Origin of the sequence: Streptomyces sp. NPDC058632, assembly GCF_042717095.1 — a bacterium.
Lineage (GTDB): Bacteria > Actinomycetota > Actinomycetes > Streptomycetales > Streptomycetaceae > Streptomyces.
Window position 1 is genome coordinate 1 of record NZ_JBHXQZ010000055.1, and the last position, 48,823, is coordinate 48,823.

The window sequence follows — 48,823 nt, forward strand, 5'->3', positions numbered from 1 at the left end:
CGCGGACGAGACCCGGCGCCCGGACGTCCAGGGCTACACCCCCTCCGACCTCGAACTCTCCGGGCTGGACCAGCAGCAGATCAACGAACTCGTCGGCGCTCTGCGCACCCGGCCCGTATGGCAGTCCGCTACGTCACCCCGCCCGCTGGAGGACTGCTGCCCGCAGACGCCGGTCCAGCAGGGCATGTGGTTCCAGAGCCAGTACGCGCGGGGCGAGGGCTTCTACCACGTGCAGAACGTGCTGCGCATCGGGCAGGACCTGGATGTCGAGGTCTTCCGGGCGAGCTGGGCGCAGGTCATGCGGCGCCACCCGATCCTGCGCACCGGGTTCTGGACCACGAAGGACAACCGGGCGCTCCAGTTGGTCTGGGCCGACCTGCCCGTTCCCCTCGAGGTGGTCGACTGGCGGGCCGTGAGCCCCGACGAGCAGCGGGAGCGGCTGGACGCGCATCTCCTCGAGGACCGCGCCCGTGGTTTCGAGCCCGAGGACGCCCCGCAGTGGCGGATGCTCCTCGCGCGCACCGCCGAGGACCGGTACGAGCTGGTCTGGAGCGCGCACCACACCATCCTGGACGGCTGGAGCATCAGCCTGGTCCTGAGCGACGCCGTCCAGTGGTACGGCGCCCTGGCCGAGGGCCGGCATCTGGAGAAGGCGCCGCCCCGCCCGTACCGCGACTACGTCGGCTGGCTCCAGGAGCAGGACCTCCAGCAGGCCGAGGACTACTGGCGCGACGCCCTCCAAGGCGTCGAACAGGCCACCACCCTGAACCTGGGGACGGGGACGGGGACGGGGGCGGGGACGCGTCCGGACGCGGGCAACGACGAAACCCGGGGCGGGCCCGCCCCGTACCTCTGGGCCGAGGACTTCCTCAGCGAGGCGGAGACGACGCGGCTCCAGGACTTCGCCCTGACGCACCGGCTCACCCTCAACACCGTGCTGCAGGGCTGCTGGGCGCTCCTCCTCGGCCGTTACGCCCGTACCGACGACGTCGTCTTCGGCACCGTGGCGTCGGGACGGCCGGCCGACGTCGAGGGTGTCGAGCGCATGGTCGGCCTCTTCATCAACACGCTCCCGCTGCGGGTGAGCATGCCCGCGCAGCGTTCCGTACTCGCCTGGCTGAAGGACCTGCAGGAGCAGAGCCTGCGGATGCGCCAGTACGAGTACAGTCCGCTCGGCGAGGTCCAGCGGTGGAGCGGGCTGCCCGCGGGCGCGCCGCTCTTCGAGAGCCTCTTCGTCTTCGAGAACTACCCCGAGGGCGACCCCGAGGGCGAGACGGCGCTCCGCCTGGAGGCGCTCGGTTCGAAGGAACAGACGCACTACCCGCTCAACACCGCCATCACCGTCGGCGAGCGCATCGGCATCAACATCCTGTACGACACACGGCGGTTCGACGGCCGTACGGTCGAGGCGATGCTCGCGCACCTGCGGCAGATCTGCCGCGAGCTGGTGACGCGGCCGCAGCAGAGCCTCGCCCAGGTGGGCCTGCTCACCGACGCCGAGCGGACCCGGGCGCTGGAACAGTGGAGCAGCCAGTCCACGTCGCCCGTCGAGGACGTCCTGCTGCACGACCTGATCCAGGAGCAGGTCCGCGAAACGCCGGACTCGGTGGCGGTCGTCCACGAGGACGGACACCTCACCTACGCCGAACTCGACGCCCGTGCCAACCAGCTCGCGCACTGGCTGCAGGGCCGGGGCGTGGGACCCGACGTCCTGGTCGGGCTGTGTCTGGACCGCTCGCTGGAGGGCATCGTCGGTCTGCTGGGCATCCTGAAGGCGGGCGGCGCCTACGTCCCGATCGACCCCCGCTACCCGCTCGACCGCATGCGGTACGTCATCGAGGACTCGCGGCTGCGTCTGATGCTCACCCAGCGGCACCTGCTGCCACGGCTGCCGGAGCTGCCGAAGGCACCCGAGGCACGCGACGGTGACGGCCCGACGACGCTCTGCCTGGACTCCGACTGGTCCGCCGTGGCCGCCGGTCCGAGGACCGCGCCGACGACGGCCGTGACCTCGCGGAACCTGGCCTACATCATCTACACGTCGGGCTCGACCGGCCGGCCCAAGGGCGTCATGGTCGCGCACCACAACCTCCAGCACGTGGTGCCGTGGATCCGCCGCAACCCCTGCTTCGACCGGCGGCAGAACGTCCTCCAGGTCGCCTCCACCAGCTTCGACTTCTCCGTCTGGGAGATCGTCCTGCCGCTGGTGACCGGCGGCACCCTGCACATCCCCGCGCCCCACACCCGCATGATCGGCTCCGACCTGCAGAAGATGCTGTCCGAACGGGCCATCGAGAGCCTGAACTTCACGCCGGGCGCGCTCGCCACGCTCCCGACCGACGACCCGCTGCCGCATCTGCGCACCCTGGTCGTCGGCGGTGAGGCGTACTCGGCGGACCTCATCCGGACCTGGGCGCCGGGCCGTACCTTCTTCAACGTCTACGGGCCGACCGAGACCACGATCTTCGCCACCGGTACGCACACCGACGAGAACCTGGACGTCATCCACATCGGCCGGCCGATCACCAACGCCCGGTTCTACGTCCTCGACCCCTACCTGCGGCCCGTGCCGCCCGGGGTGCCCGGCGAACTGTGGATCGGCGGCGTGGGCGTGACCCGCGGCTACATGAACCGCCCCGACCTCACCGCCGAGCACTTCGTCGCGGACCCGTTCGGAGACGAACCCGGCGGGCGGCTCTACCGGAGCGGCGACCTCGTCCGGTATCTCCCCGACGGGAACATCGAGTTCATCGAGCGCATCGACGGCCAGGTGAAGATCCGGGGCTTCAGGATCGAGCTGGGCGAGATCGAGGCCGTGCTGGAGCAGCACCCGCACGTGCGCACCTACGCCGTGCTCGCCCAGCCGGACACCCGGTCGGACGGCACCGGCAAGCGACTGGTCGCGTACGTCGTGACGGACGGGGGAGCCCCGGACGTGGACGGGGAGCTGCGGGCGCACCTCAAGGAGCGACTGCCCTCGTACATGGTGCCGTCGGCCTTCGTCACGCTCGACGAACTGCCCCTGACCGGCAACGGCAAGCTGAACCGCCGGGCGCTCCCGCTCCCCGACGAGAGCGCGGCACCGGCGCCCTCCGCCGCCTCGCTGCCCCGGACCGCGACCGAGGCGAAACTGGCGGAGATCTGGGCCGAGGTACTGGGCCACAGCCCCGTCGGCGTCCTCGACGACTTCTTCTCGCTGGGCGGACACTCCCTGCTCGCGGTGAAGGTGGCCGCGCGCGTCCGGCAGACCTTCGGCGTCGACCTGCCGGTGCGGGTGCTGTTCGAGCAGCCGGTCCTCTCCCGGGTCGCCGTCGCCGTGGACGAACTGCTGCGGGAACAGCAGCCGTACCCCGCCCTGCCGCTCGTCCCGGTGACACGGGACGAGCCCGTGCCCGCCACCTTCGACCAGCAGCGGCTCTGGTACATGGACCGGCTGGTCCCCGACAGCCCGCTCTACACCGTGGGCTGGCTCCTGCACCGGTCCGGGGCGACCGACCCGGCACGGCTGCGGCGGGCCCTCGAAGCGCTGATCGCGCGCCACGAGGTCCTGCGCACCACGTTCCGCGAGCACGGCGGACGCGTGTGGCAGGAGATCGCCCCGACCGGGACGGTCGTCCTGACCGAGGCCGACCTGACGACCGAGCGGGCCGAGCCGGCCGAGCGGTGGCGGGAATCGGTCAAGGCCGTCACCCGCGAGCTGTGGCTGGAGACGTTCGACCTCGCTCACGGCCCGCTGCTGCGTACCCTGCTCGTCCACCTGCCGGACGGCGAGTCGCTCCTGGCCTTCAGCGCGCACCACGCCGTCTTCGACGGCTACTCGGTGGGCATCCTCAACGACGAACTGCTGCGCCTCTACGACCTCCTCGAGGACGACGGCGCCGCGCTGCCCGGACCGCCGGCCGTCCAGTACGCCGACTACGCGGTGTGGCAGCAGCAGTGGCTCGAGGAGGAACGCCTCCGGCCGCACCTGGACTACTTCAAGGCGCAGCTGGCCGACGCGCCCGCGCTGATCTCGCTGCCGACCGACCACCCCCGGCCCGCGGTGCAGAACTACCGCGGCGCCAACCTCACCTCGGCCCTTGGGCCCGAGCTCGTCGAGCAGCTCGGGAAGGTGAGCGTCGAACACCGGACGACCGACTTCGTCACGTTCCTGAGCGCGTTCGCCGTCCTCCTCTCGCGCTACAGCGGGCAGGACAAAGTGGTCATCGGCATTCCGGTCGCGGGCCGCGGCCGCATCGAGACCGAGCCGATGATCGGCTTCCTCGTCAACACCATCGCGCTCTGCGTCGACCTGGAGGGCGACCCGGACTTCGCGGACGTGCTCCACCAGGTCCGCTGGAAGCTCCTGGAGGCGCAGAGCCGGCAGGAGGTGCCGTTCGACCGCATCGTCGAGGAGCTGAAGCCCGAACGCAGCCTCAGCTACAGCCCGGTCTTCCAGGTGATGTTCACCGGCCTGGACAAGATCTTCGAGGAGCTGCCCGGCTCCCGGCAGCCCGCCTGGATCCACGACGTGACGGACGACGGGGTCGGCGTCGCCAAGTTCGACCTGGGCATGAGCATCCAGCAGCGCGACGGGGAACTGCGGTACACCTTCGAGTACAGCACCGACCTCTTCGAGCGGGACACCGTCGCCGGCATGGGCGAGCACCTGCGGAACCTGCTCACGGCGGCCCTGGCGGCACCGCGGACGTCCGTCGCCCGGCTGCCGCTGCTCGCCGCCGACACCCGCCGGCGCATCCTCGACGAGCGGAACGCCACCGACGACCCGGGCACGCTGCGGCCCGTCACCCTCCACGGACTCTTCGCCGAGCAGGCCGGCCGGACGCCCGACCGGGTGGCCCTGTCCTACGAGGACGAGCAGCTGACGTACGCCGCGCTGGACCGGCGGGCCGACCGGCTGGCCAGGACCCTGCGCGACCGGGGCGTCGGGCCGGAGACCCGGGTCGGGATCTGCATGCGACGCTCCCTCGACCTGGTGACCGCGCTGCTCGCCGTCCTCAAGGCCGGCGGCGCGTACGTCCCGCTGGACCCCGACCACCCGCGTGAGCGCCTCGCCCACATGGCCGAGGACGCCAGGATACGGCTCGTCCTGACCCGGCCCGACACCCGGGACGCCCTCGGCTTCCTGGGAGAAGAGGGCGTACGGCTCCTCGACCTCGGGGAGGACGAGGCCTCCTGGCCCGACGCGAGTCCCGAGCCGCTGGACGTCACCGTGAGCCCGGACGGCCTCGCCTACGTCATCTACACCTCCGGCTCCACCGGACGCCCCAAGGGCGCCATGCTGTCCCACCGGGGCATCTGCAACCGCCTGCTCTGGATGCAGGACGCCTACGGCCTGCGCCAGGACGACCGCGTCCTGCAGAAGACCCCGTACAGCTTCGACGTCTCGGTCTGGGAGTTCTTCTGGCCGCTGATCGCCGGCGCCCGGCTGCACGTCGCCCGGCCCGAGGGCCACCGCGACCCGGCCTACCTGGCCGACCTGATCGAGCGCGAGGGCATCGGCGTCCTGCACTTCGTGCCCTCGATGCTCCAGGCATTCCTCCAGCAGCCGACCGTCGGCCGGCAGTGCCGGGGCGTGCGGCACGTGATGTGCAGCGGGGAGGCCCTGCCCCCCGAGGTGCGGGACGCGTTCCTGCGGACCCTGCCCGACACCCGGCTGCACAACCTCTACGGGCCCACGGAGGCGTCCGTCGACGTCAGCTACTGGGAGTGCCGCGACACACCGGGCGCGACCACCGTCCCCATCGGCCGTCCGGTGGCCAACACCCGGCTGTACGTCCTCGACGAGGCGATGGAACCGGTGCCGGACGGCGTCATCGGCGAGCTGTTCATCGGCGGCGTGCAGCTGGCGCGCGGCTATCTGGGGCGCCCGGACCTGACCGCCGAACGCTTCGTGGCCGACCCGTTCGGCGCTGGCCGGCTCTACGCCACCGGCGACCTGGCCCGGTACCGGGCCGACGGCGCCATCGAGTACGCGGGCCGCAAGGACCACCAGGTCAAGATCCGCGGCTACCGCATCGAGATCGAGGAGATCGAGGCCGTCCTGGCCGACCACCCGGCCGTACGCTCCTGCCTGGTCGTCGTCCACGAGGTCACGCCCGTCGACAAGCGGCTCACCGCCTTCGTCACCCGGCAGGCGGGAGGGGAGGCAGGCCCGGGCACCGGATCGGAGACAGGTCCGGACGAGCTGCGGGCCGCTCTCCTCGAACGGCTCCCGGAATACATGGTGCCCACCTACTTCGTCGTCCTCGACGAGTTCCCGCTCACGGCCAACGGCAAGGTCGACCGCAAGGCGCTGCCCGCGCTGCCCGACATCGTGCGGCAGGCGCGGGAGGGCGAGGACCATGTCGCGCCGAGGACCGGGACGGAGCGGATCCTCGCCGACCTGTGGGCACGGCTCCTGGACCTGGAGCGGGTCGGCATCCGGGACGACTTCTTCGCCCTCGGCGGCCACTCCCTGCTCGTGGCCTCCATGGCGACCGAGGTCCAGGACCGGTGGGGCATCACGCTCATGCTCACCTCGGTCTTCCAGAACCGGACCGTCGAAGCGCTCGCCCGGGTCATCGACCGGAGCGTCGACGAGGGCGACAGCGAGGAAGAGGACGCGGCGGAACTGTTCGACCTGCTCTGACCATCCCGGCGCGCGCCGTTCACGGCGCTGTCCACCACGGCTTCACCCCGGCACGCGCCGGCCAGGCACAAGGCGAGGAGAGAAGACCATGTCCGCTGCCGAGACGTCCTTCGCAGCCGAGACGTCCCTGAAGAGCCCCCGGATCGCCGAACTGACGGCGGCCGTCGAGGCAGGCGGCCACGACGCCGTCGACGCGTTCTGGAAAGAGGTCACCGCGAACGGCTCCCCCCTGATGGAGCCCGCCGGCGACGACGGCTCCCACACCCTGGTCACCTTCCTGTGGCGGGACCCGGGGGACACCGAGAACGTCATCGTGCTCTTCTGCAGCGCGCCCGGCGGCGACCTCAGGGAGTTCCGGATGGAACACCTGCCGGGCACCGACCTCTGGTACCGGTCCTACCTCATGCCGTCCGAGCTGCGGACCACCTATCTGCTGTCGGTCAACGACGCGATGGCGCCCTTCGGTTCGTACGAGGAGGTGCTGCGCCGTCTCCCCGAGTACCGGCCCGACCCGCTCAACCCCCACGACTACACGCTCATGGGCAACCCGAACCAGTTCAAGGTGTCCGTGCTGGAGCTGCCCGCCGCCCCCAAGCAGCCGTGGAACATCCCGCGGCGCGGGGTGCCCAAGGGCAGGAGCCGGATGCAGACCATGGACAGCGCCGTCCTCGGCACCCGGCACCACGTCAGCGTCCACACACCGCCCGGCTACACCGCCGACGGCGACGACTACGACGTCTTCGTGCTCTTCGACGGATGGTCCTACTACAACTTCGCGGCCATCACGACCGTGATGGACAACCTCCTCTACGCCGGCCGCATCCCCCCGTACGTCCTGGTGATGCACACCAACGAGGACCAGGAGATCCGGGCCCGCGAACTGACCTGCCACGACCCGTTCAACGCGTACCTGAACCAGGAACTGATGCCCTGGGTCCACGAGAACTACCACATCACCCCGGACCCCGCGCGGACCGTCGTCGGCGGCTCCTGTTTCGGCGCCCTCGCCGCGATGTACGCCGCGTACCGCACCCCCGAGCGGTTCGGCCGCGTCATCTCCCAGTCGGGGTCCTACTGGTGGCCCGGAAAGAACGTCCCGGAAAAGGAGGAGGAATGGCTGACGCGTCGTTTCGAGGAATCGCCGAAACTCCCCATCCGGTTCTCCATGGACATCGGGAGCCTTGAGCGCGCCATTGTCGACTACGACCCCATGACGAGTCATCAGAACATGCTGGGCGTCCTCGAGGAGAAGGGGTACGAGGTCGACTACCGCGAATACCTGGGCGGTCACGACATGGTCTGCTGGCGCGGCACCATCGTCGACCGGCTGCGCTCCTTCCACCCGGGCCGCTGAACGATATGGCGATTCGTTCGAAAAGCCCTGAGAAGCGAGAACCGAGAACCGAGAAAGCATGCGAAAGGTGAGCGAGATGAGTGCAGCCACGATCACCGTGCTGCCCGGGGACGGAGTCGGCCCCGAGGTGACGGCCCAGGCGCTGGACGTGCTGCGCGCCGTGGAGGAGACCTACGGACACCGCTTCACGGTGCACAAGCGCCGGGTCGGCCTGGACGCCATCGCGGCGGAGGGCGTCGCGATCTCCGACAGCACCTTCGAGATCTGCGGACAGAGCGACGCGATCCTCTTCGGCGCCATCGGCAGCCTGCCGGCCGGAGCCGAACAGAAGGGCGGCCCCCGCCCGGAACAGGCACTGTTCCGCCTCCGCAAGGAGTTCGGCTTCTTCGCCAACCTCCGGCCGGTGCGCCCCTTCGAGGCGCTGTACGGGGCCTCCTCGATCAAGCCCGAGTACCTCAAGGGCGCCGACATGATCTTCGTACGGGAACTGTCGGCCGGGCTCTACTACGGGCGCCTGGAATCCGTGCCCGGCAAGCCGAGCGCGATCCGCCGCACCCCGCAGGGCACGGACGCCATCGACACCCTCCTCTACACCGAGGCGGAGATCGAGCGGGTCGTCCGCGCCGCGTTCGAGATCGCACTCGGGCGGGAGCGGAAGGTCACCTCCGTCGACAAGGCCAACGTGCTCAGCTCCTCCGTCCTGTGGCGCGAGGTGGTGGACCGGGTGGCGGCCGACCACCCCACCGTCGGCTACGAGCACATGCTCGTCGACGCCTGCGCCATGCGGCTGATCAGGACACCGGCGGACTTCGACGTCATCGTCACCGAGAACCTCTTCGGCGACATCCTCACCGACGAGGCGTCCATGCTCACCGGCTCCATCGGCATGCTGCCCTCCGCGAGCCTCGGCACCCGCCGCACCGCCGGCGGCACCTTCGGACTGTACGAGCCCATCCACGGCTCCGCCCCCGACATCGCCGGCCAGGACAGGGCCAACCCCGTGGGCGCGATCCTCTCCGGCGCCCTGCTGCTGCGCCACTCCCTGGGCCTCCACCGGGAGGCCGCCGCCGTCGAGGAGGCGGTCGCGGCCGTCGTCGGCGAGGGATTCAGGACCCCGGACCTCGCGGAGGCGACGAGCACCGTCGTCGGCACCGCGGAGATGGGCCGGCGCGTCGCGGACCGGCTGCGGCGGACGGCCGCCTGACCCCCGCTGCCCGCCGCCCGCCGTCCCCGCCGTCTCCTCGACGGCGGCGGCCACGGCGTACGGCCCGCGCCACCGCGCACGCGCACACCGCTCGACGAAGAGACGACTGGGACTGGAGTTTGCCCCCACATGACGACGTCACAGAGTGCCTCCCCGGCTTCCCCGGCGGCCGTGCCGACCGGCCTCGACGCGCAGCGCCTGCTGGTCCGTGAGGCCCGCCGGGAGATGGTGCGCCGCCACCGGGCCGCGCAGACCGACACCGCGGAACCGCCGATCCGGGTCATGGCACGACTCGTCGACGACCTCGAACGGGAATGCGCGGCCCGCGGGTTCGACCTCACCGCCACCCGGCTCGAGATCGTCAACCGGACCATCGGCGACGTCAACGTGCGGTTCATCAGCGAATGCGAGGGGGAGGAGGGCGGCCCCGGGGACTACCGCCTCCTCGGCGACGAACTCGGCATCGCCCTGCCCGGCGAGGACCTCAACGGCCGGCCGGCGTCCGGGGAGGGCTACCACTGGCTCCGGGACCGGATGACGGAGGAGGAGCGCCGGCTCCTCGACGCCGGATACGACCCCCGTGTCTACGACATCCAGGGCGTCGGCAACCCCCTCCTGCGGGGCCGGCTCGCGGCCGACATGGCGCGGTGGGGCGTGACCGCGACCGCCGACCAGGTGGCACTCGGCCTGGGCGCGGGCGACTGCATCGACAAGATCCTCCGCGGACTGGCGTTCTTCGCCCACCGCCGCTCCGAGTCGCCCGGCGCCGTCCTCTTCGCCGCCCCCGGCTTCAACATGCCCGAACTCCAGGCCGCGACCTACGGATACCGGCTGCACCGGGTACCGACCCTGGCCGAGGACCGGTTCAAGCTGACCGACACCCTCCTCGCCCGGCACCTGCGGGAGAACCCGGACATCACCGTCGTCTACCTGACCGTGACGAACAACCCGACGTCCCTCGCGTACACGCCCGACGAACTCGCCGCGCTCATGGAGGTCGTCCGCCGCTTCGCCGACCGGGGGCACCACGTCCACGTGCTCGCGGACCTCGCCTACGTCGGCACCGGCCGCCCCGCCGAGGACGAGGCGCGCATGCGCGGCCTGGCCTCCGTCCCCGAGGTCGCCGACCGGATGATCTACGTGAACAGCTTCTCCAAGACCCGCACCCTGACCGGCGACCGGTTCGGCTGGGCCGTCTTCGGCGACACCGCGTTCTCCGTCGCCATGCGGTCGAGCTGGATGAACAGTGTGAGCTGCCTTCCCGGCGAATGGCAGCTGCGTTTCATGGCGTACGACACCCTCTTCCGCCAGAAGCCCGAACTGGCCGAGAAGATCCGCGGGCTCTACCGGCTGCGCCGGTCCCGGCTGCGCACACAACTCCAGTCCTTCGACAGGGAACACCAGCTCTTCGAGCACATCCACGTCGACGACGACGCCACCATCTACACCTGGAGCAGGCTCAGGGCGGGCGAGGACTGTTTCTCGGTGCTCGAGAAGACCGGAATCGCCGGAATTCCCGGATCCACCTTCGGATATTCCGACGACTACATCCGGTTCTCGGTCGGTATTCACCCGGTCGTCATCGACTGACCCGCGCCTTTCCCGTCCCGATTCCTTTCCGAAACGGAGAGACCATGCAGAAGGAAGCACACGGAACCGCACGCGACGTACAGGACATCAATTCCCTCGATGTCCCGGTGAACTTCAACTGGAACAGCGACCCGAGCCCGCTCACCCCTCTGCCCACGGCCATCCCCGGCGAGCCGCTCGCCGCCCAGGTGGCCAGGACCGACATCCTCTCGGAGTGTCTGCGCGACGGCCTCCAGGGCATCTCCGGCTACCCGTCGGTCGACGACATGATGCGCTACCTGCACCTCCTCCACGGCTTCGGCATCACGTACGCCACCGTCGGGATCTACCCGGGCAACGCCGACCGGATCAACGCGAGGATGAAGCAGCTGCTGGCGCGGATGCGGGACGAACTCCCCGGCGTCGTGCCCTCCGTGCTCTCCATGTGCACGGAGGAGTCCCTGAGGTGGACCGTCGAGTGCAAGGAGATCCACTCCGGCCTCGAGTCCGTCGTCTTCATGGGCAGCGCGCCGTCCCGGCGCCTCGTCCAGGGCTGGGACCTCGACTTCATCCTGACCAGGCTGGAGACGTTCATCAAGAAGACCGTGGAGATGGGCATCCCCGTCGTCGCGGGCACCGAACACACCACCCAGACCTCCCCCGAGGACCTGCGGGCGATCACCCGCACCCAGGTCGAGAGCGGCGCCTACATCGTCGCCCTCGCCGACACCATCGGGGTCATCCGGCCGCTCGGCACCTACCGCATCATCCGCTTCATCCGTGACGAACTCGACGCCCTGGGCGTGCCGGACATGCGGGTCGACTGGCACGGCCACCGCGACACCGGCAACGCCCTGGGCAACGCCATGGCCGCGGTCGCCGCCGGCGCCGGCCGGATCCACGTCGTCTCGCGCGGGGTCGGTGAACGCTCCGGCAACGCCTCCCTGGAAGAGATCGTCCTCAACTTCGCCGCGATCCAGGCCGAGGCCGGACTGCCCGTCTCCTGGGACATGCCCCAGCTGCTCGAACTCATCACCTGCTACCAGAAGATGGTCGGCGTCGAGCCGCCGGAGCACGGCGTGCTCGGCAAGCGCTACAGCCACACCTCCTCCGGCATCCACACGGACGCCATCCTCAAGGCCCACCACCTCGCCGACCGGGCCCACGAGGCGGACAACCCCGAACTCGAGGACAAGCTGCGGGAGATGTCGCGCACCGTGTACTCGGCCGTGGACCCCGCGGCCGTCGGCGGCGCCCTGTCCGTGGCCGTCAGCCCGTGGAGCGGCCGCAGTTCCGTACGGCTCGCCTGCATGCTGAGCGGCCGCGACCCCCGCGAACTCTCCCCGGAGACCGTCGACCTCCTGCTCGCCCGCGCAGGCGAACTGGGCCGCGAACTGACGCCGGAGGAGCTCGACGAGGCCTTCGCGAAGACGTCCCCCGCCCCCACGGCCTGAGCCGGGCCCTCCCCTCCTCCCAGGTGAAGCCCTCACCCACGCACCGCCCCCGAAGGAGACACCGCACGATGCCACGAACGATGTTCGACAAGATCTGGGACGCACACGTGGTGCGTGACGAACCCGGTGAGATACCGATGCTCTACATCGACCGGCATCTCACGCACGAGGCGACCTCGCCACAGGCCTTCGCCGGGCTGACCGAGCGCGGCCTTCCGGTGCACCGCCCCGAGACCGTGGTCGCGGTGATCGACCACAACGTGCCCACGGTGCCGGGCCGCCGGCTCGTCGACGTCATCGACCAGCAGAGCGTCATCTGCATCGAGACGATGGAGGACAACGCCCGCGACTTCGGCGTCCAGCTCCTCGGCATGAACGACGCCGACCAGGGCATCGTGCACGTCATCGGCCCCGAACTGGGCCTGTCGCTGCCCGGCATGACCGTCGTCTGCGGCGACTCCCACACCTCCACGCACGGCGCCCTCGGCATCTTCGCCATGGGCATCGGCACCAGCGAGGTGGAGCACGTCCTGGCCACGCAGTGCCTGCTCCAGCAGAAGCCCCGGACGATGAACATCCGCATCGACGGCACGCTGGCACCCGGCGTGACCGCCAAGGACATCGCCCTGGCCATGATCCGCCGGCTCGGCACCGACGTCGGCACCCACCACGTCATCGAGTTCACCGGCTCCGCGGTGGAGTCGCTGACCGTCGAGGGCCGCATGACCCTGTGCAACATGGCCATCGAGGCGGGGGCACGGGCCGGCATGGTCGCCCCCGACGACGTCACCGTCGAGTACGTGCGCGGCCGCCGCTACGCGCCCTCCGGCGAGCTCTTCGAGCTCGCCGCCGAGCAGTGGAAGCAGCTGGCCTCGGACCCCGGCGCCCGCTACGACGCGGCACACCACCTGAACGTCGACGACCTGGTGCCGCAGGTCACCTGGGGCACCAACCCGGGCATGGTCGCCGACGTGACCGGCACGGTCCCCGACCCGCAGGCCGAGAGCGACCCGGCGCTGCGCGCCGAGATGGAGAAGGCCCTGGAGTACATGGGCCTGGAACCCGGCCAGCGCGTCGACGACATCAAGGTCGACACCGTGTTCATCGGGTCGTGCACCAACTCGCGGCTGGAGGACCTGCGGGAGGCCGCCGCGTTCGTCACCGGCAGGAAGGTGGCGTCCGGCGTACGCGCCATCGTCGTCCCCGGTTCCATGGCCGTCCGCCGCGACGCCGAGGCCGAAGGACTGGCGGACGTCTTCCGCGAGGCGGGCTTCGAGTGGCGTGAGCCCGGCTGCAGCATGTGCATCGCCATGAACGGGGACCGGCTCTCCGCGGGCGAGCGCTGCGCCTCGACCAGCAACCGCAATTTCGAGGGACGTCAGGGCCGGGGCGGCCGCACCCACCTGGTCAGCCCGGTGACCGCGGCCGCCACGGCCGTGGCCGGCCGGTTCGCCGACGTCCGCGACGTGTAGAGGAAGGACCACCGTGGAGAAATTCATCACGCACGAGGGCACCGCGGTACCGCTGATGCGGTCCAACGTGAACACCGACGACATCGTCCCCGCCCGGTTCCTCAAGTCGATCAGCCGCACCGGCTTCGGCCGGCACCTGTTCGGGAACTGGCGCTACCTCGAGGACGGGACCACGCCCGCCCCGGACTTCCCGCTGAACGAACCCCGCTACGAAGGCGCCTCCGTGCTCGTCGCGGGCGACAACTTCGGCTGCGGCTCCTCGCGCGAACACGCGCCCTGGTCCCTGCGGGAGTTCGGCTTCCGGTGCATCGTCGCGCCGGGCTTCGCGGACATCTTCCACAACAACTGCTTCAACAGCAGCATCCTCCCGGTCCGGCTGGAGGCGGCCGAGGTCGAGACGATCGCGAAGGGCCTGACGGACGGGGCCTCGCCGACGCTGCACATCGACCTGCCGGCCCAGACCGTGACCGCCGCCGACGGACGGACCTTCCGCTTCGAGATCGACCCCTTCAAGAAGACCTCCCTGATGGAGGGGCTCGACAACATCGGCTGGTCCCTCTCCCACAAGGACCGCATCCTCGCCTACGAGCAGCGCCGCCGGCAGGAGGCGCCCTGGCTCTTCCCCCGTACCGCGTGACCCGGCGGCCCCGTACCACGACGTCCGACAGCACAGAGGCTGGAGCCCGGCAATGGAAGCACAGCAGTTGAAGGTCCTCGTCAACGACGAGGAGCAGTACTCCTTGTGGCCGACCTACCTCGCCGTCCCCGACGGCTGGCGAGAGACGGGGACGGCCGGCTCGAAGGAGGAGTGCCTCGCGTACGTCAAGGAGGTCTGGGTCGACATGCGGCCCAAGAGCCTGCGCCTGCAGATGGAGAAGACGGCCGGCTGACGGCCGGTCCGGTCAGCGGAACTTCGTGACAGTGACAGAGGAGCCACTCATGGACGAACTCGTCGGACGCCTCTCGGCCGAGGGGCACAGGACCGTGGTCGGCGGTCCCTCACCCTCGGTGAAGGACCTCCAGCGGCGTATCACCGAGATGGGATACGTCTTCATCAAGTTCACCGACACCGACGGCGGCACCGACCTCGGCGTACGCGTCGACCCGGCCGCCAGCGACCTCGGCGGGGCCGACTTCGACAAGGGCACCGGCCGCGTGCACATCGAGGGCACGCTGACACTCAACCTGGTGAAGGTGCGGTGCGTGACCGACATCGAGCTGCCGTCGCTCAGCGGAACCGGTCACCTGGTGGCGATCGGGGAAACCGCCCTCGTGTAGCCTCGGCCGGCTCTCCCCGCCAGGAGCCCCCACACCGGACGGTCCCGCGTCCCGGGGGCTCCCCCCGCGGCGGGACGGGTACTCCGCTCCCCGTCCCGCCGCTCCCGCCCTACGCCCGGCCGTCCGCCCGTCCCGCCAGATCCGTCAGGAGCTGGTGGAGAGGTTCGGTGGCGCGGCGGCGGTACTCCTGGACCGCCCAGCCGTTGCCGTCCGGGTCCTTGAAGTACATGAACGTCGCGCCGTCGTCCGGGGCGTACACGACCGGTTCGGAGATCTCCAGGCCGCGTGCGGTCAGTTCCGCGTGGGCCGCCTTGATGTCGGCGACGCACAGCTGGAGGCCCTGGTACGAGCCCGGGGTTGGGCGGGCGTCGCCCGCCATCTCCCAGATGGCGTCGCCCAGCGCGATCGAACAGCCGGAGCCCGGGGGCGTCAGCTGGACGATGCGCATGCCCGGCATGACCTCCTGGTCGATGTCGACGTGGAAGCCGACCTTGTCCCGGTAGAAGTCCCTGGCCCGGTCGATGTCGCTGACAGGCAGCGGAAGCACTTCGAGGGTCATGGCCATGTTCATCGGGGTTCCTCCGGCTGAGTCGGTGCGGTCGGTGCGGTCGGTGCGGGCTCTCGGTGTCACGCGAACCGCCATCTGGTCTGGCTGAACGGCTCTCCCTTACCGAAGCCGAAAACCGTGCGCGGTGCCACCGAAAACACGACGGCGTGTCCCGGCCCGTGGTGGAAGTGGCCGTCCCGCACCTCGAAGTGCCAGAAGCTGCCGTACTTCGTCTCCCAGGCCGCCGCCAGTTCGCGCAGCCTGCCGTCGTCGGCGACCCGGACCGCGTCGCCCTCCACCGTGAGGTCGTAGCCCTCGTTCCAGGTGTTGGTGCCGGTGGTCAGGACGACGTGCGGGTTCGCCGCCAGGTTGCGGGCCTTGCGTTCCCCCGGCCCGGTGCAGAAGTGCAGCGCGCCGTCCGACCAGACGGTGGGGAGCGGGGTGACGTGGGGACGTCCGTCGGGGCGGACCGTCGAGATCCAGAACAGCTCCGCCGCGGCGAGCCGCCCCTCCGCCTCGGTCCAGGGGAGCGCGGTCGCCTCCGGGTCGCTGTAGCGCGGGTCGAGACGGGCCTCGGGGGAGGCGGGAGTCCCGTTCGTCGGGGGTGGTGGTGTGTCGGTCATGGTGGCCTCACCGGTCGGGGGCGGGGGCGACGGGGGAGTTCCTCCCCGGAGGGTTTGACCCCGCCCGCCCCCGGAACTCATCGCACACCGCAGGGCACCGCACCCGCCGTCCCGGGGCCGGGTCGCGGCGGGGCGGATAGGCTCGTCGCCTGTACGGGCTCGTGGTGAGCCCGAGGTGGGCCGAGGACCGAGGGAGGCCGGGGATGACGTCGGTGCCGGGGCGCAGGAGCAGTACCTTCACGCGGCTGCTGCGGCACGGTTTCACCGATCCGTCGGCGGCCGAGCGGCTGCTGGACGGCCCCGAGCTGGCCGCGGTGCGCGACGACCCGGTACTCCTCGAGGCGCTCGGCGGCACCGCCGACCCCGACCTCGCGCTGCTGGGCCTGGTCCGGCTGCTGGAGGCGCAGACCGGCGCCACCGGCCGGCAGGAGCTGCTGGACACGCTGATCGCCGCCAAGCCGCTGCGCGACCGGCTGCTCGGTGTGCTCGGCGCCTCCGAGGCCCTGGCCGACCATCTCGCCCGGCACGCCGACGACTGGCAGGCGCTCGTCACGTACGAGGCGCGGGACCTGCACCCCGGCGTGACCGAGTTCGAGCACGGCCTCGCCGCCGCCACCGACGCCGTGTCGCTGCGCGTCGCCTACCGGCGGTGCCTGCTGTCCATCGCCGCCCGCGACGTCTGCGGCACCACCGAGGTGTCCGAGACCGCCGCCGAACTCGCCGATCTCGCCACCGCCACCCTGCGCGCCGCCCTCGCGCTCGCCGAGGCCGCCGCGCCCGAGGACACCGACCTGTGCCGGCTCGCGGTGATCGCGATGGGCAAGTGCGGCGGGCACGAGCTGAACTACGTGTCGGACGTCGACGTCATCTTCGTCGGCGAGGCGGTGGAGGGCGCCGACGAGGACAAGGCCCTGCGTGCCGCCACCCGGCTGGCCTCGCACATGATGCGGATCTGCTCCGAGAACAACGTCGAGGGCACCATCTGGCCCGTCGACGCCAACCTGCGGCCCGAGGGCCGCAACGGTCCCCTCGTCCGCACCCTCGCCTCGCACCGCGCCTACTACCAGCGCTGGGCCAAGACCTGGGAGTTCCAGGCGCTGCTCAAGGCCCGTCCGGTGGCCGGCGACCTCTCGCTCGGCGAGGAGTACGTCGCCGCCCTCCGCCCCCTGGTGTGGCAGGTCGCCGAACGGGAGAACTTCGTCGCCGACGTGCAGAAGATGCGCCGCCGGGTCATCGACACCATCCCCACCGCCGAGGTCGACCGCCAGCTCAAGCTCGGCCCCGGCGGGCTGCGCGACGTCGAGTTCGCCGTGCAGCTGCTCCAGCTGGTGCACGGCCGCACCGACACCTCCCTGCGCAGCGGCACCACCCTCGACGCGCTGGGGGCCCTCGCCGCCGGCGGCTACGTCGGCCGCGCCGACACCGCCCAGCTCGACGACGCCTACCGCTTCCTGCGCTCCCTGGAACACCGCATCCAGCTCTTCAAGCTGCGCCGCACCCACCTGGTCCCGGAGGACGAGACGGACCTGCGCCGCATCGGCCGCTCCCTGGGCCTGCGCACCGACCCGGTGGCGAGCCTGACCCGCGAATGGCGGCGGCACGCCTCCGCCGTACGGCGGCTGCACGAGAAGCTGTTCTACCGGCCGCTGCTCGACGCGGTCGCCCAGCTCGCCCCCGGCGAGGCCCGGCTCAGCGCCGAGGCCGCCCGCGAACGGCTGGTCGCCCTCGGCTACGCCGACCCCGGCGCCGCCCTGCGCCACCTGGAGGCGCTGGCGTCCGGCATGACCCGCAAGGCGGCCATCCAGCGGACCCTGCTGCCCGTACTGCTCGGCTGGTTCGCCGACTCCGCCGACCCGGACGCCGGCCTGCTGAACTTCCGCAAGGTCTCCGACGCGCTCGGCAAGACCCCCTGGTACCTGCGACTGCTGCGCGACGAGGGCGCCGCCGCCGAGAACCTCGCCCGCGTCCTGTCCGCCGGACGGCTCGCCCCCGATCTGCTGCTGCGCGCACCCGAGGCGGTGGCCCTGCTCGGCGACGGTGAGGCCGGCGGCCTGCGGCCGCGCTCCCGTGCCCACCTGGAGCAGGAGATCCTCGCCGCCGTCCGCCGCGCCGACGGCGCCGCCCAGGCGGTCACCGCCGCCCGCGGAGTCCGCCGCCGCGAGCTGTTCCGCACCGCCGCCACCGACATCGTCGGCTCCTACGGCACCGAGTCCCAGCCCGCCGAGGCCGACCAGGGTGCCCTGGTCGACCTGGTCGGCGGCGCCGTGTCCGACCTGACCGCCGCCACCCTCGCCGGCACGCTGCGCGCGGTCGTCCGGGAGGGCTGGGGGGACACCCTCCCCACCCGCTTCGCGATCATCGCCATGGGCCGCTTCGGCGGCCACGAGCTGAGCTACGGCTCCGACGCGGACGTCCTGTTCGTCCACGAACCGCGCGACGGCGTGGACGAACGGGAAGCGGCCGACGCGGCCGGCAAGGTCGTCGCCGAGATGCGCCGTCTGCTCCAGCTCCCCAGTGCCGACCCGCCCCTGCTCATCGACGCCGACCTGCGCCCCGAAGGCCGGTCCGGGCCGCCGGCCCGCACCCTGAAGTCGTACGAGGCGTACTACCGGCGCTGGTCCCTGATGTGGGAGCGGCACGCGCTGCTGCGCGCCGAGCCGGTCGCCGGTGACGAGGACCTCGGCCGCCGCTTCGTCGAGCTGATCGACCCGCTGCGCTATCCGCCCAATGGAGTCGGCGAGGACGACGCGCGCGAGATCCGGCGCCTGAAGGCCCGCATGGAGTCCGAACGGCTGCCGCGCGGCACCGACCCCAAGCTGCACGCCAAGCTCGGTCCCGGCGGCCTGTCCGACGTGGAGTGGACCGTACAGCTGATCCAGCTGCGGCACGCCGCGCACGAGCCGGGGCTGCGCACCACCCGGACCCGCGAGGCGCTGGCGGCCGCCCAGGCGGCCGGGCTGATCCCCGCGGACGAGGCGGGCATCCTCGACGAGGCCTGGGTACTGGCCACCGGCGTGCGCAACGCGGTCATGCTGGTCCGGGGCCGGGCCGGGGACACCTTCCCCACCGACCCGCGGGAGCTGGCCGCCGTCGGCCGCTACCTCGGCTACGGTCCCGGCCATGTCGGCGACATGCTCGACGCGTACCGGCGCACGGCCCGCAGGGCACGGGGCGTGATGGATGAGCTGTTCTACGGCGGGTCGTAGGGGCGGGCCGCAGGCACCCGGCACGGGCGGTGGGCGCGTTCGCACGGAGTGCGGGGCGCCGCAGTGGCGCGGGGCCCGCCCCCTCCGGCGGTGGGGGACGCCTCAGTGGCGCGGGGCGTCCGGGGCGTGCGCGGGGGCGGGGGCGGCGCCGGGAGAGCGTGGGGCGGGGGTGCCGCCGGCCGTGCGAGGGCCGGTGGAGTCGTCCGGGGTGCGCGGGCTCACGACGCCCGCGTTCGCGCGGCCCGTGCCCCCACCGTCCGAACCCGCGACGGCCTTGTCCGTACCGCGCCCGCCCGGGAAACCTCTGCCCGGGACACCTCTGCCCGGGAAGGCCCTGCTCCGGCCGCCCCTGTCCCGGCCGCTCCCGTCCCCGTTGTCCGGCACCTCCCGCGGCAGCGCGTACGGCCTGCTCCCGTACCAGAGGGTCGCCAGCGCGTAGCCGAAGGCGAGGCAGAGCAGACCGCCCACCGCGTCCAGCCAGAAGTGGTTGGCGGTGGCGACGATGACCACCAGCGTGCCCGCCGGGTACAGCAGGCCCAGGACCTTCGCCCACGGGACCGTCGCCAGCGCGAAGATGGTCAGCCCGCACCACATCGACCAGCCGATGTGCATCGAGGGCATCGCGGCGTACTGGTTGGACATGTTCTTCAGGTCGCCGGAGGCCATCGAGCCCCAGGTCTCGTGGACCACCACGGTGTCGATGAAGCCGCCGCCGTTCATCAGGCGCGGCGGGGCGAGCGGGAACAGGTAGTAACCGGCAAGGGCGACGGCGGTGGTCGAGAACAGCACCAGCCTGGTCGCCGCGTAACGGCCGGGATGACTACGGTAGAGCCACACCAGGACACCCAGCGTGACCGCGAAGTGCAGGGTGGCGTAGTAGTAGTTCATGCCGACGACGAGCCAGGTCACCGAGTTCACCGCGTGGTTGACCGACTCCTCGAAGGCGAGATGGAGCTGCCGCTCCAGGTCCCAGAGCCAGTCCGCGTTGCGCAGCGCCTCGGCCTTCTGCTCCGGCACCGCGTTGCGGACGAGCGAGTACGTCCAGTAACTCACCGCGATCAGCAGGATCTCGAACCACAGCCGCGGCCGGCGGGGGGTGCGCAGACGACGCAGGAGCCCCTGCCCCGTCTCGTCCTCGACGGGGTGCGCTGCGGCCTGGTGCCGGCCTTCCAGCGTGGTCACCGTCGTTTCACCCATGGGTGCAGAGTCTGCCAGAAAAGCCCCCTCCGCAGATCATCCTACGGTCGGAACCGACCCGCATGTTCTCTCCGGGAGGGGGCCCGCCGTCTCCTCCCGGAGCAGGGTGCGAGGACGCGCCGCCTGCGACCTGTGGACGACGGGGCGACCCGGAGAAGCCCGGCACCGGCCGGGCCCCGGCCGGTGGGCACGTGCGGGTGCGCGGCGGCACGGCCCCACGAGGGCACCGGAGCCCGCTTCCGGAGGCGGACACCGGCCGTTCAGGGGCGGGGGCGGGCGGCGGTGTCGAGGTAGAAGGCGTCGATGCTCTGGACGGCCTGCTCGAACTCCTCCAGGTTGACGGGCTTGGTCACGTAGGCGTTGGCGTGGCTGCTGTACGCGCCCGTGACGTCGTCCGGAGCGGTGGACGTGGTCAGGACGACCACGGGGATCGTCTGCAGGTCGTCATCGTTCTTCAGGACCTTGAGCAGATCGCGGCCGTTCATCCGCGGCATGTTCAGGTCGAGGACGATGAGGTCGGGCCGCGGGGTGCCCGGGGTCCGCAGGTGTTCCAGCGCGGCGACTCCGTCGGTGACCTGGACGAGGTTGCGGGCTCCGCGCTCGGAGAGGGCTTCCTCGATGAGCATGGCGTCGGCGATGTCGTCTTCGACGAGCAGGACGTCGAAGGGACGGGCGGGGGTGGTCATGGTCGGATGCTCCGTGGGTTTCTCGGTGGAATGGTGGAAAAGCCCCGGCCAGCGGCGCCGGGCACCTTGCCGGGTCATACCGCACGCGGCGCCGATCTGCGGGTAGCCGGCACCCGCGCGGGCGGCGGCCACGGCCGCTTCCTGCTGGAGTCGCTCAGTGGCCTGCTTGAGGTGATCCAGCGCGTGGAGCAGGGCCAGGGCCTGTGCCGGGTCGTCCGGCGCCGGGTGCGAGGGGGCTCCCAGAAGCCGGCTGGCGAGGCGCTGCGCGAGATCACCGACTGCCGCGTCCGTGAGGGAGGCGATCTCCCGCGGAGTGATCCGCGCTACGAAGTCCTTGCCGGGCATGCCCGGCACTCTAGGTCCCGGAGCAGCTCCGCGACAACAAGGGTTGTCGCCCTCTAAAGTGTGCTGGCCCAACTTTCACACGATCGCCCCACCGAGGAGCCCACACGATGACCGTCGACGAGAGCCGATCGCGCACGCGAGGGTTTTCCGCGTGGACGACCAGGCGGTGGCTTCGCGTGGGGACGGCCACGTCCCTCGTGATTCTGGCCCTGCTCGGGACAGCGGGCGCATGGGTCCTGGGGCGGACCGAGTCGATCAGTGACGAACTCGTGGACGTGCGTTCCTCCGCGCTGACCGTCGCGATCCGCCTGGAAGCGGCCGTGCTCAACCAGGAGACCGGAATCCGCGGCTACGGGCTCACCGGCATACCGGAGTTCGTCGCCCCCTACGAGCAGGGGCTCACCGAGCAGGAAGCGACCGTCGCGCAACTCACCGAGCTGCTCGAGGACGACCCCACGGGTCTGGACGACCTGAAGACCGTGCAGGACGCCGTGGCGAAGTGGCAGGAGAGGGTCGCCCGGCCCGTCGCCGCCGCGCCCGCCGGCTCACCCTCGCCGACGGCCACCCAGCGGGCGACGGAGGGCAAGGCGGCCTTCGACGACGTACGTGCCGCCCTGAGCAGCCAGCAGGAACAGCTGCGCGCGGACCTCGCACGGGTGAGGGACGACCTGAAGGACACGATGGCCTTGAGGGACGGGGTGTTCAGCGCCATCGCGGTGCTCATCGTCGTCCTCACGGCTTTGATCTTCGAAGGACTGCGCCGGGGCATCAACATGCCGCTGGAGCGGCTCGGCGCGGACGCCCGTGCCGTCACCGGCGGAGACTTCGAGCATCCCATCGCCCCGACCGGTCCCGCCGACCTGCGGCGCCTCAGCCGTGAGATCGACTTCATGCGGCAGCGTCTCGTACGGGAACTGGCCCTCAGCGAGGAGACACGGCTGCGGCTGGACGCGCAGGCCGCGGACCTGCAGCGCTCCAACGCCGAGCTGGAGCAGTTCGCGTACGTGGCCTCCCACGACCTGCAGGAGCCGCTGCGCAAGGTCTCCAGCTTCACCCAGCTCCTCCAGCGGCGCTACGGAGGGCAGCTCGACAGCCGGGCCGACCAGTACATCGACTTCGCGGTCGACGGGGCGAACCGCATGCAGACCCTCATCAACGACCTGCTCGACTTCTCCCGGGTCGGGCGGCTGCACAACACCCACCAGAGCGTCGACCTGGGCGAGGTGCTGGACCGGACCCTGTCCGCGCTGAGCGTCGGCATCGAGGAGGCCGGAGCGGAGATCACCCACGATCCGCTGCCGACCCTGGTCGCCGACCCCACCCAGCTGGGCATGCTCTGGCAGAACCTGATAGGCAACGCCGTCAAGTTCCGCCGCCCGGGCGAAACGCCGAAGATCCACATCACGGCGGCCCCGGAAGGCGAACTGTGGCGGTTCACCGTCACCGACAACGGCATCGGCATCGCACCGGAGTACGCCGACAAGGTGTTCGTGATCTTCCAGCGGCTGCACACCAAGGACACCTACACCGGCAGCGGAATCGGCCTCGCGATGTGCAAGAAGATCGTCGAGTTCCACGGAGGCGCCATCGAGGTCGACCCGGAATACCGCGACGGCGCACGCATCCTCTTCACCCTCGCCCCCCGGCCGCCGGAGAGCCCCGGCCCGTCCACCGTGCCGGAGGCCACCCGCGCCGACGCGGAGTCCGTGAGATGACGGCGGACATGCCGGCCGTGCCGGAAGCGGCCTTCGAGGGGTCGGTGTACCGCATCCTGCTGATCGAGGACGACCCGGGCGACGCCCTGCTCGTGGAGGAGCTCCTCCACGACACGGGGATGCGGTTCGCGCTGACCACCCGGACCACCCTGTCCGAGGCGCGCGCCGAACTGGCCGGCAGCCCGATCGACTGCGTTCTCCTCGACCTGCACCTGCCCGACGTGGCGGGCGTCGACGCGGTCAGGGCGGTGCGAGGGCTGGCCCCGCACACCGCGGTGATCGTCCTGACCGGGCTGTCCGAGGACCGGGCGGGCACCGAGGCCATGGCCGCCGGAGCGCAGGACTACCTCGTCAAGGGCAAGGTCGAAGCGGACCTGCTGCGAAGGACGCTGCGCTACGCCGTCTACCGGAGCCGGACGGAACGCGCGAGCGCCGAAGCGCAGGCCACCCGGCTGCGGGCGGAGGAGAACGCCCGCCTGGAACGCGGCCTGCTGCCCCGGCCGATGCTCGACACCTCCACGGTGAGGGTGACGTCCCGCTACCTGCCCGGTGCCGAGATGACCCTGCTCGGCGGGGACTTCCTCGACGTGGTGGAGGGAGACGACGGGCTGCTGCACGCCGTCGTGGGCGACGTCAGCGGCCACGGCCCCGACGCCGCGGCGCTGGGCGTCTGTCTGCGGATCGCCTGGCGCTCCCTGGTGCTCGGGGGGCACCGCGGAGACGGCCTGCTGCACCTGATGGAACGCATCCTGATCGCCGAACGCGACAGCCAGCACCTGTTCGCCACCTGCACACTCCTCACTCTCGACCAGCGCGCCGGCACCGCCGTCCTCCACCTGGCCGGCCACCACGAGCCCCTCCTCACCACAGCCGAGGGGACCCGGGAGGTGCCCGCCGAACACGGCATCGCCCTGGGCATCGTCCCCGGAGACGGCAGCTGGCCCTCCACGGTCGTTCCGCTCCCGGCCGCCGGAGCCCTGACCGTCTACACCGACGGCCTCATCGAAGGACACAACGGCACGAAGGGGGAGCGGCTCGGCGTCGAAGGGCTGCTCGCACTGATCGGGAAGCTGCCGCCGGCGGACCCGGCGGACCACGTCGACCTCCTCATCAAGGAAACCCACGCGCTGAACGCCGGCCGCCACTCCGACGACCTGGCCGTGCTCCGCCTCGACTGGGGCAATCTGCCCACCCGCTCCTGAGAACCCCGTTCACCGGCAGCGGGCCGGCGACCGCGGCCGCCGCGACGCCGTCCGCGGGGGCTCCTCGCCGGTGTGCGCGGAGGCGGGGAGCACGAGCGGCCCGACGGCTGCCGGCGCCGCGCCCCGGGCAGCCCTAGGAACGGTTCCGGTCGCCGGGGGCCGAGGCCGTCGAGCCGCGGACCACCAGCTCCGGCATGAACACGAACTCGCTGTGCGGGGCGGGCGTCCCGCCGATCTCCTCCAGCAGGGTGCGCACCGCGGCCTGGCCCATCGCCGGGACCGGCTTGCGGACCGTGGTCAGCGGCGGGTCGGTGAAGGCGATCAGCGGGGAGTCGTCGAAGCCGACCACCGAGATGTCCGTCGGCACCTCGAGACCGCGCTGCCGGGCCGCCCGTATCGCTCCCAGTGCCATCATGTCGCTGGCGCACACCACCGCCGTGCACCCGCGGTCCATGAGTGCGTTGGCGGCGGCCTGTCCGCCCTCCAGGGTGTACAGGGAGTGCTGGACCAGTTCCGTCTCCACGGTCCGCGGGTCCAGGCCGAGTTGGTCCTGCATGGCGCGTGCGAAGCCCTCGATCTTGCGCTGCACCGGCACGAACCGCTTCGGCCCGAGCGCCAGCCCGATCCGGGTGTGCCCGAGGGAGGCGAGATGCGTGACCGCGAGCGCCATCGCCGCCCGGTCGTCGGGCGAGATGAACGGCGCCTGCACCCGCGGTGAGAAGCCGTCGACCAGCACGAACGGCACGCCCTGGGCGCGCAGTCGCTCGTAGCGCTGCATGTCGGCCGTGGTGTCCGCGTGCAGTCCGGAGACGTAGATGATGCCCGCCACCCCGCGGTCGACGAGCATCTCCGTCAGCTCGTCCTCCGTCGACCCGCCCGGGGTCTGGGTGGCCAGAACCGGTGTGTAGCCCTGGCGGGTCAGCGCCTGCCCGATGACCTGGGCCAGGGCCGGGAAGATCGGGTTCTCCAGCTCGGGGGTGATCAGCCCCACCAGACCCTCGCTGCGCTGCCGCAGCCGCACCGGGCGTTCGTAGCCCAGGACGTCGAGGGCGGCGAGGACGGACTGGCGGGTGGTGGCGGCGACGCCCGGCTTGCCGTTGAGCACGCGGCTGACGGTCGCCTCGCTCACCCCGGCCTGAGCGGCGATGTCGGCAAGACGTGTGGTCACAGCACCGGACCCTATCGGCCGCCCCACTGCTTGCACACCGGCCGGACGCCTGGTGCGCGCCGTCGAACGGCCCGTCGCGGGCTGCTGGGTCATCGCGGTCCCTCATGTCGTGGTCGGCATGTCGTACTCGACACGTCGTGCTCGGCGTCCGTACCGCAACGGATGATTCCCCCGACGGAAACGGATGGCAAGCACTTGCAGAGTCTTGCACAGCTGTCCGAACTCCTGTCCTGACGCCGGAAACCCGGCGGTGGCAAGGTGATCGGGGCACCGAGGAGAAGGTGAAGGGGGGGTCACGACGGGATAACCGTCGGGTTTTCTTGCACGATTTTTCAGCAAGGTCTTTCGGATCGGTTGCATCGCTGTTACGTTCACGTCGCCCGGCGGCCCCATCGGCGCGGCCGGCACGTAGGCAGGACGGCAGACGGGGCCGACCTGCGTGACACGGGCTTTCACCCTCAAGGAGAACTCATGCGGCGTGGCATAGCGGCCACCGCGCTGGTGGCGTCCCTCGCCCTCACGGCGACGGCCTGCGGCGGAGACAGCGACAGCGGCGACTCGGCCGGCGGCCCGGTCACCATCACCTGGTGGGACACCTCCAACGCGACCAACGAGGCGCCGACGTACCAGGCCCTGGTCAAGGAGTTCGAGGCCGCCAACAAGGACGTCAAGGTCAAGTACGTCAACGTCCCCTTCGACCAGGCGCAGAACAAGTTCGACACCGCCGCCGGTTCCAAGGGCGCCCCCGACGTGCTGCGCTCCGAGGTCGGCTGGACCCCCGCCTTCGCCAAGAAGGGCTTCTTCCTGCCGCTGGACGGCACCGAGGCGCTGAAGGACCAGGCGAAGTTCAAGTCCAACCTGATCGAGCAGGCCACCTACGAGGACAAGGTCTACGGCGTCCCGTTCGTCACGGACACGCTCGCGCTGGTCTACAACAAGGAACTCTTCGAGAAGGCCGGCGTCGAGGCCCCCAAGACCTGGGACGACCTGAAGAAGGCCGCCGCCACCGTCAAGGACAAGACCGGCGTCGACGGCTACTGGGGCTCCACCGCCGGCTACTACGCCCAGCCGTTCCTCTACGGCGAGGGCACCGACATGGTCGACGCCGACGCCAAGAAGGTCACCGTGAAGTCGCCGGAGGCCGAGAAGGCCTACGGCACCTGGCTGGACCTCTTCGACGGCAAGGGCCTGCACAAGGCCGACACCACCGCCGACGCCTACGCCCACATCCAGGACGCGTTCGTCAACGGCAAGGTCGCCGCGATCATCCAGGGCCCGTGGGAGATCACCAACTTCTACAAGGGCTCGGCCTTCAAGGACAAGGACAACCTGGGCATCGCCACCGTCCCGGCCGGCTCCGCCGGCACGGCGGGCGCCCCCACCGGCGGCCACAACCTCTCCGTCTACGCCGGCTCCGACGCCGCGAAGCAGGAGGCCGCGCTGAAGTTCGTGAACTTCATGACCTCGGCCAAGGCCCAGGAGACCATCGCCCTGAAGAACTCCACGCTGCCCACGCGTGACGACGCCTACACCGACAAGGTCAAGGCCGACCCGGGCATCGCCGGCTACCAGACGGTCCTCGAGGCCGCCCAGCCGCGCCCGGCCCTGCCCGAGTACAGCTCGCTGTGGGGTCCGCTCGACGACGAACTGCCCCAGATCGCGGGCGGCAAGGAGTCCCTGGACAAGGGTCTGGGCGACGCCGAGACCGCCATTGCCAAGCTGGTGCCGGACTTCAGCAAGTAGAGCCCGCGTGGCCGCCGGGTCCCTTTCCGGGAGGGGAGGATCCGGCGGCCACCGGCCTGTGTGCCGAACCCCTTGATCATCCAGAAGGTGCCGAACCATGACAGTCGCCATCGACCGCGCGACCGGCAAGCGCAGCGGTGACCGCCCGCCCCGCGCCGGCCGGGCCGGCCGCCTGAAGCAGGCCTACCAGAAGCACTGGTACGCGTTCGCCATGATCGTGCCCGTGGTCGTCGTGCTCGGCGTCCTCGTGCTGTATCCCCTGGCCTACGGCTTCTACCTCACCCTCACCGACGCCAACAGCCTCAACTCCGCCCGCACCATCGGCGTCAACGAGATCGAGGCCACGTACAAGTTCATCGGCCTGGACAACTACGCCGACATCCTCTGGGGCGAGACGGCGTACGACCGCTTCTGGTCGCACTTCGTCTGGACGATCGTCTGGACGGCGGCCTGCGTCGGCCTGCACTACACCATCGGTCTGGGCCTCGCCCTGCTGCTCAACCAGAAGCTGCGCGGCCGCACCTTCTACCGGCTGATCCTGATCCTGCCGTGGGCCGTGCCGACCTTCGTCACCGTCTTCGGCTGGCGGTTCATGCTCGCCGACAGCGGCATCATCAACTCGGGCCTGGAGTTCCTGGGCCTGCCGACGCCGCTGTGGCTCGAGGACACCTTCTGGCAGCGGTTCGCCGCGATCATGGTCAACACCTGGTGCGGTGTGCCGTTCATGATGGTCTCCCTGCTCGGCGGGCTCCAGTCGATCGACGGCACCCTGTACGAGGCGGCCGAGATGGACGGCGCGAGCGCCTGGCAGCGGTTCCGCCACGTCACCCTGCCCGGTCTGCGCTCGGTCAGCTCCACCGTCGTGCTGCTCGGCATCATCTGGACCTTCAACCAGTTCGCCGTCATCTTCCTGCTGTTCGGCAACACCGCGCCGGACGCGCAGATCCTCGTCACCTGGGCGTACCAACTCGGCTTCGGGCAGCAGCCGCGCGACTTCGCACAGTCCGCGGCCTACGGCATGCTGCTGCTGGCCATCCTGATCGTCTTCACCTCCTTCTACCGCCGCTGGCTGAACCGCAATGAGCAGCAGCTCGCGATCTGAGGCAGGAGCCCCCATGAGCACCCTCGACACCTCACCGTCAGCCGTGGTGACGGGCAAGCCGGCCGGGGGGACCACGCCCCGCCGGCCCGTGACGCGGCGGCGCGGCGAGGTCGGCCGCCGCGGCGTCCTCGCCTCGCACGGCATCCTGATCGCGGCGAGCGCCATCGCGCTGTTCCCGGTCGCCTGGCTGGTCTTCCTGTCCCTCGGCCCGGACAAGGACGACTATCTGCGCCCCGGCGGCATCTGGGGCAAGATGACGCTGGACAACTACACGTTCGTGCTGCAGAACACGAACTTCTTCGACTGGCTGAAGAGCTCGCTGATCGTCTCGCTCGGCACCACGGTCATCGGCGTCCTGGTCGCCGCCACCACCGGGTACGCGGTCTCCCGGATGCGGTTCCCCGGGTACAAGAAGTTCATGTGGGTCCTGCTGGTCACCCAGATGTTCCCGGTGGCCGTCCTGATGGTCCCGATGTACCAGATCCTGTCCGACCTTCAGTTGATCGACACCTACTTCGGGCTCATCCTCGTCTACTGCTCGACCGCGGTGCCGTACTGTGCCTGGCTGATGAAGGGCTATTTCGACACCATTCCGTTCGAGATCGACGAGGCGGGCCGGGTCGACGGGCTGTCCCCGTTCGGCACGTTCGCGCGGCTGATCCTGCCGCTCGCCAAGCCGGGACTCGCGGTCGCCGCCTTCTACAGCTTCATCACCGCGTTCGGCGAGGTCGCCTTCGCCACGACGTTCATGCTGGACGACGAGAAGTACACGCTCGCCGTCGGTCTGCAGAGCTTCGTCAGCGAACACGACGCCCAGCGCAACCTGATGGCCGCCACCGCGGTCCTGATCGCGATACCCGTCTCGGCGTTCTTCTACCTCGTGCAGAAGAACCTGGTGGCCGGCCTCACCGCGGGCGGCACGAAGGGCTGACGCCCTCCGTACGACGACTCCCGCGCGCCGCGGCGCGCGGGGAAGACGGCCGCGGTGCCTCTCCGACCCCGCCGGCACCGCGGCCGCCTCGTCTCCCGCCTCCCGCCCTTTCGGCCCCGGCCCCCCTCGCCTCCCTGACCGATCCCACGTATCAAGGACGACATGAGCCAGCAGCACGCCGCCGCCCCGGCCCCGACCCCCACGACCGACGCTGCCGTCGCCACCGTCACCAGGCGCCACGACTGGTGGCGGGACGCGGTGATCTACCAGGTGTACCCGCGCAGCTTCGCCGACAGCAACGGCGACGGCATGGGCGACCTCGAAGGCATCCGCTCCCGCCTGCCGTACCTGCGCGAGCTCGGGGTGGACGCCGTGTGGCTCAGCCCCTTCTACGCCTCCCCGCAGGCCGACGCCGGCTACGACGTCGCCGACTACCGCGCCGTCGACCCCATGTTCGGCACCCTGCTCGACGCGGACGCGCTGATCCGGGACGCCCACGGACTGGGCCTGCGGATCATCGTCGACATCGTGCCCAACCACTCCTCCGACCAGCACGAGTGGTTCAAGCGGGCCCTCGCGGAGGGCCCCGGCTCGGCCTCGCGCGACCGCTACCACTTCCGGCCCGGCAAGGGCGCCGGCGGCGAACTGCCGCCCAACGACTGGGAGTCGATCTTCGGCGGCCCCGCCTGGACCCGGGTCACCGAGCCCGACGGCACCCCGGGCGAGTGGTACCTGCACCTCTTCGCGCCCGAGCAGCCCGACTTCAACTGGGAGCACCCGGCCGTCGGCGACGAGTTCCGCTCCATCCTCCGGTTCTGGCTGGACATGGGCGTGGACGGCTTCCGCATCGACGTCGCACACGGCATGGTGAAGGCCGAGGGCCTGCCGGACCTGGGATCCCACGAGCAGCTGAAGCTGCTGGGCAACGATGTCATGCCGTTCTTCGACCAGGACGGCGTCCACGACATCTACCGCCAGTGGCGGCTCATCCTCGACGAGTACTCCGGCGAGCGCATCTTCGTCGCCGAGGCCTGGACCCCGACCGTCGAGCGCACCGCGAACTACGTCCGCCCCGACGAACTGCACCAGGCCTTCAACTTCCAGTACCTGGGCACCCACTGGGACGCCGAGGAACTGCGCGTGGTCATCGACCGCACCCTGGACGCGATGCGTCCGGTGGACGCCCCCGCCACCTGGGTGCTGTCCAACCACGACGTCACCCGGCACGCCACCCGCTTCGCCAACCCGCCCGGCCTCGGCACCCAGATCCGGCTGCCCGGCGACCGGGAGCTGGGCCTGCGCCGGGCCCGCGCCGCGACCCTGCTGATGCTGGCGCTGCCCGGCTCGGCCTACGTCTACCAGGGCGAGGAGCTCGGCCTCCCGGACGTCGTGGACCTGCCGGACGAGGTACGCCAGGACCCGGCGTACTTCCGGGGCGAGGGCCAGGACGGCTTCCGCGACGGGTGCCGGGTGCCGATCCCGTGGACCCGCACCGGTTCCTCGTACGGCTTCGGGGGCGGCGGCAGCTGGCTGCCGCAGCCGGAGGGCTGGGGCGAGCTGAGCGTCGAGGCACAGACCGGAAAGGCCGGTTCGACCCTGGAGCTGTACCGGACCGCGCTCGCCGTGCGCCGGGACCAGGCCGGCCTGGGCGCGGGCGACGCGGTGGAGTGGCTGCGCTCTCCCGAGGGCGTACTCGCCTTCCGCCGCGGCGAGTTCGTGTGCGTCGCGAACACCACGGGCGAGGCGGTGACCACCCCGGCGTACGGGCGGGTGCTGCTCGCCAGCGGCGACGTGGAGGGGGTGGACGGCGAGGCGAAGGTGCCGGGCGACACGACGGTGTGGTTCACCGCGGGCTGAGACCTCACGGGCCGGGCACAGGGCCCGCCGCTCCCCGACCGGGAGCGCCGGGCCCTGTGCTGGTGTTACCTGCTGCGCTGCCCGCTCCGCTGGTTCACCTCACGGACCTTGGCGATCAGTCCGGTGGCGCGGCCCTCCCGCAGCGCCTGCGCCAGCTTGCGCGCCGTGCCCGGATTGCAGCGCCCGAGATCCACCAGCGGCGGCAGATGACCGCTGGCCAGCGAGACGGTGTCGAGCCCCAGCGAGGGCAGGAGCACGCCGGCGTCGTCCAGTGCCGAGGAGAGTTCGTTCCTGGCCTCGTCGGCGTCCTGGATCGCGGCCGCGCGCCTCGTACGTTCCTGTGGTGCCATGAGTGCGGTGCCCTTTCTTCGTGATGATCCCGACTCTCCCCACGATCATCGGTACGTGACGCTACGCTCACCAGGGGTGACGGTTTTCGTCGCGCCGGATCGAAAACGGGGGGACGGGAGATGCCCGCGCCGAAGGAACTCGACCCGTCCGCGTCCCTGCCGGCGCTCTACGGCGTGAAGCTGCGCAAGCTCCGCGTCCGCGCCGGGTTCACCCAACGCGGGCTCGGCGATCTGATTCCCGTCGCCCACAGCCGCATCGCCCAGTTCGAACTGGGCAAGGAGACCCCGCCCGAGGACGTCAACGCCAGACTGGACGAGATCCTGGAGGCCGACGGCGACCTGGTCGACCTGTGGACCCACATCAGACGGACGCCGATTCCGGACTGGGCACGGAAGTTCGTGGCGTACGAGGCCAGGGCGAACGCCATGCACAAGTACATGGCGCACAGCGTTCCGGGTCTGCTGCAGACCGAGGCTTACGCGCGTGAGGTGCTGCGTCATGGACAACCGTGGTGCACGGTGGGGGAGACCGAGGAGAACGTGGCGGCGCGGCTGAGTCGGCAGAGTCTGCTCCGGAAGCCGCAACCGCCACTGTTGTGGGTGGTGCTCGACGAGTCGGTGATCCGGCGTCCGGTGGGAGGTCCGACCGTCATGCGGGAGCAGTTGGCCTCCGTCCTGGAAGCCGCCCGCGCCCCGCACATCGAGGTGCAGGTGCTGCCCTTCATGGCGGGGGCCCACTCCGCCATGGGCGGCTCGCTCACCCTCCTGTCATTCGACAACGCGCCGGACGTGGCCTACCTGGAGGCGGGCCACTCGGGCGAATTGGTGGAAGACCGGGCCATGGTGACCCGCCACTCCCATCGTTACGATCTCGTCCATGCCCGAGCCCTGCCGCCAGAGGCATCCGCGGCCCTGATCCGGCGGGCCATGAAGGAGTACGAGACATGCGCAGTACCGGACCCGACCTGACGGCCGCAGTATGGCGCAAGAGCACGTACAGCGATGGCGGCGGCGGAGACTGCCTGGAACTCGTCGACAGCATCCCCGGCACCGTCCCCGTCCGTGACAGCAAGAACCCCACCGGCACGATCCTGCTCATCGGCACCTGCGCCTGGGCCGCCTTCATCGACGGCATACGAACCAGCGGGCGCTGATGGGGGTCACCGCAGTGACCCCAGGGCTGCGTCGTTCTCGCGGGGTGCCCGGTTCGATCAGGTGAACAGTGGCGAACCGGCGACACGTCGAAGCGCCGGCCGGGGACGACGGCTTGGGAGAGTCATCCGTCTTCAGCCGAAGCTTCGATGTTCCGGGTCCCAGTACCCTCGCCCGGGGTGATCCGCCATTCCCGAAGCGTCGCTGCGATCTGCTTGGGCTTCATCGAACCGAGTGGAACGTCGGTCATGAGATCCCTTCGGAAGATGGTCGGGCCCGCCGGTGCAGGACTGCGCCGGCACAGGCCAGGAGGACGGCAAGACCTGCCGGCACGCAGACGAGAACATTGATCGACATGGAGACGTGCTCCACTGCGGCACCGTCGGAGTAGACGCAGGCGCTGTGAAGGGGCCAGTACTCCTGCTCGATACCCGCCAACCCGGCACCGGAGGCGTTCCGGTCCTCGCACAACTCGGGAAACGGCCCTCCTGCGGTGACGGAGAACAAGCCGTAGCAGTACACGGCAGCTGCCGAAGAACCGAAGACCAGAACGAGGACCGCGCAGAGTCCGGACAGAGGCAGGGGCGGGTTGTCCAGCATCAGAACAACGGTCACGATGCCCGCCGCCGCAGTGGCCAGGCTGATGAGCATCAGCATGGCCATCAAAGGCATGGGCACTGTGTCACCTCCCGATTGACGAGACGCCGCGGAACTTCGGCGAGGCGGGATCCCCGCTCTCCGGCAGGAACAGCCGCCAGCCGACGGCCGCCGACGCGCCGTCGGAGGCCAGGTGCAGCGACACCCCGGCCTGCCGGTTGCCGTCCTTGCCCAGCCGGGCGGCCACCGGTTCCACCGACTCGCGCCGCCCGCCGCGACGTGGGCGGTCGAGGTGCGGGCAGCAGGGGTCCGCGTGCCGCTGTCTGCCGGTGCCGGTCCTACTGGAGTTCGCTGAAGAGTTCGGTCGCTCGGGTGCGCCCGGCGACGATGATGGTGTCGTCCGCTTCCACGACGGTCTCGGGGGTGGCGTAGGTGAAGCCTTCGCCGGGACGTTTGATGGCGACGACGGTGATGCCGTGGCGGGTGCGGACGGCGCTGTTGGACAGGGTGAGGCCGATGATGTCGGCGGGCGGGTTGGTCTTGACCATGGCGAAGTCGTCCTCGAACTCGATGTAGTCGAGCATGCGGCCCCGTACGAGGTGGGCGACGCGCTGGCCCATGTCGTGTTCGGGGTAGACGACGTGGTGGACGCCGAGCTGGGTGAGGATGCGGCCGTGGGCCTCGCTGATGGCCTTGGCCCAGACGTTCTCGATGCCGAAGGAGATCAGCAGCGAGGCGGTGAGGATGCTGGCTTCGAGATCGCTGCCGATGGCGACGACGGCGCGGTCGAACTCGTGCACCCCCAGCTGGCGCAGGGCGTCCTCCTTGGTGGAGTCGGCGCGCACGACGTGGGTGAGGGAGCCGGAGAGGGCCTGGACGACTTCGGCGTTCTCGTCGATCCCGAGGACTTCGGTGTCCTCGTCGACGAGTTCCAGGGCCAGGGCGCGGCCGAAGCGGCCCAGGCCGATGACGACGACGGAGCCCTGCGGCCCCGTGCGCCGCTTCCTGGGGGTGGTCTTCCTAGCCAATGACGGGTCGCTCCTCGGGAAGGTCGTACAGGCGGACGCGCTGGCGCAGGGCGAGCGCGGAGGCGACGGTGATGGGGCCGAGCCGGCCGATGAACATCAAAGCGATCAGCAGCAGCTGCAGGCCCGGATGCAGGTCGGCGGTGATGCCGGTGGACAGGCCGACGGTGGCGAAGGCGGAGGTGACCTCGAACAGCGACTGGTCCAGGTTGTGGTCGCTGAAGACCATGAAGGCCACGGTGGAGATGGCGACCGCGGCCACGGACAGCAGCACCACGGTCAGGGCCTGACGCTGAAGGTCGCCGTGCAGGCGGCGGTGGAAGATGTTGACCGCGCCCTCGCCACGGATCTCGGCGTATATGACGAAGAACAGCACGGCGAAGGTGGTGACCTTGATACCGCCCGCGGTGCCGGCGCTGGCGCCGCCGATGAACATCAGCACGTCCGTGCCCAGCCAGCTCGCCGGGTTCATCCGGGAGGTGTCGATGCTGTTGAACCCGGCGGTGCGCGCCATGACGCTCTGGAAGAACCCGGCCAGCAGTTTCCCGGGTGTGTCCAGGGTGCCCAGGGTGGCGGGGTTGGACCACTCGATCGCGGTGACGAAGGCGCTGCCGCCGACCAGGAAGACACCGGAGGCCCACAGCACGATCTTGGTGTGCAGGGACCAGCCGCGCGGCGTGCGGAACCGGCGGCGCAGCTCGAAGAGCACGGGAAAGCCCAGCCCGCCGGCGATGACCGCCAGCGCGACGGGCAGGCAGATCCACGGGTCGGTGACGAAGCCCATCAGACTGTCCGAGTACAGGGCGAAGCCGGCGTTGTTGAACGCCGAGACGGCGTGGAAGACGCCCAGCCACACCGCCCGCGGCCAGGGCTCGTCGTAGGCGGTGGCGAACCGCAGGGCCAGCACCAGGGCGGTGATGGCCTCCAGCAGCAGACTGACCTTGACCACGCCGGTCACGACCGAGCGGACATCACCCAGCCCCAGGGTCTTGGTCTCCGCGGCGGCCGTCAGACGCGCTCGGAGGCCGATGCGGTTGGAGACCAGCAGAACCAGCAGGGAGGCGAAGGTCATGATGCCGAAACCACCCACCTGGATGAGTGCCAGGATCACCGCCTGCCCGAACCCGCTCCAGTAACCGGGGGTGTCCACCACGATCAGACCGGTCACACACACGGCGGAAGTGGAGGTGAACAACGCCTCCACCGCACCGGCACCACCGGGCCCTGCCTTGGCCGCGGGCAGCATCAGCAGACCGGTCCCGGCCGCGATCGCCGTGGCGAAGCCGGCCACGACCGCCTGCGCCGGATGCCGAAGGCGCGGCCACCGAGGCGTCACCACAACAAGCCCTCCGCCCCGCGGACAGGCACCACGATTGTTCGCACTGGGAGACGATAGACAACACTCGCACCGTTCTCGGCATCAGGGCCCCGCCGCGAGCCCTCCGCCGTGTCCGGGCCTGCGCCGTGCGGCCACGCCATGGGCGCTGCTGTCCGGCCGACGCGCTCCGGTTCGCCCCCGACGGAGGGTTCCTGCTCGCCCGACCTCGGGCCACCCACCCGCCTTTCGAAGTTCTTGCCACAACTGCGGACCGACTACTGCCTTTTGTTCGGTGAACGTTTTAACATCTGCGTTGCCGCAAGGTTTCTGAAGGTTTCAGCAAGAAGCTTCAGTCGCCCTGCGCACTCCCCACACCCTTCGATGGAGAAGGAACCCCACATGGCACGCAGAACCCTCGCCGGGGTCGCCGCACTCGCGGTCGCTTCGGTTGTCATGACCCCGACCGTCGCGGAGGCCGCGCCTCCCGGCACCAAGGACGTCACCGCCGTCCTCTTCGAGTGGAACTTCAACTCGGTCGCCCGCGAGTGCACCAACACCCTCGGCCCCGCCGGGTACGGCTCCGTCCAGGTCTCCCCGCCCGCCGAGCACATACAGGGCTCGCAGTGGTGGACGTCGTACCAGCCGGTCAGCTACAAGATCGCCGGCCGGCTCGGCGACCGCACCGCCTTCCGGAACATGGTGAACACGTGTCACTCGGCCGGCGTGAAGGTCGTCGCCGACGCCGTCATCAACCACATGTCCGCGGGCAACGGCACCGGTACCGGCGGCTCGGCGTACACCAAGTACAACTACCCCGGCCTGTACTCGTCGCCCGACTTCGACAACTGCACCTCGCAGATCAACAACTACCAGGACCGCTGGAACGTCCAGAACTGCGAACTGGTCGGCCTCGCCGACCTCGACACCGGCGAGAACTACGTCCGCGGAGCCATCGCCGGGTACCTGAACGACCTGCTCTCCCTCGGGGTGGACGGCTTCCGCGTCGACGCGGCCAAGCACATGCCGGCCGCCGACCTGGCGAACATCAAGTCCCGGCTCTCCAATCCCGGCGTCTACTGGAAGCAGGAGGCCATCCACGGCGCCGGCGAGGCCGTCCAGCCCAGCGAGTACACCGGCACCGGCGACGTCCAGGAGTTCCGCTACGCCTTCGACCTCAAGCGGGTCTTCAACAACGAGAACCTCGCCTACCTGAAGAACTACGGCGAGGGCTGGGGCTACATGAACAGTTCGGTGGCGGGCGTCTTCGTCGACAACCACGACACCGAGCGCAACGGCTCCACGCTCAGCTACAAGGACAACGCCACCTACACCCTCGCCAACGTCTTCATGCTGGCCTGGCCGTACGGCTCCCCGGACATCAACTCCGGCTACGAGTTCTCCGACCACGACGCCGGCCCGCCCAACGGCGGTCAGGTGAACGCCTGCTGGCAGAACGGCTGGAAGTGCCAGCACGCCTGGCCGGAGATCAAGTCCATGGTCGCCTTCCGCAACGCCACGCGCGGCCAGGCGGTGACCAACTGGTGGGACAACGGCGGTGACGCGATCGCCTTCGGCCGGGGCAACAAGGGCTTCGTGGCCGTCAACCACGAGTCCGGCTCGCTGACCCGTACCTACCAGACGTCCCTCGCGGCAGGTACGTACTGCAACGTACAGAACAACACGCAGGTGACGGTGGACGGTTCGGGCCGGCTCACCGCCACCCTGGGCGCCGACACGGCCCTCGCGGTGTACGCGGGCAAGTCCTCCTGCTGAACGCGCGCCGGTCGCGCCGCCGCTCACGAGGGCGGCGCGACCGGCGTCCGCATGAAAGTCCTTACCGTTACTTTCACAACCCTTGCTGTAAAGCTTTCAACGGCGATACGGTCACGCCGGCGCCCCGGTGACGTGGCCGGAACAGGTCGTGCCGTGGTGCGGGGTCGGACCCTCAATGAGCCGTAGTCGCAAGGAGTTCACGCCTGTGATACCCAGATGGCCCACGCCCTCGAGGCACCGCACCGTGCGGGGGAGGCGGATTGCCGCCGTCACCGCGGCCGCCCTCGCCGCGACCCTCGTACAGCCCCTGGCGGCGGGTGCCGCCACACCGCCCGAGCCCCCGTCCGACGCCACGCTGGCGAAGGCCCCCGCGCGGCACGATCTCACCCGGGAGCAGTTCTACTTCGTCCTGCCGGACCGGTTCGCCAACGGGGACGCGGAGAACGACCGGGGCGGGCTCACCGGTTCGCGGCTCAGCACCGGCTACGACCCCACCGACAAGGGCTTCTACCAGGGCGGCGACCTCGAGGGCCTCACCGAGAAGCTCGACTACATCAAGGGGCTCGGCACCACCGCCCTCTGGATGGCGCCCATCTTCGAGAACCAGCCCGTGCAGGGGACGGGGGAGAACGCCTCCGCCGGCTACCACGGGTACTGGATCACCGACTTCACCCGGGTCGACCCGCACTTCGGCACCAACAAGGACCTCGAGACCCTCATCGACAAGGCCCACGACAAGGGCATGAAGGTCTTCTTCGACGTCATCACCAACCACACCGCCGACGTCGTCGACTACGAGGAGAAGTCCTACGACTACCTCTCCAAGGGCGCCTTCCCCTACCTGACCAAGGACGGGAAGCCCTTCGACGACGCCGACTACGCCGACGGCACCCGCAGGTTCCCGCACGTCGACGCCGGCTCGTTCCCCCGCACCCCGGTCGTCCCCGCCGCGAAGAAGGACGTCAAGGTCCCGTCGTGGCTCAACGACCCGACGATGTACCACAACCGGGGCGACTCCACCTTCGCCGGCGAGTCCGGCGAGTACGGCGACTTCTCCGGGCTCGACGACCTGTGGACCGAGCGTCCCGAGGTCGTCGACGGCATGGAGAAGATCTACCAGCGGTGGGTGAAGGACTTCGACATCGACGGCTTCCGGATCGACACCGTGAAGCACGTCAACATGGAGTTCTGGACCCAGTGGGCCACCGCCCTGGACGCCTACGCGGCGAAGAAGGGGCGCGACGACTTCTTCATGTTCGGTGAGGTCTACTCCGCCGACACCGACGTCACCGCCCCCTACGTGACCGAGGGCCGCCTCGACGCCACCCTCGACTTCCCCTTCCAGGAGGCGGCCCGCCAGTACGCCTCCCAGGGCGGCAGCGCGCAGCGGCTCGCGTCCGTCTTCGGCGACGACCACAAGTACACGACCGACCGGGCCAACGCCTACGAGCAGGTCACCTTCCTCGGCAACCACGACATGGGCCGCGTCGGGACGTTCCTGAAGCAGGACAACCCCGGGGCGTCCGACGCCGACCTGCTGAAGAAGGACATGCTCGCCAACGAGCTGATGTTCCTCAGCCGCGGCAACCCCGTCGTCTACTACGGCGACGAGCAGGGCTTCACCGGCGCCGGCGGCGACAAGGACGCCCGCCAGACCCTGTTCGCCTCCCGCACCGCCGACTACCTCGACGACGACCTCATCGGCACCGACCGCACCCACGCCGAGGACACCTACGACACGAAGGCCCCCCTCTACCGGCAGATCAGCGCCCTCGCCAAGCTCCGCAAGGCGCACCCCGCCCTCACCGACGGTGTGCAGCAGGAGCGGTACGCGGCCGACGGCCCCGGCGTCCACGCCTTCTCCCGCACCGGGACCGGCAAGGACACCACCGAGTACGTGGTCGCCTTCAACAACACCGACGAGGCCAAGAAGGCGACCTTCGCCACGAACTCGGCCAGGATGACCTTCCGCGGCATCCACGGCACCGACGCCTCCGTCACCAGCGGCGCCGACCGGAAGATCACCGTCACCGTCCCGGCCGGCTCGGCGATCGTCCTCAAGGCGGCGGGCAGGCTCGCCGAGCCCTCCGCGAAGCCCGCGGTCACCCTCAAGGCCCCGGAGGCCGGAGCCACCGGCACCGTCGAGCTCACCGCCGACGTCGAGGGCGGACAGCTCAACCGGGTCGTCTTCGCCGCCCAGACCGGCAACGGCAAGTGGCGCACCCTCGGTACCTCCGACCACGCCCCCCACAAGGTCACCCACACCATCGGCGACGACGTCCCCGCCGGCACCGTCCTGCGCTACAAGGCCGTCGCCGTCGACACGGCCGGCCGCACCGCGAGCGCCCTGGCCGCCTCCGCCACCGGCGCCCCGCCCGTCGAGGAACCGCCCACCGCCGCCTCCCGCGACCACACGATCGTCCACTACAAGCGCGCCGACGGCGACTACGACGACTGGGGCCTGTACGCCTGGGGCGACCTCGCCGACGGCGAGGCCACCGAGTGGCCGGACAGCCACCCCTTCACCGGCCGCGACGCCTACGGCGCCTTCGCCCACGTCAAGCTCGAGCCCGGCGCCTCCACCGTCGAATTCCTCATCGTCGACAAGGACGGCAACAAGGACGTCTCCACCGACCGCACGATCGACGTCACGAAGACCGGCGAGATCTGGATCGAGCAGGGCGAGGAGACCGTCACCACCGAGCGCCCCGAGTACCCGGCGCAGGACAAGAGCAAGGCGGTGCTGCACTACCAGCGCGCCGACGGCGACTACGACGGCTGGGGCCTGCACGTGTGGACCGGCGCCGCGAACCCCACCGACTGGTCGAACCCCCTGAAGCCGGTGAAGACCGATCCCTACGGCGCGGTCTTCGAGGTACCGCTCACCGAGGGTGCCACCAGCCTCAGCTACGTCATCCACAAGGGCGACGAGAAGGACCTCCCCTCCGACCAGTCGCTCGACCTCAAGGCGAACGGCCACGAGGTGTGGCTGTTGAGCGGCGAGGAGAAGTACCTGCTGCCCCAGCCGCCCGGCTCGGCCGCCGCCGTCGACCTGGCCACCTCGAAGGCGGTCTGGATCGACCGGAACACCGTCGTCCGGGACGGCTCCGCGGGCGCAGCCTCCACCCAGCTGCTCGCCTCCCGCAGCGGCTCGATCGAGGCGCAGGACGGCACGCTCGTCCTCGGTGACGACACGCGCGTGATCCGGCTGCTCCCGGCCGCCCTGACCGACGCGCAGAAGGCGACGTTCCCGCACCTGAAGGACGGCACCGCCTGGACCGTCGACCCGCGCGACCGGGACCGCGTACGCGAGGCCCTGCGCGGCCAGGTCGTCGCCGCCCAGCGCGCCGCCAACGGGGCCGTGCTCGCGGCGACCGGCGTGCAGACCGCGGGCGTCCTCGACGACCTGTACGCGGCCGGCGCGACGAAGGCGGAGCTCGGCCCGACGTTCCGGCACGGCCGGCCCACGCTGTCCGTGTGGGCGCCGACCGCGCGGAACGTCTCGCTGGAGATCGGCGGCTCCACCGCCCGCATGAAGCGCGACGACGCCACCGGCGTCTGGTCCGTCACCGGCCCGAAGTCCTGGAAGGGCAAGCCCTACCGGTACGCCGTGAAGGTGTGGGCACCCAGCACCCGCGAGCTCGTCACCAACAAGGTCACCGACCCCTACTCCGTCGCCCTGACCACCGACTCCGCGCGCAGCCTGGTCGTCGACCTCGGCGACCGCGACCTCGCCCCCAGGGGCTGGTCGGGCCTGGACAAGCCGAAGGCCGTCCCCCTCAAGGACGCCCAGATCCAGGAACTGCACATCCGCGACTTCTCCGTCGAGGACCGCACGGCGAAGCAGCCCGGCACCTACCTGGCCTTCACCGACAAGGACAGCGACGGCTCCAGGCACCTGCGGAAGCTGGCGCAGGCCGGCACCTCGTACGTGCACCTGCTGCCCGCCTTCGACATCGCGACCATCCCCGAGAGGAAGTCCGACCGGACGACCGCCGACTGCGACCTCGCCTCCTACCCGGCGGACTCCGGGAAGCAGCAGGAGTGCGTGGCGAAGGCCGCCGCCGAGGACGCCTACAACTGGGGCTACGACCCGTACCACTACACGGTCCCCGAGGGCTCCTACGCCACCGACCCGGACGGCACGGCCCGCACGGTCGAGTTCCGGAGAATGGTCAAGGCGCTCAACGAGGACGGCCTGCGCGTCGTCATGGACGTCGTCTACAACCACACCGCGGCCGGCGGCCAGGCGGACACCAGCGTCCTGGACCGGATCGTGCCCGGCTACTACCAGCGGCTCCTCGCCGACGGTTCCGTCGCCAACAGCACCTGCTGCGCCAACACCGCGACCGAGAACGCCATGATGGGCAAGCTGGTCGTCGACTCCGTCGTCACCTGGGCCAGGGAGTACAAGGTCGACGGCTTCCGCTTCGACCTCATGGGCCACCACCCCAAGGCCAACATCCTCGCCGTCCGCAAGGCCCTCGACGCGCTGACCCTTGCGAAGGACGGCGTCGACGGCAAGAAGATCATCCTGTACGGCGAGGGCTGGAACTTCGGCGAGATCGCCGACGACGCCCGCTTCGAGCAGGCCACGCAGCAGAACATGGCCGGCACCGGTATCGCCACCTTCTCCGACCGGGCCCGTGACGCCGTCCGCGGCGGCGGCCCCTTCGACGAGGACCCCGGCGTCCAGGGCTTCGCCTCCGGCCTGTTCACCGACCCGAACTCCTCGGACGGCAACGGCACCGAGGCCGAGCAGAGGGCCCGGCTCCTGCACTACCAGGACCTGATCAAGGTCGGCCTGAGCGGCAACCTCGCCGAGTACCGCTTCACCGACACCGACGGCAAGGAGGTCAAGGGCTCCCAGGTCGACTACAACGGCGCACCGGCCGGATACGCCCACGCCCCGGGTGACGCCCTCGCCTACGCCGACGCGCACGACAACGAGTCGCTGTTCGACGCGCTCACGTTCAAGCTGCCGCAGGCCACGCCGGCCGACGACCGGGCCCGCATGCAGGTCCTCGCCATGGCGACCGCAGCCCTGTCCCAGGGCCCGGCGCTCTCCCAGGCCGGTACCGACCTGCTGCGCTCCAAGTCCCTGGACCGCAACTCCTACGACAGCGGCGACTGGTTCAACGCCATCCACTGGAACTGCGCCGACGGCAACGGCTTCGGCCGCGGTCTGCCGCCGGCAGCCGACAACGCCGACAAGTGGCCCTACGCAAAGCCCCTGCTGGGCGCGGTGAAGGTCGGCTGCCCGCAGATCGACGGCGCCTCGGCCGCCTACCGGGACCTGCTGAAGATCCGTACGACGGAGGAGACCTTCTCCCTCGACACCGCGGGGCAGGTGCAGTCCGCGCTGTCCTTCCCGCTGTCCGGGAAGGACGAGACACCGGGCGTGATCACCATGCGCCTCGGTGACCTGGTCGTCGTCTTCAACGCGACACCGGACCGGCAGGAACAGCGGGTCACCGCCCTCGCCGGCACGGACCACCGGCTGCACCCGGTGCAGGCGGCGGGCTCGGACACGGTGGTGAAGACCTCGTCCTACGCGGCGGACACCGGCACCTTCACCGTCCCGGCCCGCTCGGTCGCGGTGTTCACCGCGGCCGGCTGACACCCGGGCGCACCGGCGCGGAAGCTAGGGTGGGCCCTCCGACCCGGAACCGGAGGGCCCACCCATGCCGCAGATCACCGTCGACCACTCCGCACAGCTGAAGCGCGGCTTCGAGTGCGACTGGCCCGCCTTCGCCCGGGACCTGCACAGCACCGTGGTGGAGATCGCGGCGGCGAAGCTCCCCGCGTGCAAGACCCGGTTCCGCCCGACCGGCGACGTCTTCGTCGGCCACGGGCAGGCAGAGGACCACGCCCTCGTGCACGTCCACATCGGCCTGCTCCCCGGGCGGACCGAGGAGACCAAGGCGCGGCTCACCGAGGCCGTCCTGGAACTGGTGCGCCGGCATGTGCGGCCGGTCGGCAGCCTGACCCTGCACGCCTCCGCCGAGGTACGCGACCTCGACGCGTCGTACCGCAAGTTCGTGGAGCCGGCGGAGTAGACGGAGTCGGCGGAGCGGGTGGAGGGCCGGTTCAGCGGGCCAGGGCGACGAGCCGGGTGACCAGGTCGGCGAACGGTCCGTCGCCCGGCTCGTCCTTGAGCAGGTCGCGCAGCAGCCCGCCCAACTCCTCGTCGTGGGCCGCGGCGACGGCGCAGAGCGCGGCGAAGTCGTGCACCAGCTGGGCCTCCAGCCCGTCCCGCGGTATGCGGCGGCCGTCCAGCCAGATCAGCGCCGTCGACTCGGCGAGCGAGATCCAGGACCGCACCACCAGTTCCAGTCGCGGGGGAGGTTCCCCCACGCCCATGTGCGACAGAATCTGTTCGTACGCCCGCTGCCGTACGGAGTCGACCAGCGCGTTGGTGGTTGAGGAACCAACCGCCGGGCCACCGCGCATCAGGGCGGAGAAACCGGGCCCGTGCTCGTCGACGAAGTCGAAGTACCGGCCCATGACCCGCAGCAGCCGCGCCCCGAGCGGGCCCTCGCGCGGCTCCACGAACCGCGACGCCAGATCGTCCGCCGCTCGCTTCAACGCGGCCTCGTAGAGGCTGAGTTTGCCGGGGAAGTAGTGGTACACCAGCGGGCGCGAGATGCCGGCCGCCGACGCGATCTCGTCGATGGAGACGTCGTCGGGCGAGCGACGGCTGAACAGTTCGAGGGCGACGCCGATCAACTGCTGCCGCCGTTCCTCGACTCCCATTCTGCGACGTACCCCGGTAGTCATACACACAGCCTACCGATCGAATCCGGCCGTGAACGGTCCGCACCGGGCGACCGTGATCGCCCGGGCCGGCGGCCGGCCCGCATCCGGTCAGCGGAGCCCGGTGACCCGGTCCCCGTTCTCCAGGGTGCCCTCGAGGTCGGCCCGGGCGCCCTGTTCGGCCTCGACGGCCAGCAGGCTGCCCTGCGCGGTGCCCTCGACACCGCCCGTCGCGGTGACCGACGTGGTGCCGCGGCTGCCGGCGGCCAGCAGGTACCAGGTGCCCGCACCGGACTTCCACAGCACCCCGGCCAGCACCCGCGGCTCACGCTCCCCGCACTGCGGTACGTCCTCGGCCTGGGCCGCCACCGTCCCGGACGGCCCGCCCGGCGTGTGGAACTGCGCCTGCGTCCGGGCGCCGCCGCCCCGCCAGGTCTCGGCCCGCGTGCACACCCAGGCCGCTGACCCGCTCGCGTCCGGCAGCGGCTGCTCGGCGAACGCCCACGCGTTCACGCTCCGTACGCCCGCCGAGCGCATCGAGGCCAGCGAGCAGGCGAACGGCGCCCAGGCACGCAGCGCCTTCTCCCCGGCCACCTCACCGGCCTCACCGGGCCGCCCCGCGGTCAGCACGGCCGGGGCCAGCTCGCCGAGGTCGGTCACCAGCCGGGTGCCGGTGCCGTCGGTCAGCTCCAGCACGTTCCACGAGGTGCACGAGCCGGACTTCGGGGCCGCACCGGCCAGCGGTGAGGTCACGCCGTCGGTGAGCGTGAGGCCCGCCGTGTCCGCGCCGGGCTCGCGCAGGTCCCGCGCACCGGCCGCCCGCACCCAGGGTGCCGTCAGATAGCGGACGTTGCCGTCGGACCGGCCCAGCACCAGCGCACTGGCCCCGGCCCGGTCCGCGCCGTCGACCCGGGCGAAGTCCAGGGCGGCGCCCTCGGTGCCGTCCGCGGGCTCGGCGTACCTGGCGATGCGCAGACCGTCGTGGAGGATCACCACGCGCGCGTTGTCGACCGTCCCGGCGTACAGCAGCTGGGGCGGCCCGGCCGGGCCGCCGGACGGGGTGCCCGGCGTCGCCGACACCCGCACCCGCTCGCCGGGCCGGGCCCACACGGCGAGGGCCCGGCGCAGCAGGCCCGCGTCACCGGCCAGGCCGCCGCGGGCCGGCCACACGGAGAAGTCGGTGCGCGCGGAGGTCTTCCAGGCGGAGGGGGAGACCCGGGTCAGCTTCCCCGGGTCCAGGGCGGCCTGCGCGGCCCGGTTCAGCGCGTGGGGCGGCGCGGCGGCACCGTCGGGGCCCCAGCCGTCCTCCGGCAGCCCGAACAGCGCGCCGCAGACGACGAGCGCGGCCCCGGCGGCCAGTACGGCCTTCAGACGCCGGCGGCGGCGCACCAGGTCGGTGGGCCGGGCCTGGAGCGAACAGGGGTCGAACGCGGGGGAGCCGAGCAGCCGGTACTCGGCCGGTACCCGGTCGGCCTCGCGCAGCGCCCCCACCGCGTCGGCCACGCCCGCCTCCGTGAGCAGCGTACGGACGTCGGCGTCCGGGAGCCGCTCCAGAGCACGCAGCACATGGGCGGCGCGGGCGGGACCGGACAGGGCGGACAGCCGCTGCTCCAGGGCGAGTTCGTCGGCGCCGCCGGACCGCGGGAGCAGGCGCAGCCCCCACACCTGGGGCAGCGGTGGCGGCAGGACGGGCAGCCCGGCCCGCTTGCGCCGGGTCCCGCGCCGCCGCACGGCCGGACGGCGCGACGGGCTCGCCCGCAGCGTCGTACGCACCACCTGGAGCCGGACCAGCGCGTACCCGGGGTCGCCGTCCGGACCGACGGCCCGCGCGGGCCGGGTGGCCTGGGCGGGGATCGCGGGTGCCGTGGTGCGGCCGCGGGGCAGCGCGCGCTGGACCAGGGCGTGCGCGGTCAGCACCCGCCTGCCCCCGGCGCCCGGCTCCGGCGGCAGCATCAGGTACGCGAGACGGACGAGCCGCGGATAGTGCTCGACGAGAGCGGCCTCGGCCTGACGGACGTCGACGAGCGGGCCGTCGGGGGAGGGGGCCGGGGGCCGCTTGGCGGCATGCTGTGACTGCACGTCAGTCAGAACGAGCGATGCCTCCGTAGGTCACCGGTTGAGCACTTCGGCTCCCGGAGCCGTATCGAAGGCGGAGAGCCCCTCGCCGGGGCTCCGTGCGGCATGTCGCCGGAAGGACCGGAGGAACTCATGAGGCTGACCCGACCGAGGCTCGCGCTGACCGGCGCGGTGGCGGTACTGGCGCTGGCGGGCTGCGGGTCCGGCGGCGGGGGGAACGACGGCGACGGGAAGAGCGGGGCGCCCGTCACGGCCACCGGCAGCCTGGAACACCTGGCCGCCGAGGCGAAGTGCGAGCCGGACATGCAGACCGACGCCGACACCATCCGCCAGGCCATCTGCAAGACGGGCAAGGAGAAGTACATCCTCGCCACCTTCGCCACCGACCGCGGCCAGCGCGAGTGGCTGAACGGAGCGAAGGACTACGGCGGCTACTACCTGGTCGGCCGCAAGTGGGTCGCCGTGGGCCAGGAGAAGACGGTCACGGCGCTGCAGACCACGCTCGGCGGGACCATGGAGGAAGGGTCCGAGCACATGAACCCCGGGGGCAGTCACAACAGCGGTCACCACGGCTGACCTCGCGGCCCCCGGCACAGCGGGAAGCCGGCGGTGGGAGATCCCACCGCCGGCTTCCCGTCGGTCCGGGACTACTGGCAGTCCTGGCCGCTGTTGATGCAGTCGACCATCTCGTTCATCAGGTTCTCGTCGAAGAAGTTGATGAAGTCGTTGTGGTCGGTGATCGGCTTGTGCAGCTGGTCCGGGAAGGAGTCCACCGCGAACGGGTTCACGACCTGGCCGTTGTCGATCTGCACGGCCGGGAGGTCGTAGACCAGACGGACCTGGAGCTGGGGGATGGCCTGGAAGCCGTTCGAGCAGCTGCCGTCCGCCTCGACGAAGTCGACGTGCGTGCGGTGGTTGGCGCTGTCGATGTTCTGGCCGTCCCAGCAGCTCTGGAAGGCGGACGTCCGGACCACGCTGCTGCCCTCGGGGCAGATCGGGTACTTGTCCGTCACCTGCCGGTCCTCGAAGCCGGTGCAGCTCCACGCGGTGTTGGCGTTGTTCAGGCCGTTGGTGAAGGCCTTGGCGTCACCGGTGATGATGCGCAGGGCCGTCGGCATCGCGACGACGTCGCTCGTCCGGTTGCCGACGAACTTCAGCTCTGCCTCGCTGGGCTCGACGATCTTGCCGACATTGCCGTCCTGGCCGCCGCCGGGCTGGCCCTGGTCGATGTCCTGCGTACCGTCCTGGATCCGGAGGACCGGCCAGAAGTACGACGACCTGTCGCCCTGGTTCTGGCAGGTCGTCTCGCCGTTGGCCAGGTCCTCGTCGCTCGCGAAGGCGGTGTTGGCCTGGTTGCCGACGTAGTCGTGCTGGTGCTGCGCACCGTTGCTGACACCGGGAGCGACGATCACGTTGTCCGAGTTGCGGAGCTCGTTCTCGTTGGTGCCGCACTCGGTGGTGAAGCTGCCCGTGGAACCGCCGTCGCCGTTCGCGGCCAGACCGTTCGGCAGGTTGCGGGAGTTGGGCTGGACGTCCTCGATGTTGATGAAGTCGTCGGCGACGGGGCCGTTGTCGGCCTGACCGCCGTTGCCCTGGTCCTGCCCGTTGTCCTGGCCGCCGCCGTCCTGACCCTGGTCCTGGCCACCGCCGTTGCCCTGGTCCTGGCCACCGCCGTTGCCCTGGTCCTGACCGCCGCCGTTGCCGGTGTCCGGCTGCTCGACCGGCACGCCTTCGCACCTGGCCAGCCCGCCGAGGCCCTGCGGCGCCTTTCCGCCCGCGCGGTTGATGTTGATGTTGATCCGGTCCAGGGTGGCCACCCGCTTGGACTTCAGCGGTCCCAGGATGGCGTTGTCGACGTACCCGGTGTCTCCCGCCTGGGCCTGGCGCGTCTCCGCGAGACGCGTGTAGGCATCCGTGATCTGCCGGTCGAGCAGTGCCAGCTCCTTGGCGACCCCCCTGCGTGCGTTCCTCGGCACATCCGTCAGCTGCTGGCCGACATCCGGGCACTTGATCGTCGCGACCTGGGCGGCCGTGGACTTCGTCCGGTCCCTTCCCGGCTGCTTCTCATGTGCCGAGGCGTAGAAGTTGGCCCAGACCAGCCCGCCCCCACCGAGCGCCAGGGCCGCCGATGCGGCCACGGCCTTGGTGGCCAACGGCATGCGGCGTTTTCTTGTATTGCGTCCCATCAGTCTCCTAGCAAGGGGTCCTCGGCCTCGGCCAAGGGGGGAATCGCTTCCCTGTGCTCTGGTAATTTTTCCTTTGCCCCGCAAAAGGGGTCGGTTCGGGCTGGACCGCAACCTTCGGGCTGGAAGCCCGCCGCCTCAGCGGTGGACGGAGTCACGGAACTCCTCTGACTTCGTTGGGGAGTACCTCCTTGCGGGTGTCGGATCGCCCAACAGAAGCGGGGGGGGGCCCGTGTGTAAGGGGGCCCCCCCCGGGGGGTTGACCCCGCGAGGGAAATTTTTTTAATTACCGAAGCCCCACTGGGTTAA

At 70.8% G+C, this 48,823-nt stretch carries 35 protein-coding genes; 22 read left to right on the top strand and 13 right to left on the bottom strand.

What is annotated here, in order from left to right:
* The 9 genes from ACFWVE_RS21130 to ACFWVE_RS21170 form a co-directional block, all read left to right on the top strand.
* Positions 1 to 6,631, top strand: a 6,631-nt coding sequence (locus ACFWVE_RS21130; RefSeq protein WP_384016126.1) for an amino acid adenylation domain-containing protein, incomplete at its 5' end; no start/stop codon positions are given.
* A gap of 88 nt (positions 6,632 to 6,719) precedes the next feature.
* Positions 6,720 to 7,985, top strand: a complete 1,266-nt coding sequence (gene fes, locus ACFWVE_RS21135) for an enterochelin esterase (protein ID WP_384016128.1) — start codon at positions 6,720 to 6,722, stop codon at positions 7,983 to 7,985.
* 76 nt (positions 7,986 to 8,061) lie between these two features.
* The gene (leuB, locus tag ACFWVE_RS21140) at positions 8,062 to 9,189 is read left to right on the top strand and encodes a 3-isopropylmalate dehydrogenase (RefSeq protein ID WP_384016129.1); all 1,128 of its coding nucleotides are present in this window, start codon (positions 8,062 to 8,064) and stop codon (positions 9,187 to 9,189) included.
* Between the two features lie 129 nt (positions 9,190 to 9,318).
* Positions 9,319 to 10,779 carry a pyridoxal phosphate-dependent aminotransferase gene (locus ACFWVE_RS21145; RefSeq protein WP_384016131.1) on the top strand — a complete coding sequence of 487 codons (1,461 nt, stop codon included), beginning with the start codon at positions 9,319 to 9,321 and terminating at the stop codon, positions 10,777 to 10,779.
* A 44-nt stretch (positions 10,780 to 10,823) separates the two neighbouring features.
* Positions 10,824 to 12,212 carry a hypothetical protein gene (locus ACFWVE_RS21150; protein ID WP_384016133.1) on the top strand — a complete coding sequence of 463 codons (1,389 nt, stop codon included), beginning with the start codon at positions 10,824 to 10,826 and terminating at the stop codon, positions 12,210 to 12,212.
* A 68-nt stretch (positions 12,213 to 12,280) separates the two neighbouring features.
* The gene (leuC, locus tag ACFWVE_RS21155) at positions 12,281 to 13,684 is read left to right on the top strand and encodes a 3-isopropylmalate dehydratase large subunit (RefSeq protein WP_384016135.1); all 1,404 of its coding nucleotides are present in this window, start codon (positions 12,281 to 12,283) and stop codon (positions 13,682 to 13,684) included.
* A 13-nt stretch (positions 13,685 to 13,697) separates the two neighbouring features.
* On the top strand, positions 13,698 to 14,321 hold the full coding sequence (leuD, locus tag ACFWVE_RS21160; protein WP_384016137.1) for a 3-isopropylmalate dehydratase small subunit: 624 nt from the start codon (positions 13,698 to 13,700) through the stop codon (positions 14,319 to 14,321).
* A 52-nt stretch (positions 14,322 to 14,373) separates the two neighbouring features.
* Positions 14,374 to 14,574 (top strand): MbtH family protein, encoded by a 201-nt coding sequence (locus ACFWVE_RS21165; RefSeq protein WP_384016139.1) that lies wholly within the window; start codon positions 14,374 to 14,376, stop codon positions 14,572 to 14,574.
* Positions 14,575 to 14,623: 49 nt separating this feature from the next.
* Positions 14,624 to 14,962, top strand: coding sequence for a hypothetical protein (locus tag ACFWVE_RS21170; RefSeq protein WP_384016140.1), 339 nt, complete (start codon positions 14,624 to 14,626; stop codon positions 14,960 to 14,962).
* Between the two features lie 109 nt (positions 14,963 to 15,071).
* On the opposite strand, the gene ACFWVE_RS21175 is transcribed toward ACFWVE_RS21170, so the two are convergent.
* The gene (locus ACFWVE_RS21175; protein WP_384016198.1) at positions 15,072 to 15,527 is read right to left on the bottom strand and encodes a VOC family protein; all 456 of its coding nucleotides are present in this window, start codon (positions 15,525 to 15,527) and stop codon (positions 15,072 to 15,074) included.
* 62 nt (positions 15,528 to 15,589) lie between these two features.
* A complete protein-coding gene (locus tag ACFWVE_RS21180) occupies positions 15,590 to 16,132 on the bottom strand; it encodes a pyridoxamine 5'-phosphate oxidase family protein (RefSeq protein ID WP_384016142.1) in 543 nt (180 codons plus the stop codon).
* 203 nt (positions 16,133 to 16,335) lie between these two features.
* Here ACFWVE_RS21180 and ACFWVE_RS21185 point away from each other — a divergent pair, with 203 nt between their 5' ends.
* Positions 16,336 to 19,338, top strand: a complete 3,003-nt coding sequence (locus ACFWVE_RS21185) for a bifunctional [glutamine synthetase] adenylyltransferase/[glutamine synthetase]-adenylyl-L-tyrosine phosphorylase (RefSeq protein WP_384016144.1) — start codon at positions 16,336 to 16,338, stop codon at positions 19,336 to 19,338.
* Positions 19,339 to 19,440: 102 nt separating this feature from the next.
* Here ACFWVE_RS21185 and ACFWVE_RS21190 read toward each other — a convergent pair whose 3' ends face one another.
* The gene (locus tag ACFWVE_RS21190) at positions 19,441 to 20,535 is read right to left on the bottom strand and encodes a phosphatase PAP2 family protein (protein WP_384016146.1); all 1,095 of its coding nucleotides are present in this window, start codon (positions 20,533 to 20,535) and stop codon (positions 19,441 to 19,443) included.
* A 260-nt stretch (positions 20,536 to 20,795) separates the two neighbouring features.
* Positions 20,796 to 21,566 carry a response regulator gene (locus ACFWVE_RS21195; protein ID WP_384016148.1) on the bottom strand — a complete coding sequence of 257 codons (771 nt, stop codon included), beginning with the start codon at positions 21,564 to 21,566 and terminating at the stop codon, positions 20,796 to 20,798.
* A 107-nt stretch (positions 21,567 to 21,673) separates the two neighbouring features.
* Between ACFWVE_RS21195 and ACFWVE_RS21200 the strand changes: the two genes are divergently transcribed.
* Together ACFWVE_RS21200 and ACFWVE_RS21205 are read left to right on the top strand one after the other, a co-directional pair.
* Positions 21,674 to 23,281, top strand: coding sequence for an ATP-binding protein (locus tag ACFWVE_RS21200; protein ID WP_384016149.1), 1,608 nt, complete (start codon positions 21,674 to 21,676; stop codon positions 23,279 to 23,281).
* Positions 23,278 to 24,483, top strand: a complete 1,206-nt coding sequence (locus tag ACFWVE_RS21205) for a PP2C family protein-serine/threonine phosphatase (RefSeq protein WP_384016151.1) — start codon at positions 23,278 to 23,280, stop codon at positions 24,481 to 24,483. Before ACFWVE_RS21200 ends, ACFWVE_RS21205 begins: the two co-directional genes overlap by 4 nt.
* Positions 24,484 to 24,616: 133 nt before the next feature.
* Here ACFWVE_RS21205 and ACFWVE_RS21210 read toward each other — a convergent pair whose 3' ends face one another.
* A complete protein-coding gene (locus tag ACFWVE_RS21210; protein ID WP_384016153.1) occupies positions 24,617 to 25,651 on the bottom strand; it encodes a LacI family DNA-binding transcriptional regulator in 1,035 nt (344 codons plus the stop codon).
* 471 nt (positions 25,652 to 26,122) lie between these two features.
* Here ACFWVE_RS21210 and ACFWVE_RS21215 point away from each other — a divergent pair, with 471 nt between their 5' ends.
* The 4 genes from ACFWVE_RS21215 (at position 26,123) to ACFWVE_RS21230 (ending at position 31,284) form a co-directional block, all read left to right on the top strand.
* Positions 26,123 to 27,394 (top strand): extracellular solute-binding protein, encoded by a 1,272-nt coding sequence (locus tag ACFWVE_RS21215; RefSeq protein WP_384016155.1) that lies wholly within the window; start codon positions 26,123 to 26,125, stop codon positions 27,392 to 27,394.
* Positions 27,395 to 27,491: 97 nt separating this feature from the next.
* A complete protein-coding gene (locus ACFWVE_RS21220; protein WP_384016157.1) occupies positions 27,492 to 28,496 on the top strand; it encodes a carbohydrate ABC transporter permease in 1,005 nt (334 codons plus the stop codon).
* A gap of 13 nt (positions 28,497 to 28,509) precedes the next feature.
* Positions 28,510 to 29,427 carry a sugar ABC transporter permease gene (locus ACFWVE_RS21225; RefSeq protein ID WP_384016159.1) on the top strand — a complete coding sequence of 306 codons (918 nt, stop codon included), beginning with the start codon at positions 28,510 to 28,512 and terminating at the stop codon, positions 29,425 to 29,427.
* A gap of 162 nt (positions 29,428 to 29,589) precedes the next feature.
* Positions 29,590 to 31,284 carry a glycoside hydrolase family 13 protein gene (locus tag ACFWVE_RS21230; protein ID WP_384016161.1) on the top strand — a complete coding sequence of 565 codons (1,695 nt, stop codon included), beginning with the start codon at positions 29,590 to 29,592 and terminating at the stop codon, positions 31,282 to 31,284.
* Between the two features lie 65 nt (positions 31,285 to 31,349).
* Here the strand turns inward: ACFWVE_RS21230 and ACFWVE_RS21235 are convergent, their stop codons facing one another.
* Positions 31,350 to 31,634: a hypothetical protein gene (locus tag ACFWVE_RS21235; protein ID WP_384016163.1), complete on the bottom strand. Its 285-nt coding sequence runs from the start codon at positions 31,632 to 31,634 to the stop codon at positions 31,350 to 31,352.
* A gap of 120 nt (positions 31,635 to 31,754) precedes the next feature.
* Here ACFWVE_RS21235 and ACFWVE_RS21240 point away from each other — a divergent pair, with 120 nt between their 5' ends.
* Both ACFWVE_RS21240 and ACFWVE_RS21245 read left to right on the top strand, forming a co-directional pair.
* A complete protein-coding gene (locus tag ACFWVE_RS21240; protein WP_384016165.1) occupies positions 31,755 to 32,603 on the top strand; it encodes a helix-turn-helix domain-containing protein in 849 nt (282 codons plus the stop codon).
* Positions 32,579 to 32,788 carry a DUF397 domain-containing protein gene (locus ACFWVE_RS21245; protein ID WP_384016167.1) on the top strand — a complete coding sequence of 70 codons (210 nt, stop codon included), beginning with the start codon at positions 32,579 to 32,581 and terminating at the stop codon, positions 32,786 to 32,788. Before ACFWVE_RS21240 ends, ACFWVE_RS21245 begins: the two co-directional genes overlap by 25 nt.
* Before the next feature lie 244 nt (positions 32,789 to 33,032).
* Here ACFWVE_RS21245 and ACFWVE_RS21250 read toward each other — a convergent pair whose 3' ends face one another.
* From ACFWVE_RS21250 to ACFWVE_RS21265, 4 genes are all read right to left on the bottom strand, one after another.
* Positions 33,033 to 33,449, bottom strand: a complete 417-nt coding sequence (locus tag ACFWVE_RS21250; protein ID WP_384016169.1) for a hypothetical protein — start codon at positions 33,447 to 33,449, stop codon at positions 33,033 to 33,035.
* Between the two features lie 19 nt (positions 33,450 to 33,468).
* Positions 33,469 to 33,630 carry a transposase gene (locus ACFWVE_RS21255; RefSeq protein ID WP_384016171.1) on the bottom strand — a complete coding sequence of 54 codons (162 nt, stop codon included), beginning with the start codon at positions 33,628 to 33,630 and terminating at the stop codon, positions 33,469 to 33,471.
* Positions 33,631 to 33,721: 91 nt separating this feature from the next.
* The gene (locus ACFWVE_RS21260) at positions 33,722 to 34,411 is read right to left on the bottom strand and encodes a potassium channel family protein (RefSeq protein WP_384016173.1); all 690 of its coding nucleotides are present in this window, start codon (positions 34,409 to 34,411) and stop codon (positions 33,722 to 33,724) included.
* Positions 34,404 to 35,744, bottom strand: a complete 1,341-nt coding sequence (locus ACFWVE_RS21265) for a TrkH family potassium uptake protein (RefSeq protein ID WP_384016200.1) — start codon at positions 35,742 to 35,744, stop codon at positions 34,404 to 34,406. Before ACFWVE_RS21265 ends, ACFWVE_RS21260 begins: the two co-directional genes overlap by 8 nt.
* A 381-nt stretch (positions 35,745 to 36,125) precedes the next feature.
* Here ACFWVE_RS21265 and ACFWVE_RS21270 point away from each other — a divergent pair, with 381 nt between their 5' ends.
* The 3 genes from ACFWVE_RS21270 (at position 36,126) to ACFWVE_RS21280 (ending at position 43,558) form a co-directional block, all read left to right on the top strand.
* Positions 36,126 to 37,499 carry an alpha-amylase family protein gene (locus ACFWVE_RS21270; protein WP_384016175.1) on the top strand — a complete coding sequence of 458 codons (1,374 nt, stop codon included), beginning with the start codon at positions 36,126 to 36,128 and terminating at the stop codon, positions 37,497 to 37,499.
* Positions 37,500 to 37,704: 205 nt separating this feature from the next.
* Positions 37,705 to 43,119: a pullulanase-type alpha-1,6-glucosidase gene (gene pulA, locus ACFWVE_RS21275; protein WP_384016177.1), complete on the top strand. Its 5,415-nt coding sequence runs from the start codon at positions 37,705 to 37,707 to the stop codon at positions 43,117 to 43,119.
* 64 nt (positions 43,120 to 43,183) lie between these two features.
* Positions 43,184 to 43,558 carry a 5-carboxymethyl-2-hydroxymuconate Delta-isomerase gene (locus tag ACFWVE_RS21280; RefSeq protein ID WP_384016179.1) on the top strand — a complete coding sequence of 125 codons (375 nt, stop codon included), beginning with the start codon at positions 43,184 to 43,186 and terminating at the stop codon, positions 43,556 to 43,558.
* A 31-nt stretch (positions 43,559 to 43,589) separates the two neighbouring features.
* Here ACFWVE_RS21280 and ACFWVE_RS21285 read toward each other — a convergent pair whose 3' ends face one another.
* Both ACFWVE_RS21285 and ACFWVE_RS21290 read right to left on the bottom strand, forming a co-directional pair.
* A complete protein-coding gene (locus ACFWVE_RS21285) occupies positions 43,590 to 44,279 on the bottom strand; it encodes a TetR/AcrR family transcriptional regulator (RefSeq protein ID WP_384016181.1) in 690 nt (229 codons plus the stop codon).
* A gap of 87 nt (positions 44,280 to 44,366) precedes the next feature.
* Positions 44,367 to 46,334 carry a hypothetical protein gene (locus tag ACFWVE_RS21290; RefSeq protein WP_384016183.1) on the bottom strand — a complete coding sequence of 656 codons (1,968 nt, stop codon included), beginning with the start codon at positions 46,332 to 46,334 and terminating at the stop codon, positions 44,367 to 44,369.
* A 129-nt stretch (positions 46,335 to 46,463) separates the two neighbouring features.
* Here ACFWVE_RS21290 and ACFWVE_RS21295 point away from each other — a divergent pair, with 129 nt between their 5' ends.
* Positions 46,464 to 46,907, top strand: a complete 444-nt coding sequence (locus ACFWVE_RS21295; RefSeq protein WP_384016185.1) for a hypothetical protein — start codon at positions 46,464 to 46,466, stop codon at positions 46,905 to 46,907.
* 71 nt (positions 46,908 to 46,978) lie between these two features.
* Here ACFWVE_RS21295 and ACFWVE_RS21300 read toward each other — a convergent pair whose 3' ends face one another.
* Positions 46,979 to 48,517 (bottom strand): DUF1996 domain-containing protein, encoded by a 1,539-nt coding sequence (locus ACFWVE_RS21300; RefSeq protein WP_384016187.1) that lies wholly within the window; start codon positions 48,515 to 48,517, stop codon positions 46,979 to 46,981.
* Positions 48,518 to 48,823 lie beyond the last annotated feature (306 nt).

Excerpts from the sequence above, each read along its gene's own strand:
- fes (WP_384016128.1), top strand. The coding sequence starts at position 6,720 with ATGTCCGCTGCCGAGACGTCCTTCGCAGCCGAGACGTCCCTGAAGAGC.
- leuB (WP_384016129.1), top strand. The coding sequence starts at position 8,062 with ATGAGTGCAGCCACGATCACCGTGCTGCCCGGGGACGGAGTCGGCCCC.
- ACFWVE_RS21145 (WP_384016131.1), top strand. The coding sequence starts at position 9,319 with ATGACGACGTCACAGAGTGCCTCCCCGGCTTCCCCGGCGGCCGTGCCG.
- ACFWVE_RS21150 (WP_384016133.1), top strand. The coding sequence starts at position 10,824 with ATGCAGAAGGAAGCACACGGAACCGCACGCGACGTACAGGACATCAAT.
- leuC (WP_384016135.1), top strand. The coding sequence starts at position 12,281 with ATGCCACGAACGATGTTCGACAAGATCTGGGACGCACACGTGGTGCGT.
- ACFWVE_RS21165 (WP_384016139.1), top strand. The coding sequence starts at position 14,374 with ATGGAAGCACAGCAGTTGAAGGTCCTCGTCAACGACGAGGAGCAGTAC.
- ACFWVE_RS21170 (WP_384016140.1), top strand. The coding sequence starts at position 14,624 with ATGGACGAACTCGTCGGACGCCTCTCGGCCGAGGGGCACAGGACCGTG.
- ACFWVE_RS21175 (WP_384016198.1), bottom strand. The coding sequence starts at position 15,527 with ATGGCCATGACCCTCGAAGTGCTTCCGCTGCCTGTCAGCGACATCGAC.
- ACFWVE_RS21180 (WP_384016142.1), bottom strand. The coding sequence starts at position 16,132 with ATGACCGACACACCACCACCCCCGACGAACGGGACTCCCGCCTCCCCC.
- ACFWVE_RS21185 (WP_384016144.1), top strand. The coding sequence starts at position 16,336 with ATGACGTCGGTGCCGGGGCGCAGGAGCAGTACCTTCACGCGGCTGCTG.
- ACFWVE_RS21190 (WP_384016146.1), bottom strand. The coding sequence starts at position 20,535 with ATGGGTGAAACGACGGTGACCACGCTGGAAGGCCGGCACCAGGCCGCA.
- ACFWVE_RS21195 (WP_384016148.1), bottom strand. The coding sequence starts at position 21,566 with ATGCCCGGCAAGGACTTCGTAGCGCGGATCACTCCGCGGGAGATCGCC.
- ACFWVE_RS21200 (WP_384016149.1), top strand. The coding sequence starts at position 21,674 with ATGACCGTCGACGAGAGCCGATCGCGCACGCGAGGGTTTTCCGCGTGG.
- ACFWVE_RS21205 (WP_384016151.1), top strand. The coding sequence starts at position 23,278 with ATGACGGCGGACATGCCGGCCGTGCCGGAAGCGGCCTTCGAGGGGTCG.
- ACFWVE_RS21215 (WP_384016155.1), top strand. The coding sequence starts at position 26,123 with ATGCGGCGTGGCATAGCGGCCACCGCGCTGGTGGCGTCCCTCGCCCTC.
- ACFWVE_RS21220 (WP_384016157.1), top strand. The coding sequence starts at position 27,492 with ATGACAGTCGCCATCGACCGCGCGACCGGCAAGCGCAGCGGTGACCGC.
- ACFWVE_RS21225 (WP_384016159.1), top strand. The coding sequence starts at position 28,510 with ATGAGCACCCTCGACACCTCACCGTCAGCCGTGGTGACGGGCAAGCCG.
- ACFWVE_RS21230 (WP_384016161.1), top strand. The coding sequence starts at position 29,590 with ATGAGCCAGCAGCACGCCGCCGCCCCGGCCCCGACCCCCACGACCGAC.
- ACFWVE_RS21235 (WP_384016163.1), bottom strand. The coding sequence starts at position 31,634 with ATGGCACCACAGGAACGTACGAGGCGCGCGGCCGCGATCCAGGACGCC.
- ACFWVE_RS21240 (WP_384016165.1), top strand. The coding sequence starts at position 31,755 with ATGCCCGCGCCGAAGGAACTCGACCCGTCCGCGTCCCTGCCGGCGCTC.
- ACFWVE_RS21245 (WP_384016167.1), top strand. The coding sequence starts at position 32,579 with ATGCGCAGTACCGGACCCGACCTGACGGCCGCAGTATGGCGCAAGAGC.
- ACFWVE_RS21250 (WP_384016169.1), bottom strand. The coding sequence starts at position 33,449 with ATGGCCATGCTGATGCTCATCAGCCTGGCCACTGCGGCGGCGGGCATC.
- ACFWVE_RS21270 (WP_384016175.1), top strand. The coding sequence starts at position 36,126 with ATGGCACGCAGAACCCTCGCCGGGGTCGCCGCACTCGCGGTCGCTTCG.
- ACFWVE_RS21280 (WP_384016179.1), top strand. The coding sequence starts at position 43,184 with ATGCCGCAGATCACCGTCGACCACTCCGCACAGCTGAAGCGCGGCTTC.
- ACFWVE_RS21285 (WP_384016181.1), bottom strand. The coding sequence starts at position 44,279 with ATGACTACCGGGGTACGTCGCAGAATGGGAGTCGAGGAACGGCGGCAG.
- ACFWVE_RS21295 (WP_384016185.1), top strand. The coding sequence starts at position 46,464 with ATGAGGCTGACCCGACCGAGGCTCGCGCTGACCGGCGCGGTGGCGGTA.
- ACFWVE_RS21300 (WP_384016187.1), bottom strand. The coding sequence starts at position 48,517 with ATGGGACGCAATACAAGAAAACGCCGCATGCCGTTGGCCACCAAGGCC.